This is a genomic window from Paenibacillus nicotianae (assembly GCF_042681745.1).
Lineage (GTDB): Bacteria > Bacillota > Bacilli > Paenibacillales > Paenibacillaceae > Saccharibacillus > Saccharibacillus nicotianae.
Window position 1 is genome coordinate 57,672 of record NZ_JBHUGF010000011.1, and the last position, 57,671, is coordinate 115,342.

Below are 57,671 nucleotides of genomic sequence, written 5' to 3' on the forward strand. Positions count from 1 at the left end.
GGACAACATTGTGCTTTTATCGGAACAAGTGGTAGTGGGAAAAGTACTTTGATCGATATCCTGATGGATGTGGACAGGTATTTATTTGAAGGCAAGTTAGAGATTGATCCAGATTGCAAAATCGGGCTGGTCAGTCAGTTCTCGCAAGTCGACAAAACCAAAGAAGTGACGGTTTTTGAATATATCGCAGAAGAATTTATCAAGATCCAAGATGAGATTACAGCGATCTATGCTGAAATGGCAACGACATCTGATATGGATGCTCTTATGGAGAGACACCAATTGGCTTCAGACGCATTCGATGCGATGGATGGGGACAATTTTGAAAGTACCATTAATAAGCAGTTAAATCTAGCAAATCTCATGAAGATCAAAGATCTAAACGTATCCGACTTGAGCGGTGGCGAATTCAAACTGATTCAAGTGATGAAGGAAATGCTTCAGCGTCCAGACTTGATGATTATGGATGAACCGGATGTGTTTTTAGACTTTGAGAATCTTAATTCATTGAAAAAATTAATCAATTCTCACAAAGGTATGCTCATTGTGATTACGCATAATCGCTATCTATTGAATCATTGTTTTAACAAAATCATCCACCTTGAAAACACAGAACTGCAAGAGTTTGACGGGCGCTATATTGATTATAACTTCTCCCTTCTTCAGACTAAAATAGAGTTACAAGAATTGACTGTTGCTGAAGCAGAAGAGATTGAGCGCAACGAAAGTATCGTCGATAATCTTCGAGAAATCGCGACATATAACTCTGAAGCATCCCGTGGTAGAGCGCTCAAAGCTAGAGTGAGGTTTACTGAACGCTTGGAAGCACGTCGACTCAAAGCACCATTTGTCGATATCAAACAACCGGATATTCGTTTGGATATCGATCATGAAATTGAAAGTAGATTTGCGATCAATGTTCGTGATTATAGCGTTTCTTTTGACGAACTGCTGTTGGAAAATGTAAGCTTCAAAATAAAACCTAGAGATAAAGTCGCTCTGATCGGGCCCAACGGTACAGGCAAAACGACATTGCTTCGAGATATTTTCCGTAATAACCATGAAGCTATCGATATCAAACCAGATGCCCAAATGGCGTATTTATCTCAATTCCAGGGCGAAATGCTTCAAGATTCCAATACGATTCTGGATGAATTTATCGAAGCAGGATTTAAAACGTACGATGAGATTATAGCGTATCTTGCAGACTACGGTTTTGCAGGCGAAATTCTGAATCAGAAGATCGAATCGTTGTCCGGTGGCGAAAAAAACCTGCTACAATTGGCTAAAGTCTCTGCCAGTCACGCTAACATCTTATTTCTAGATGAACCGACAAGCCATTTAGACACCTATACACAGATCGCACTCGAAAAAGCGATTGCGGATTATAAAGGTGCTATTATTATGATTTCGCATGATTTCTATTCGGTTGTGAACGGGATGGATTATGTGTTGATTATTGAAGATAAAACGGTTAAAAAAATGAGTATGGACGAATTCAAACAGATGATTTATGATAGCCATTTTGATAAAGGCTATTTAGAAGCGGAAAAAAATAAAAAAGCAGTTGAAATGAAAATAGAATTAGCGTTAAAAGATACGAATTTTGAACTGGCTAAACGTCTGGTGGATGAACTAGAAGAATTAATTAAGTTGGTTTAACAGACAGCGATACGACTAGAGTAAATAAGCTCTAGTTCCACGATAAAATAAGATGATAGAACAACCTCTATATAGCAAAAAGACACTGGTGCATCACATCTCAGTGTCTTTTTGTTATGTAGAACTCTTTATTGCTCTAAATGAGCTACATCTTTTCAATGTAGCATCAATCGAATAAAGCCATATAGAAGGTGTTTCTAGGATTCTTTTAGGATTAGCATACTAATGGTAGTTGTACTACTGATACCCGTACATGTCTCTGCAAAGTAGAAGCTACTCTTTCTTTTCTCGATCTTCCAACATTTTTAGAAAAGAGACTTTTTCACTTAAAAAATCGTGAATACGATGAAGCTTTTGGATATCTTGTTCAATTTGAAGTTGATGTTGTTCAAGATATTCACGTCGCTTTTGAGTACTGGCAAGCTGTCCATCTATAAATTCGGTGACTCCTATTCCTGTGGCTCGTAACAGCTTCACCATCTTCAGCCAATCCAGATCAGCTTGTGCATACTTTCGGTAATTGTTAGTATCTCTGGCAACAGGTTGCAGAACACGAATCTGCTCATAATAGCGTAATGTATCTTTGGATAATCCAGTTAACTGCACCATTTGCTTCATAGAATAATACTGTTCCTTAGCCAATTCCGCTTCTCTCCTTGCTATGGAGTACACTCCATACTGTATTCTGATTTTATCAGTATAAAAGGTATCAGGTATTATTCGTGATTAGCATAGTATACGAAATTCAAATTGGAGGATGATCTATGGAAGCTTCACCATCGACATTTTTAGTATTTGGCGCAACAGGTCGAACAGGTCAGCATTTTGTTAAGATCGCTCTAGCGAATGGACATAAAGTCAAAGCTTTAGTACGAGACATAACAAAGATGAAGCAACAACATATGAATTTGGAATTAATTCAGGGCTCTATTATGGACGACCAAGATATAGATGCACTACTTCATGATGTCGATGTGGTGATTTGTATGCTTGGAGATGCTCAACAACAACAGAAAGAGCCGACCAACACTTTATTTGTGCAAAAAATGATACCAGCCATGCGGCGACAACGTGTAAAACGATTCCTTTATCAAGCTGGAGGATTCACTCGTCCTTATAAAGAAAAGCTTCCTTGGCTAACTTGGATTTTAAAAAATACAGTGGCAAGACGTGCCGGTCTGCTCGGTCAGCATAAAGATAATGAATCTGTTATCGAATATTTGGTGGATGAAGCACAAGATATTGATTGGATAGTCCACCGGGCATGTATTATCGCAGAAGGTTCTACCAAAGGAATATTGCAAAGAGATCAAACCAAGTTTAGTCTAGCCACTTTTGAAGACTGTGCAGCATACAATTATAGACTTTTAAAGGATGACTCTGCTATTCACACATGCGATTTAAGCTATTACAGCAAATCGTTTTGAAGTATAGCATCTAGACTATTTGTATCGACAACTATTATATAATATGCAATAATTTTTATATTCTGTTGATATTATTGTACTATGCTATCTCATGTGCTTACAAATTATAGCGAAGAGCTGGAGGAAACAACATGAATAAACGAATTCTGATTAGTGGCGCAAGCTTTGCGGGTCTGGCAACAGCCTATTGGATGAACAAACGAGGATATGAAGTAACTGTGGTCGAGATTGCAAGCGGTCTCAAACAAGGCGGCACTCCGGTAAATATTCGCGAAAATACAGTAGATATTGTTAAGCGTATGGGATTACTTGACCAGATTCGAGATCACCAAATCCATATGGAACTGACCGAATTCAAAAATGCAGATGATGTGACAGAAAAATCAGAAATTCGTGAACCGCTTGACGATAATGAATATGAAATAGAACGAGATACACTGCTACATATGATGTACGACGCTGTCAAAAACGATGTACAATTCGTATTCAGTGATAGCATTACATCTTTGGAAGAAAACAATGATCGTGTTGAGGTCATGTTCAAAAGTGGACAACAAGGCTCATATAATCTGGTGTTTGGCTGTGATGGCATTCATTCGATCGTCCGCAAATTGTGCTTTGGTGAAGAAGCAGAGTTCTCTCATTTTCTAAAAACTTATTTCTCGATCACTATCGTAGATAAGCTACTTATTCGTGAAAATACAACCCAAATGTACAATGAACCGGGCAAAACCGTTATGGTGAATGCGTACAATGGTAAAACGGATATCGTATTATGCTTTTCTTCTGATCATGAAATTCCGTATGATTATCGCAATGAACAACAGCAACGTGAAATTATAGTAGAGCAGTTTGCCGGTATGAACTGGCGTGTGCCCGAACTGCTAGAAGAAGTGAAAAATTCACCACCATTTTACTTTGACAAGCTTTGCCAGATGAAAATGCCGTCATGGACGAAAGGTCGGATAGCATTAGTCGGCGATGCAGGCTATTGTGCTTCTCCTGCTGCCGGTATGGGTGGATCACTGGCTATAGATGGAGCAGCGGCTTTGGCAGATGCTTTTGAGCAACATCAAGATGATGTAGAACTTGCGTTTCAGACGTACAATAATAATTTCCATCCTTTTATCGAAGAAGTGCAAGAAACAGCGGCGATGATGGTCGAATTTCTAATTCCACAGACCGAAGAAGCAATTCGCGAAAGAAATGCACAGTAGACTTCGCTGATCCATTTTTTAGGTTATACAGTAATCAAACAAAAGACCACTTTCTGCTATTACACAAGAAGTGGTCTTTTTATTTTATACATTTTCGATTGAATGTCAGATTGCAATATAGTTAGTGCTTCAAGCTATCTGCACCTACATATGAAGTCAATTATAGTCTTACTTTACTAGACACTTGAGACCTTTTGTTAGAATCAAAAAACTTAATCTTGACTATAACACAGCTCAGTCCAAGCAATAGAAATACTATACCACTCCAGGTGATGGAATGGACTCCAATCTGAGATAGAAACCATCCGCCAGAAGTGGTGCCAATCGTAACTCCCAGATTAGCAAACGAAACAAACAAGCTATTGGCAAATTCCGGTGCTTCGCTGGCTTCTGATGTTAACCATGTCTGGCTAACGATCAAACCACCTGTAAAAACAGCTCCCCATAACAGAATAATGATGATCATAGGAATCGTATAAGCGCCCATATAATAGACCAGTAAATAAATAATACCGAGTGCAAAAGGATAGACAATAGTCGTTTTTAGCATATTTTTGCTTAAATATGTAGCTGTCTGTATATTACCAACAATCCCGCTTGCACCAAAAAGAATCAACATAATACTGACGATTTTGCCATTCATTCCGGTCACTGCTTGAAGATATTCTGCAAAATAAGAATAGACAGAATACAAAGAAGCTAAAAATAAACAAGCGGTCGCAATATTTAGCCAGAGTTGTGGTTTTTTTAGGACAGTTAACTGTTTGCCAAAAGATAATTTTGTCTCAACAGGTAATGTGGGAATAAAGATCAAAATGCCAATCAGCGCGATCGCATTGATTACTGCGGAAAACAGAAATGCGATTTCAAGCGAAAACTGGTCTTCTATAAAAGCAGTGATCGGAACACCTAATACCATCCCTATCGTTAAGCCAGTAAATACTTTGCCTACAGCTATGGCACTTTGTTCTTTGGGGACAGAGCTTGCCGCAGCGGCAAAAGCGACCGAAAAATATACAGGGTGCAGAAAAGCGGGTAACATTCGAAAGATCATCAAAGCTTCATAACTTGGAGCAAATGCAGAGAAAATATTTGCGATCGTAAATACAATAAGTACACTAATCAGAACCCATTTGCGATTGATCCCCGAAAGTAAAAGAGTCATAAACGGCCCAAAAATAGCAATAATCAAAGCAAACATGCTTACTAACATCCCTGCTTGAGATACACTAATTTGAAAATGTTCAGCGATTTTTGGCAAAATACCAACGATACCAAATTCCGTATTTGTAATACCAAATACGCCTAGTGCTATCGCATAAGTGAAAAATGTTTTATTGGAGTACAACAGAATCATCCTTTCAAAATTAAGTTGACTAATTCAATGTTTTTAGTTGGTATTATTATAAGCCTCAACCATCCCATAAGAAAAAGCCGGGAATCTATTTTAGATGAGTAGGTTGAGGGAATTATCAAGAAAAGTAGATTGTATTTACTCGGTAGATGTTTGTTTGGATTGATAATCGTGTTCCATTCCTTTGTAGGTAACGATTTTATCAGCGAGTAAATCCATATTGTGCTGTAATTCTTTCATTTTCTGCTGCACTTCTGCGTAGTGCTCTTCGAGAAGAATCCTCCTTGCGGTTAGAGTAGAATCACCTTGTCTGCGAAGTTCAGCAATTTCAAGCATGTTGGTGATAGACATTCCTGTCGCTTTAAGACGTGTCAGAAATTGAATCCATGTTATGTCTGCTGAAGAATAGCAACGATACCCATGTTCATTGCGATCAATCGAAGATAGCAGTCCGATATTTTCATAATATCGAAGAGTGTGGACGCTAAGACCTGTGACAGTAGCAACTTGTCGAATCGTTAATAATGTTTCCATGAGACAAAGTATATACCTTCGAGTAAACTCTAATGCAAGTTTTTTTTCGCTGTACATTTTACGATGATGAGCATAGTAGAATAAGGATAGTAAGATCGTTGTAATCTATAAACATGTTCTTTATAACTAGAAGATTAATAAGATGGGATACGAAATAATAAGAGGTAGAATACAGTAGAGCAGTTTTAAAAAGATTGAATATTCTGTTGGAAGAAAAGAGGAAGATACCAATGAATATCTATTGTCAGGGGATTTTTAAGCAGATGGATATGGCTGTCGATTCTGTGATTAAGCTTATCAACACATTGAGTGATGAAGATTTGAGTATTAGACCCACCGCAGAGAAAATGTCTATCGGAGAATTGCTTGCGCATCTGTCTGTACTTTGCAAAGCGGACTTTCTGATCGGAAAAGGTGTCTCCGAGGAAGAGATCGACCTTTTCTATGAAGAAGCGGAACCTGCGCCTAATCTGGATGCTATCGCACAAGCTTTACTGCAACATTATAATTTTCTCAAAGAAGGCATAGCACAGCTAGACGAATCAGAACTTTTGCAACAAACTACAGCATTTTGGGGTGGTACGCATTCCCGTTATGAATGGCTTCTAGATACCCAATCCCACTTCTACCATCATCGTGGACAATTGCATGCGATGTTAGTGCATGTGTTGAAGCGAGAGCCGAATGTGCAGTTGTTTGAATAAAATACATATAGCCCTGCGCCGTAACTTCAATAACAGTTAGGATGCAGGGCATTTTTTGTAGATCATAACACTTCATATCCAAACAGATCTTTTTGCTATTAATTAAGAATGTTTACTTCCATCCCATGACATTTAAAAACATGATCAGGATTTTTGGCGACTTCATCTTTTTGTAGTTCGTACATCGCTAGTTTGTAATTGATTTCTTCCAGATGTTTTAATTCTTCTTCAATATGCTTTTGTATTTCTACTTTATGATTCTTTAACATTTCTTGTCTTTCCAAAAAAGTAGTATTGCCCGCTTCAAAAAGTTCTTTGTATTCTTTTATTTTAGCAATAGACATTCCCGTTTCTCGTAGACACCGGATAAAAGCAAGCCAATCTATATTTTGTTCGGTATAGACTCTTCTTCCTTTTTCATCACGAGATATATTCGGTAAAATGCCTTGCTCTTCATAAAATCTTAGCGTTTTCGCAGAAATATTTACATTTTCGATGACATAATTCATAGAATAGACCATATTATTTCTCTCCACCTTTTAGTTACAGTTACTGTAACTAGATCATAGCACAAAAAGAAGATACAAAACTAGAAAAATTGTAGTGACGTTATAAAAAATTCTTCTTTACTTCCCCTTACGTCAACCTAATACAATAGGTATTGTTAAGAAAATATAAAACAAAGAGGGCTAACCATATGAATAAAAAATACAGCAAATTATTTAATTCTTTCACTTTTAAAAGTGGAGTGACGATTAAAAATAGGGTTGTTATGGCACCGATGACAACATGGGCAAGTAATGAGGATCTTACCGTTTCCGATCAGGAAGTCAGTTATTATGAGCAACGGGTGAATGGTGTTGGACTTGTGATTACAGGATGTACGCATGTCACTCCAAATGGACAAGGGTTTACACATGAGTTTGCTGGATATGATGATGAATTTATTCCTAGTTTGCAAAAGCTAGCAAAAGCCGCTAAAAGTGGAGGAGCACCTGCGATCTTGCAAATTTTTCATGCAGGAAATAAAGCGTTACCTGAACTGGATGTAGTTAGCGCAAGTGAATTGTTGCCTGAGGTAACTGCTCTTGGCTCCACAGCAGCAGCCAGAGAATTATCACACGAAGAAATTCTTGCAATGATTCAAGCATTTGGAGACACAACAAGAAGAGCAATTGAAGCGGGATACGATGGTGTTGAGATTCATGGAGCTCATGGATTTTTAATTCAAAACTTCTGGTCACCATCTACTAACCAACGTACAGATCAATGGGGCGGCACACTTGAAAACCGTTTACGGTTTCCATTAGCTGTTATTGAAGAAATTAAATCGGTTATTGCAAAACATGCTACAAAGCCTTTCATGGTAGGATATCGTCTGTCACCTGAAGAATCATCCAAAGCAGATGGATTACGTATGCAAGATACGTACGAATTAATCGATTTTCTGGTAGAACAAGATCTGGATTATATCCATGCTTCGTTAGATCATTTGTCCTCTAAGCCTGTAGACGCTCAAGATGACAAAACAAGACTTCAATTAATTCTCGAAAAAGCAAACGGCAGAGTACCTGTACTAGCAGCCGGTTCTGTGACAACAGCCGATGAAGCGATTGAATATGTAGAATCAGGATTACCAGTAATCGCGCTTGGACATGCACTAATTATGAATCCAGATTGGGTTGAAAAAGTAGAAAGCGGACGCGAGTCTGAGATCACTTCTGAATTAAATCTTTCTCGTATTGAGCTTCCAGAAAAATTGGTAACCATTCTTAAAAACGCACCAGGGTGGTTTAATATTACCGAATAAAGTAAGATAATTAGTACTATACCAATATATTAAAAAGAGAACCTTCTTAGATGAGTTCTCTTTTTTATTGTCTACTGATATACAAATAATCGAATAAAAAATAAATAAAAGCTTCTCTTTTACCTTTTCCCGATTGAATACACCTCCTACGGGTAAAGAACAACTAAAAGGAAAAGGAGGAATATAATGTTTAATATGAAATCAAAAGGTAAAGCGTTAACAGTAGCTGTATTGATTGCTTTACCACTGTCTACTATCGCAGGTATCATACCATCTATATCCTCATCAGAAACTGCAATCGCTGCTACAACATCGACGACTACCCAATCCAAAATTACCAGTGCGTTAAAAGGTGGCTATACCGTTGCAGCTACTAAGCTAGATGTACCGTGGTCTATACAGTTCTCTGGCAATACTGCTTATATCACACAACGTGGTGGCGGTATCGTACAGATCAAGAATGGCAAGCAAACCGTACAAAAAGTACAAACCAAAAAACCACTTCGTGTTGTAGGTGAAGCAGGATTGACAGGATTTGTACTCGATCCTAAATTTACTACAAATAAAATGGCTTATATTTATCACGCCTATGAGAAAAATGGACAAGGATTCAACCGAATCGTCAAAGTAAAATTAGTCGGCAATGTCTGGAAAGAGCAAAGTAAGCTAGTCGAAGGGATTCCCGGTGGGCGTATCCATGAAGGTGGACGTTTAGCGTTTGGCCCGGACGGTATGCTGTATAGTACAGCCGGTGAAACGAATCGTAGAGAGCTATCTCAAGATCTGAAGAGCTTAGGTGGTAAAATTCTACGGATGACGTCTACAGGTAAAATCCCTAAAGACAATCCGATCAAAAATTCATACGTCTATGCTTATGGACTACGTAACTCGCAAGGAATCGCATGGACATCTGATGGCAAATTATACGCATCTGATCATGGCCCAAGTGGCGCACCTATCCCGGGCGGTGGCACAGATCGTACAGGCCTAGATGAAATGAATCTAATCAAACCAGGTTCCAACTACGGCTGGCCTAAGATTATGGGTAACGAAACCGCACCAAATATGGTTTCTCCGCTCTATGTCGCTAGTTCCAAAGCAATCGCTCCATCTGGTATCGCTACAACACCAGACGATAAAATACTTGTTGCTACACTGGCAGGCAAAAGTCTGAAAGAATTCGACCCTGTCTCCAAAAAAATGACCGATATCTTAACAGATGTAGGACGTGTACGTGATGTAGCAATTCATAACGGTAAGATTTACGTTATTACCAACAATACCGCAGGTGGAACACCAGAGAAGAACGATGATCGCTTGCTGATTTTAAAATAAGGAAAAGTCATTGTAGATTATGCTACTACGTCATAATCCAAATAAAAGAAGTAGTCAGGGCATGATGTCTGTGCAAGATTGCTTCTTTTTTATGTTCTACAGCAAAGTGGTATGATCTAATTAAATACAGTAAGAGAGGAGCATATATGAAGAATACCCAATTGATTATTGTCGAAGGTCTGATGGGAACAGGCAAAACGTCCACCGCTTCTTTTATTCAGAAATATGTAGAACAACAGCATATAGAAGCAAGTGTATTTTTGGAAGGAGACTTGGATCATCCGGTTGATTTTGAAGGCGTCGCTTGTTTGAATGAAGAAGAGTATACTTCACTATTGCATCAGTTTGTACATGACCAAGAATGTATTCAGCAAATCGTCCATATTCAAGGGCACAATTACTTTTTCTTTTATCAAAAAGCAAAACAGATGTTAGCAGATACATTTCCAGACGATTTGTATACATATATAGCGACTTATGATATTTATGAATTACCGTTAGCTCGACATTGCGAAGTGCTGTTACAGAGTTGGAGAGACTTTGCAGAGCGATTAGCATCTACAGATGAAATAATTATTTTAGAATGTTGTTTTTTTCAAAATCCTATGTGTATGTTATTAGCAAAAAGTAATGCCGATCAGTCAGTAATTACTCAGTATATACTTGAGCTTGCTGATATTATTCAACCTCTTCAACCTGTGCTTATCTATTTGTATCAAGAAGATATTCGCAAAACACTTGATAAAGTAAGTACAGAGCGATCTTCTGAATGGTTAGACTTTGTGATCTGGTATTATACAGAACAAGAATATGGCAAAGCGCATCAATTAAGTGGGTTAGACGGTCTGATAGAAAGTCTGAAAGTACGAAGAACATTAGAATTAGAGATTTTGGAGCAATTGAATATGAATAAATTACTGATTGATAACTCGGCACTTCATTGGGAACAAATACAGCAAAAACTTATAGATTATTTAAATGAGTCGAAGAACAGCTAATTGTAGTTAGTATAAGCATGTATATAACCCGTTTAATTAATATTGTAAATAAATAATAAATAAAAAGAGGCTCTTCCAGATACATAGTATCTAGGAGAACCTCTTTTTTATTCGTTTATAATGCTATCCTACAGTGATCTTTACACCGTAACACCACTTCCATGATACCGCCCTTTCGGCACGACCAATGGTGAGCCAGAGATAGGGTCAGGAATCACTGTACAATCCAATCCAAAAATCTCTTTCACCCGTTCACTGGTAACCACTTCCGCAGGTGTACCTTGTGCAACCAGCTTGCCGGTATGGAGAGCAAACATATGATCCGCATATCGCGCTGATAAGTTAATATCGTGAAGCACCATTACGATAGTAGTCCCATGCTTACGATTCAGATCGGTCAACAGATCGAGAATCTCTACTTGATACGTAATATCTAGAAAAGTAGTCGGTTCATCCAAAAATAAAATATCGGTTTGTTGCGCCAAAGCCATCGCGATCCAGACCCGTTGACGTTGTCCACCGGATAGTTCGTCGATATTGTGATTAGCGAATTGCGTAATATCCATAATTGTCATTGCTTCGGCAACAGCTTCATAATCTTTTTTGCTCCAGCTTCCGAACATCTTCTGATGAGGGAATCGTCCTCGTCCGACCAGATCAGCGACTGAAATGCCTTCAGGCACAATAGGCGACTGGGGAAGCAGTCCGATGATACGGGCTAATGCCTTGGCAGGGAATTTGCTAATCGGCTTGCCATCCAATGTGACATGACCGGATGTTGGCTTGATTAATCGAGCTAACGTTTTGAGTAGTGTCGATTTACCGCAACCATTTGACCCGATAATCACACTGATCTGATGGCTCGGTATCGTCAGGTCTACGCCATGAATAACAGTCTTATGTTCATATCCTGCGACTAATTGTTCCGCTTGAAACAGATGTGTCGGCTTCATTATAGTTCCCCCTTTTGATTCATTCGGATCAGCAAGAAGATCAGATAAGGCGCTCCGAGTAATCCGGTAATGATACCTACGGGGAATCTGTACTCAAAAGCAAATTGTCCGATCAGATCGGCAGCTAGCACTAGATTCACACCGACCAATCCTGCGGGCACAATATTGGACGAACCTACACCGACCAATCTTTTGGCAATTGGCCCGGCTAGAAATGATACAAAAGCGATCGGCCCTGTAGTGGCGGTCGCAATGGCTACCATACAGACCGAGCTGACGATTAGCGCAATTCGTGTTCGATCGGTATTTACACCTAATGAGAAAGCCGATTGTTCACCCAATTCTAATATGCTCAAATGTTTGCTCAGTCCGATAATAATTGGTGAACCGATGAGTACAATGATCATCAGTGGTGGCAATTCACGCATCTGTGAACCATTTAGACTTCCTGTTAACCACCGCAGTGCTGACGGGATATCTTGTTGAGCACTGATCAATAACAGATAAGAGATCACTGCATCCAGCATCGCCTGAATACCGATTCCGACTAGAATTAAGCGTCCAATTGAAAAGACTTTTCCTCTAGATAATATATAAATAAAAATAACTGTAATTAACCCTGCGATGACCGAAGCAATCGAGATAACAGCGTTGTTAGCATGCAGAATCACAATACAAAATACGGCTGCTGCACTTGCACCTGACGTAATTCCGATCACATTCGGGTTCGCTAGTGGATTACGTAATATCGTTTGAAACGTATAGCCAGCTACCCCAAAAGCAAAGCCTGCAAAAAGACCTGCTAACATACGTGGCAAACGAATCGTACTCACAGCAAATGAAACGCCTTTGATCTTTTCCCCTGACAGTGCACGAATCACATCTTCTAAAGGATAGATCGTATTGCCCAGTACAAGCATCGCGCAACAAAGCACAACAGCCAGTATCGCAAGCAGTCCAGTCACAAGCAACCAGCGGCGGTGTCGTTGACGTCTACCTGCTTGGATAAATTCAATCGCAGACTGACTCATAGTGAACGTACTTTCGAGCGCATCGCCAGTATGATTAAAATAGGAGCGCCAATAAATGCAGTGACTACACCAACTTCAAGTTCACCTGGATTACTGATCAGTCTGCCGCCGACATCAGATATCGTTAAAATAATAGCGCCTGTGATCGCTGACATCGGAATCAATAACCGCAAATCAGCTCCCACTATTAGCCGTATCACATGAGTTGCTAGTAAGCCGACAAAGCCGATTGGCCCCGCTAATGCTGTAGCTGCTCCGCATAATAGAACCCCTGCTAAGGCTGCAATAAATCGTAATGTTCCGGTGCGTACACCAAGACCTGTAGCAACATCGTCACCGAGTGCAAGTGCATTTAGCGCAGGTGCAGTAATCAGACCGATTATCAATCCGACTGCCAAAAACGGGATAAAGGTAGCTATCGCGCTCCAATTTGCAGAGCCGACGCTACCTACTTGCCAGAATCTAAATTGATCCATTACATACGAACGAGGAATCATAATGGCGGTGACGAGTGAAGAAAGAGCCGCACTGGTCGCTGCCCCTGCTAATACAAGCTTGATCGGTGTAGCTCCACCACGTCCCATCGAGCCGATTCCAAAAACGAATACGGCTGTGATGGCTGCTCCCGCTAGCGCTAACCAGATATATTGACTGGCATGACTAATATTGAGAAAAGCGATCCCGAATACAACAAACAACGATGCACCTGTATTGACTCCTAATATACTAGGATCAGCAATCGGGTTGCGGGTCACAGCTTGCATCAATGCTCCTGATACACCAAGAGCTGCTCCACAACATAAGCTGAACACTGTACGAGAAATGCGTTTGCGAACAATATTCGCTCCATATGTATCGACATTGGGATGAAATAACCCATTGATCAATTCATGCCACCCCACTGATCGTGAACCTAAGACCAGTGAGGCAACAATACTGATAATCAGTAAGATCAAGCAACTAATCAGCACCCAGATGAAATGTTTAGGTAGATGTGAATGTACCTGTTTACGATTAGAAAGAGTTGAACTATCCATTTACTTTATCAGCAGCAGCACCGATTAATTTCAGATATTCATCGATGGTGTATGAAATCGAAAGTGGATTAGGTGTGCCAGCAGCGACTAAAGGCGTATCGCTTGTAATAAATGCTACAGAACCTCTTTGGATCGCAGGAATTTTACCGAGCAATGGATCAGCTTTGACAGCTTGATACAATTTGTCATCACCATAGCCGATTAAGATATCTGCATCATTTAACGCTTCTGCATTTTCAGCACTCAAGCTTAAAGAATAGCTTTTCGGATCTTTAATTTCTTTGGTAATACTTGCTGGAGCTTCCATACCTAATTCTTTTAAAAACGCTACGCGAGAATCAGCAGGTGTATAGATATGAAGCTTCGACATATCAGTATCCGAGAAATTTACCCAGACGACTGTTTTACCTTTGATTTGCGGATAAGCACTTAACTTGTCATTGACTAATTTCTCAGTATCTTTGATTAATTGTTCGCCTTGCGCTTTCATACCCATACCGGTTGCATTAAGTAGCACTTGTTCACGCCACGTAGTTGCCCAGGGAGCAGTTGGATAAGCGACAACAGGTGCAATTTGGCTTAATGTATCGTAATCTTCTTGCGTAATACCGGAGTACGCTGCAAGAATAACATCCGGGTTAGAATCGGAAATCGCTTCAAAATCCAGTCCGTCAGTATCTTGGAAAACGTTTGGATTTTTGACGCCAAGTTCATCTAGCTTTTTGGCTGTCCATGGTAACAGTCCACTACCATCTTGAACACCAAAGTTCGCTGCGGAAAATCCTACAGGCACAACGCCAAGTGCAAGAGCTACATCTTGATTTGCCCATTGTATAGTGGCTACACGTTCAGGCTTGCTTTCGATGACCGTCTCGCCAAGAGCATGCTTGATCACGATTGGATATTCGGTCGTATCTGCCGGTGTAGCAGCCGTCTCTGTATTGGTTGATTCTGTTGGTGCTGAAGTCGTTGGTGATACTACTTGATTGTTGGAACAACCAACAAGCGCAACAATCGACATGATTAAGATCAGTACCGCGGTAAAAGATAACTTCTGTCTCGTATTCATAATGATCCCCTTTCGTACTCGAGCCATGTCGGTCGTAGCACTTTATCGCTAATATGGTGTTGATTATCTTAAATGAGTAAACTCAAATGAAATATAACAATATGTAATACATGATAATGATTATCAACCTCAATAATATAGCGTTTTCTCTCTAGCAGTGTCAATGAAAAAATGGCAATTTTACAAGGAAATTCGCGATTATTCTTCTCTTTTCGCTAAAGTATGTATGCATTGGTATAATAAACTTTTTTACATCATAAGCAGATAGTGGTTTACAATATATTTATAGATATTTCCATGAAATCGTAAATGATTAATCTCAAGAAAGCAGGATATTATAAAATGACAGAACAGCACCAACAACGTTACCGTTTTAGCGAAGCACCGATATGGAGTCTGCAACGCAAATATTATGAAGATGCAGGCTTAGAAGCATGGAGAAATGATCAGGTTCCACAATATATCACAAGCAATCCAGCAACAGCGATTGCGTATGCGGAAATGATTTTTGCTTTTTTGCAAGATCAGATGAATCAAGGATTAGGCGCAGAACCGGTCTATATTGTCGAACTGGGTGCAGGAGCAGGTCGTCTTGCGTACCATGTACTATATGAATTGCAAAAGCTAAAAGAATACGCCGGAATCGATCTGCCAGAGTATCATTATGTGATGACTGATCTAGCAATGAGCAATGTGATCGGATGGAGAGAACACCCTGCTTTACAACCGTTTATCGAGCAAGGGATTCTGGATTTTGCTCCATTTGATGCGATGCAAAGTGATGCTCTTCATCTGACGGTATCGGGTCAAGTGATTAAGCAAGGGGAGCTTACGCAACCGTTACTAATTATTGCGAACTACTTTTTCGATGCGATTCCGCAGGAATTGATCTATGTAGATGAAGGCAGTATTTATGAAGCTGATGTCTATATCGAATATTCCAAAACAGGCGCAGAATTTGAAGCGCTGACGACATCGCAACAACTCAATCATATTCATTTAAGTTATGAATATCGCAAAGCACCGGAATATGAGCAAGATGATTATATCTATCGTGATCTGATTGCGATCTATCAAGAACGTCTAGAAGATGCTCATATTTTATTTCCCAAAGTGGGACTCGAATGTCTGGATCGTCTGGATGCGTTATCTCAATCGGGCTTTATGTTGCTGACTGCTGATAAAGGGGATCATTTGATCGAAAATTGGGAATTTGCAGAACCGCCTGAATTGGTGTTGCATGGTAGCTTCTCCTTAATTGCGAATTACCATGCGGTACAATATGTGTTCCAGCAAAAAGGAGCAGAAATTTTATTTGTTCCGCATCATTACAACAATATCAATGTAGGTTGTATCTTACATGTAGCACAACCGAAAAAATATACCAATACACGATTAGCATATCGCCGTTCAGTCGAACGTTTTGGGCCGGATGATTTCTTCAGTCTCAAAATGTGGATTGATCGTCATCTGGATGAGTTAGGGATGCAACAAATATTAAGCTTTTGGCGCTTAGGTGGTTATGATGCTGAATTCTTTATTCAGACGACCAAGCAAATATCGGCATTATTGCCAGAAGCCAATGACGAAGAAAAGAAAGACCTCTGGATGGGTATTCAGAAAATGTGGTCATCGTTCTATGTGATGCCACAGCGGTATGATCTGGCACTGGATGCAGGTCTGATTTTATTTGAAATGGATATGTTTGAAGAAGCGAAGCAATATCTAGAAATATCGGTGGCTCAAGAGCAAGACGAAGTGGTGTCGACCGTTTACTATTGTCTGGCGATTGCTTGTCTGGAACTTGATCTAATGGATCAAGCAGAAGAGTACTTGAAGCAATTACTTGTTCTTGAACCGGATCACGAAGAAGCATTAGCGTTAATGTCGGTGTTGACGGCTGAAGAATAATCACTGGCATGACTAGATAGTGATACGCTTGAAATTAAGAAGCATTGAAGAGAATGATGATCTCTTTGATGCTTCTTTTATTTGCCTATACATAGACAATCACAGACCAATATCGCTAACTTGTACGTACATATTTAATCTATAATAAAACTTGTCTAAAAATAATAGAAATAAGAGTATTTAATAACTTTAATGCGTTATATTTCAAGCTTAAAAAGCTTTTATAGTGCATTTTAGCTTAATTTTGGATTTTAAAAATAAGTATCTAAGATGATCTATACTATAACATTTAGAAGATAATAGCATATTTTTATTCTTTTTAAGATCAAAAAATACATATCACGTTGACAAATGTACGTACAAAAAATATACTGTAACTGTTACAAAAAGAAAACGCATTCTTTTTAAAAAGAATATTAGAGATAACCATACTTATAGATAATGTAGAGATTTTTTTTCAGAAATATATGCTTTATTCAGCACTACCATCTTATCAATACTAGACTGCAACAAGAGAGGGGACTACATGAGCATGAATCATGTGGATATGAAAGAAGCGATTATGAACGGAGAGACGTCGCTCGGGATTGAATTTGGTTCGACACGAATTAAAGCGGTATTGATCAACAAGCAATTTGAGACAATCGCATCGGGCAGTTATGAATGGGAAAATCAACTGAAAGATGGATTCTGGACATATGATCAAGCAAACATTATTACAGGCATGCAGACTGCTTATCGTGAAATGAAGCAAGAAGTAGAACGTCAATATGGAATCACATTACAGACGGTCGGATCGATCGGATTTTCAGCGATGATGCATGGATATGTGGCATTGGATCAACAAGGCGAATTACTGGTTCCTTTCCGTACATGGCGCAATGCGACAACAGGAGTCGCAGCAAAAGAATTGACTGAACTATTCCAATTCAATATTCCTGAGCGCTGGAGTATTGCACATCTGTATCAAGCGATTTTGAATCAAGAAGAGCATTTGCCACGGATCGCTTCACTCACCACATTAGCTGGATACATACACTGGTTGTTAACAGGCAATCAAGCAGTTGGTATCGGCGATGCTTCCGGCATATTCCCGATTGAAGAAGCGACTCACAATTATCATCCGTCGATGCTGACTCAATTTAACGAATTGATTGCTGATAAAGGGTACACATGGACAATCGAAGATTTATTACCGAAAGTGTATCGTGCCGGTGAACAAGCAGGTTTATTAACAGAAGCAGGCGCTCAATTGCTTGATACGACACAAACACTGCAACCGGGTATTCCGTTGTGTCCACCAGAAGGTGATGCCGGAACAGGTATGGTTGCGACCAATAGTGTCAAAAAGCGCACCGGTAATATTTCGGTAGGTACGTCGGTATTTGCCATGATCGTACTGGAAAAAGAGTTGTCTAAAGTTCATCCAGAGATTGATATTGTAACGACTCCAGACGGTAGCCCTGTCGGAATGGTACATGCTAACAACTGTTCTAGCGATATCAACGCATGGTTAGGATTGTTCCGCGAATTTTCCGAAGCGATGGGATACGAAGCCGATAATGCCAAGTTGTTCAGCGTGATGTTTAACAAAGCGCTTGAAGCTGATCCAGATGGTGGCGGACTTCTAAGCTATGGTTATTATTCCGGTGAAAATATTACAGGTATCGAAAAAGGTCGCCCATTATTTGTCCGCTCACCGGAAAGTCGCTTTAATCTAGCGAACTTTATGCGTACTCATCTATTCTCTGCTTTCGGTGCATTGAAGATTGGTATGGATATTTTGACCAAGCATGAAAATGTAGCGATCGATAGTATTCTGGCTCATGGCGGTCTATTCAAAACGCCTGTAGTCGGACAGCGTATCGTGGCAGCCGCTATGAATGTACCGATCTCAGTTATGGCTACAGCAGGCGAAGGTGGCGCATGGGGAATGGCGTTACTTGCTTCTTATATGATGAACAAAGACGAACAGGAAAGTCTAGATGTCTTTTTGGAGCAAAAAGTATTCCATGATGTTGTCGGTGAACAAGTACAACCGGATGCAACCGATGTGAAAGGTTTTGAAGCGTTTATCGAGCGTTACCAACAAGGATTAGCGATTGAACAAGCGGCTGTAGATCATTTGTTAGAGAACGGGAGGAATTAAGCATGTTAGAGCAGTTAAAAGAAGAAGTCTATCAAGCGAATCTAGAATTACCGAAGCATGGATTGGTCAAATTTACATGGGGTAATGCGAGTGCTGTTGATCGCGAAAGCAATCTATTTGTCATCAAGCCAAGCGGTGTCGATTACGAGACGATGAAGCCTAGCGATATGGTAGTCGTTGATCTGGATGGCAATGTTGTTGAAGGGGATATGAGACCTTCTTCCGATACAGCGACTCATGCAGTTCTGTACAAGCATTATCCGCAAATTGGCGGCATTGTGCATACTCACTCTACATGGGCAACGATCTGGGCGCAAGCGGGTCTGGATGTTCCTGTAATGGGAACAACACATGCAGATACATTCTATGGCGCTGTACCTTGTGCACGCTTTTTGAATCAAGCGGAGATTGATCGTGGATATGAAGCAGAGACAGGCAATGTCATTATCGAGACGTTCGAGCAACGTGGACTTGATGTAATGGCGATTCCAGCCGTATTGCTTCACGGTCATGCACCATTTACATGGGGCAAAGATGCGAAGTCTGCTGTAGTCAATAGCGTCGTGCTAGAAGAAGTCTGCAAAATGAATCTATATGCACGTCAACTGAACAACTTTGCTAAAGAATTGCCACAGAATATTTTGGACAAACATTACCTGCGCAAACATGGTAAAGACGCGTATTACGGTCAAAAATAATATAAGCAATCTTTTTGAATATAGATTACAAGATGATGGTGGCTTATTAAAGTAGCCATGTATGCCACTTTCTTTACACACTGAATTGGTTTTCAATCAACTCACTTTTAAATAACTCTCACTAATATAAATACGAAAAGAGGATGAAATAATATGTCAGCAGCAACTAAACAATTTTGGTTCGTAGTCGGTTCACAACATTTGTATGGAGAAGAAGCTTTGGGACAAGTTAAAGCAAATGCACAAAAAATCGCTGATTCACTAAACGCTAGCGGAGTATTGCCTTATCCATTAGTATTGCAAGATTTGGCTGTAAGCGCAGATAAAATCACAAGTATTATGAAAGAAGTCAATTATCGTGACGAAGTAGCAGGTGTGATCACATGGATGCATACTTTCTCTCCTGCAAAAATGTGGATTCGTGGTACGAAATTGCTACAAAAACCGTTGCTTCATTTGGCAACACAATATAACGAAAGTATTCCGTGGTCTACAATTGATATGGACTTTATGAACTTGAACCAAGCGGCACATGGTGATCGTGAATATGGATTTATCAATGCGCGTCTAGGCAAACAAAACAAAATCGTTGTCGGCTACTGGGAGCGTCCAGAAGTACAACAGCAGATCGCTGACTGGATGGATGTTGCTTTTGCTTATAACGAAAGCTTCAATATTAAAGTGGCTCGTTTTGGCGACAATATGCGTAATGTTGGCGTAACTGAAGGCGATAAAGTCGAAGCACAAATTCAATTTGGCTGGACAGTCGATTATTACGGTATTGGCGATCTTGTAGAATACGTCAACGCTGTAACAGAGCAAGAAATCGACGAATTGCTTGCTCAATATAAAGAGTTATATGACTTTGAATATGGCACGTATAGTCAGGAAGCTTGGGAAGCAAGTGTACGTGTACAAGTAAGTTATGAGATTGCAATCAAGCGTTTCTTGGATAACGGTGGTTACACAGCATTTACAACTAACTTTGAAGACTTGCATGGTATGAAGCAACTTCCAGGTCTTGCTGTTCAACGTCTGATGGCGCAAGGTTATGGTTTTGCAGGTGAAGGTGATTGGAAAACAGCGGCATTGGATCGCTTGATGAAAGTGATGAGCCATAACGAAAATACAGGCTTTATGGAAGATTACACGTATGAAATGGCAGCAGGTCAAGAAGCGATCTTGCAATCTCATATGTTAGAAGTTGACCCTACTCTTGCAAGTAGCAAACCAAAAGTGGTTGTATCTCCACTGGGAATCGGCGACCGCGAAGATCCAGCTCGTCTTGTATTTGATGGTAAAGCAGGCGAAGGTGTAGTTGTATCAATGGCTGACTTTGGTACTCATTACAAATTGCTGATCAACGAAGTATCTGCATTTGAGCCTACGGTTCCTGCACCGAACTTACCGGTAGCACGTGTACTATGGCAAGTAAAACCTAACTTCCAAGACGGCGTACGCGCTTGGATCGAAAATGGTGGCGGTCACCATACAGTTGTATCCTTGAACCTTACAACCGACCAAATCGTAACATATGCAAAATTAGTAAACTTGGATTATGTCATCATTAAATAAGTGATGAGCTAAATTATATGCGATAAATGATTGCACATGTAAAGCCGGGTGTATGGCTGGCTTTACATGTGCTTTTTATATGAAAAGCATATCTAACCTAGCCTTTAAAATAACGAAGTAACAAATGTTGCTTCTGGAAAGGTATGGTCTGATCCTTTCATTAACACTCCACCTTTATTTTTTAAATGCATATCAAAGAAATCAAGCATATACGCATCAATTATAGAAGAAGCTCGTTCAGGAGCTATTTTGCCTGTAATGCCTATCATTTTAAAGATCGGTGAAACGAACTGCACATCAGTAAAATTTAAATGCTCTGTATTTTTGATATATATCACTTGTCCGCCTGAAGCAATCGTTTCATGGATTTGTTGCAGTTCTAGCTTTTTATTTTCTCTTTCTTGTATAAACCATTCTTTGCTGTTACCTGTACGTTGAATCTCTTCATCGGTGTAAATATGATGATTGATCACCATGTTGAATTGGTCGAAGTTGCTTTCCGAGTGTATAAATAAAAAGGGTTTGTGTAATCCTGTTCTGTCATGCAGACGATAAAGTCCACCATCCAGATCTATTCCAGCCGTAATTCGTGGATCATAAGAAGCATCGTAAGCAGTCGCTCCACCGATAGAATGACCGAATACTCCAATATGAGCGAAATCTATTTTGCCTTTGAACAGACTTGGAATAGAGCCAGATTGAATAAGTTGAAATTGATCCAATACAAAGGTAACATCATCAGTTAATACTTTTCCTAACTTGTTACGATTTGCTCTTTCTGTCTGATAGTCATGATCAGGAGAAAATAAGTTGTCTGTTGTACTGGTAGTGATTCGCCCATCCGGGAACTTTGTTGCAAATGTATTATAAGTATGGTCGATAACAGCGACGATGTAGCCATGACTTGCAAGATTTTCAGCTTGTGAAGTATGAAGAAATCGGGAAGAAGCATTACCTGGATTGGCAATAATAAGTGGATATGAAGTTTGTGCTGAAGAGAGCGCACTTTCCGAATAAGAATGACTGGATACGTATTGCAAATGTTGGAATGTAAACCCGGGAATACTGTAGTTCTGCGCCAGATACGGAAGAATAGCAGTATCCGGTATAAAAGGAACGTATTTGCCTGTGCTAGCTTCCGAAGGATACCATACCTGAACCATCAATTCTCTGTTGCTTTTACCAGATGTGCCAAATATGTCTGGCTGTTGATTATTGGTGAAATGAAAAGTGGTGGTGCTTACCGGCAATGAACCGGTGGGAGCAGGAAGATCGAATACAGGAAATATGTAGAGTAAGCACGCTGTAGCAATCAGCCCGATGATACTAACAAGCCGACCTAGCACTTTGCCTATTCGTGATGTATTGGGTATAGTTTTCGGTGTTCTACGAGCATTAATAATAGAGCGTATATACATCAGTATCGTAAATCCGTATAAAAATAATAACTGGATTCGGTATCCTTCTATAAGCAAATGGATGACTAGCAAAAGCAAGCTAATTCCGCTAGTGAAAAGCAATGCTAATTTACGTATGCGGGGATTGGTTACAAACAGACTCGATAATAAACATACGTTAAAAAACAACAATAGTATTTCAAAAAGTCTCATGTTCAGTCCTCCTACAAATACATGTTGATCAAGTAGATAAGATTAATATAGAAGAACGAACAGAGCGTTACTCATTGATTTAGATTACATTTGCCTTACACACGTGTAAGCTGTACAAATTGCTCCAAATTCATGCATTAACTATAGTCAGTATCTTATGATTTCACGTGAAACATCTTGGCAGAGAAGCAAATATAATAGGATCAATCTGCCCGATAGCAAAAAGATAATCTAAGCAAATCCGTTATACCTAAAAGCTTGGAATTACGGTATAATACTAAATAAGTAGTAAACCTATCTAAATTTGCAGGGGATTTTATAGTACATTCACTGATGAACTGGACTTAGAAGCAGGCATAATAACGATCTATTCATGCGATAACAAAGGGGTAATAAATAATGTCTAGTACAACAGGTAAAAGCGCACTCCTTATGATGGATATGCAAAATAGTATTGTTTCCCGTTATGTACAAGATGAAGCTCAATTGCTTCCTTTTCAAAAAGCGTTACAAACCGCGCATAAGTATCAGATTCCAGTTATCTATGTACGGGTGATGTTTCGAGAAGGGTATCCAGAGATTAGTATGCATAATAAAATGTTTGGCGGGATTGCGCAGCGTGGAGGATCGGCTATTCCAGAGGACATGGTGCAGATTCACGAGTCGCTCAAGCCTCAACCACAGGACATTATCGTCAACAAGCGTAGAGTCAGTGCTTTTACAGGTAGCGATCTAGAAGTGATCTTACGTGCTCAACAGATTGATACGTTGATTCTGAGCGGTATAGCAACCAGTGGCGTGGTTTTATCGACGTTGCGAGAAGCAGCAGATAAAGACTTTATTTTGAATGTACTTTCTGATGCATGTATAGATGGAGATGATGAAGTCCATCAATTACTGATTGAAAAAGTATTTCCAATGCAAGCTGAAGTGCTGACTGTAGATGCGTGGGCAGAGTCTTTGTCAAAATAACTAACCAGACAATAGGTATGAGCTACAGTAGAAACAAGCAGATGCTGGGTAAGTTATATAAGATCAGTCTATATCTTCAAACGATCTCTAATTCATATCATTTTGCTTGCAGATGGAATATGATTTGAATAGACTTTAGAAGAATAGTGCGTACTGTGTATAAACACTTCAATTGAACAGAATTTAATACCGCTACAATTTATCTTCTATGCTTTTTTTGAAAGCGTATCCAATAAAGGGAGCTGATCGTTATGACTGTCTATAATGCTGCTTGTGATGTAAGTCAACCGAAGCAAGGTCATTTGCTTACCGATATTCCTGCTCATGATCCATTTGTACTGGCAGATGAATCTACAGGTACGTATTATTTGTATACCGGAGCAGTACCTTCGCTACATGGAGTAGAAGCATATGGAGTATTAACATATACGAGCAAAGATTTGCAGTTCTGGGAAGGGCCTTATGTGGTATTTACAGTACCGGCAGACAGTTGGGCGCATCCGCAACATGGAGCTTGGGCTCCTGAAGTGCATAAGTATCAGGGACGGTATTATTTATTTGTGACACTGCACAATCAGGATCGCAGTCTAGAAGGTGAACCTGTTCAAGGGTATGCCAAGCATTGGAGAGGTACCGTTATTGCAGTAAGTGATTCACCAGCAGGCCCTTTTGAAATGATTCAAACGGACGCTCCTGTGGTTTCTCCTACTGTCATGACACTTGATGGTACACTGTATCTTGATGAAGAACATACACCGTGGATGGTCTACTGCCATGAATGGATTCAGACGATCGATGGGACGATAGAAGCTATACGTCTGACAGAAGATTTGTCTACTGCTGTTGGAGAGCCTATCACTTTGTTACAAGCATCTTCTGCACCTTGGATTCAGCAGAATGATAGACAAGACCTATCCAATCATTCAGAAATCAACGTCTATGTGACTGATGGTTGTCAGTTATATCGTACATCTGGTGGGAAACTGATGATGTTATGGTCAAGTTATGAAGAGGATCGTTATGTACAGACGATCGCTCGTTCGATTAGTGGCACTTTAGCAGGGCCGTGGGAGCAATTGCAACCGCTGGTCAAAGAAGATAGTGGTCATGGCATGCTTTTTCAGACATTTGAACAGCAATGGATGTTGATCTTGCACCGACCTTTTGCAATGCCAGCATCCCGTTGTTATCTATATGAAATCGAAGATACTGGAGATGCATTTCAATTAAAATATCCTGCTCAAGCATAGTAAATATAGAGATACGATAAGTATTGTATCGTGAAGGATACGTTATGATTTAAGAACAGATAACGTATCCTTTTGCCCTACATATTATGTATAATATAACATAATAAAAGAAGGATATTGCTAGACAAAAGCAGAGTAACCCGATAGACTTTAAGTTGTACGACTTTTTCAGTCAATATTCTCATTTTTTACCAGATCAAAATAGTTTATAATGAAGAGATACATGCCGATAATATTTTAAATAGAAGATAATTTGGTTATAATGAATACAGATAACGTATATTCCTGAGTGGAGCTTTGCTTCTGGAATGACCTGGATAGAAGCGCCTGCTCTTTTTTGCAAATATAAAGAGATAAAGGAAGGTTTTTATGAACAGCATACCGAAAAAAACAGACATTATCTTAATTGGTGCCGGAGTCATGAGTGCGACTTTGGGGTCATTGCTTAAAGAGTTAGCACCGGAGTGGGAAATTAAAGTGTTTGAGAAGCTAGCCAGTGCAGGAGAAGAAAGCTCTAACGAATGGAATAATGCAGGAACCGGTCACGCTGCACTGTGTGAACTGAATTATACGTCTGAAAAGCCAGATGGATCGATTGATATTAGCAAAGCAGTAAATATCAACGAACAATTTCAACTGTCCAAACAGTTCTGGTCTCATCTAGTGAAGCGCAATATTATCCGTCAACCACAAGACTTTATCAAGCCGATTCCACATATGAGTTTTGTCTTAGGACAAAGTAATGTTACTTTTCTCCATAAAAGATTTAAAGCGCTTTCGGCAAATCCGTTATTTCAAGGAATGGAATATTCAGAAGATCCAAACAAGTTAAAACAATGGATTCCACTGATGATGGAAGGTCGTACATCCAATGAACCGATAGCAGCGACCAAAATTGATTACGGAACTGATGTGAACTTTGGAGCATTAACCCGTATGTTATTCGACGATCTCAAAACTAAAAATGTAGAAATACACTATAACCATATTATTAAAGATATCAAACGTGCTTCTGATGGTGGATGGGAAGTGAAAGTCCACAATATTAGCACAGGCAAAACCGATCATCATATCGCCAAATTTATCTTTATTGGCGGTGGTGGCGGTAGTCTACCGTTGCTACAAAAAACAGGTATTCCTGAATCTAAGCATATCGGTGGCTTTCCGGTAAGTGGCGTATTTATGTCATGTACGAATCAAGAAGTGATCGAGCAACATCATGCCAAAGTATATGGTAAAGCCAAATTAGGCGCTCCGCCAATGTCTGTACCGCATTTAGATACACGTTATATTGGCAACAAAAAAGCATTATTGTTCGGGCCATTTGCAGGCTTTTCACCGAAATTCTTGAAAACGGGTTCAAATATGGATCTGATCAATTCTGTCAAACCAAACAATTTATTCACGATGTTAGCCGCAGGTGCGAAAGAGATGGCATTAACCAAATATTTGATTCAACAAGTGATGTTGTCAAACGATAAACGTATGGAAGAAGTACGCGAATTTGTTCCTAATGCTAGAAGCGAAGATTGGGAAATTGTGATCGCTGGTCAGCGTGTACAAGTTATCAAAGACACAGAGGATGGCAAAGGAACACTTCAATTCGGAACAGAAGTGGTCAGTGCAGCGGATGGATCGATTGCTGCTTTGTTAGGCGCTTCGCCGGGAGCTTCGACGGCTGTAAATGTTATGCTTGATCTTTTTCAGAAATGTTTCCCGCAACGGATGCCAGAATGGGAACCTAAGCTTAGAGAGATTATTCCTTCCTATGGTAAAAGGCTGGCGGAACATCCAGACCTGTTCCAGAGTATTCATGCGTCCACTTCTGAAACGTTAGGTCTAACCAACTATTCAGCAACCGAATTGGATATGGATACCAAAGTATTCAAAAAAGTATAGCTTAATATCTAGCTTTACTACACGAATATATCCTATAAAATCCATATCAAATATCGTAGAACCTTTCATCTATTGCAGATAAAAGGTTCTTTTTTTGCTCAAAATGACATAAATAACCAATGTGAATTAAAGAAAGGATATTCATGTTTAAAATGATTGTCTAAAAACACAAAATGTTGCAATCGTCCCATGTCGCTGATGAAAAGAGGATGCTATAGTGATCACAGTTATATGTAAGCGCTTTACGTAGAGTGATAGTGCTATGTGAAGATATACACATAGATATAGCGAAAGGGGATAAGCAATTGAAAAGAGATAAAAAGATAGCTTCATTGCTGTTAATTGTAGTCATGATGATCGGATTATTACCGATTCATCTTACACCTGCTTTGGCAGCAGACACTCATGATAACGTATTGATCCAAAATGGAGGATTTGAAAGCGACTTTTGGAATGATCAATCGTGGCAAGTGGATTCTTCAGATTGGCAATTCATCGATATTCAGCGCTATGCGTATGCGAATGATTCTTTTATTACACCATCAGAAGATACATATGCATTCAAATATTGGATAAGCGATCAATCCACTATTGATCAGCAAGTTACTGTCAGTCAAAAAGTACCTACTTTATCGGCTGGAAGTTATGAGCTGTCTGTACAGTCGATGGGTGGTGCAGGAGCAGAAGCAGGTCATGTTCTATTGTTCGCAGGCAATGAGCAAAGTAAAGAAGTGGCAACAACAGGCTATAATCAGTGGGGTACTGTAACGTTGAAATTTGTTCTGACCGAGCCAACGTCGGCTCTAAAAATCGGAGCGAAAATAACAGGTGGAGCAGGAGCATGGGGATACATTGATGCAGTGAAGTTGAAGCAGACAAGCACCGATACAGCTACCCCTGTAACAGCAGATATTTTTGTGCAAAAAGTACAGGGATTGAAATCTGATTTTATCAAAGGTGTCGATGTATCAAGTATTATTTCACTAGAACAAAGTGGAGTGCGTTTTTATAATGAACAAGGGATAGAGCAAGATATATTCACCACGTTAAAACAATCCGGCGTCAACTATGTGCGCGTCCGTATATGGAATGATCCGTATACCGCTGATGGCAAAGGATATGGTGGCGGAGATAATGATCTTACCAAAGCGATCCAAATGGGAAAACGGGCAACTGCAAATGGAATGAAATTGTTAGTCGATTTCCATTATTCTGACTTCTGGGCAGATCCGGGTAAGCAACATACCCCGAAAGCGTGGGAAAATCTATCTCTCGCAGATAAAGAGCAAGCCGTCTATACCTACACCAAAACTAGCTTGCAACAGATGATTGACGCAGGAATCGATGTAGGAATGGTGCAAGTCGGTAATGAGACCAACCAATCATTTATCGGTGAAAATAACTGGGTCAATATCAGTAAATTATTCAATCAAGGCAGTCAGGCGATTCGAGCAGTAGATCCTCATATTCTAATCGCTCTGCATTTTACCAATCCAGAGACACCGGGGCGTTATCTTTCTTATGCCAAAGCACTTTCGGAGCAAGGGGTAGACTATGATGTATTTGCTAGTTCATATTATCCGTTCTGGCATGGCACACTGAGCAATTTAACTTCGGTATTGAAGCAAGTCGCTGATACGTATGGCAAAAAAGTAATGGTTGCTGAAACGTCTTATACGTATACTGCTGAAGATGGTGACGGACATGAAAATACAGCACCTCGCAGTTCTGGCCAGACACTGGATTACCCGATCAGTGTTCAAGGGCAAGCCACATCGGTGCGTAATGTGATCAATGCGGTATCGCAAGTTGGAGATGCAGGAATCGGTGTATTTTACTGGGAGCCTGCATGGTTACCTGTAGGGCCCAAAGAAAATCTAGAACAAAATAAAAAACTGTGGGAACAATATGGATCAGGCTGGGCGTCTAGTTATGCCGCAGAATACGATCCAGATGACGCAGGAAAATGGTATGGCGGTAGTGCTGTCGATAATCAAGCATTGTTTGATTTTGCAGGTCATCCCTTACCTTCACTGAATGTATTCAAATATGTAAATACAGGAGCTGTCGCAGCACTCAAAGTCGATCAGATCCAGACTGTAAATATCACTGCTAATGCAGGTGATCCTATCACTTTACCTACGGTAGTGACCGCCACCTACAACGATGGCAGTACAGGTACATTATCGGTGAACTGGGATCAGCAAGCATTACAAGAAGCAATAAGCAAAGGTGCAGGTCAGTATACGATCACAGGCACAACAACGATCGGTGGACATGTTGCTCAAGCGATATTGGATATTCGTCGTCCGAATCTACTTCTTAATGGTGGATTTGAACAAAATGATCGCAGTATGTGGAAGATTACGTATGGTGATGGAAGTGCACCACATACTGATTTTCAGAATAAGGCTTCAGATGCCAAATCCGGTCAGTACTCGCTTCATTTCTATTCAGCCGATGGGGTGAATTTTAAAGTACAACAGACGGTACAAGGATTGAAGCCAGGTTATTATCATCTCTCGATGTCGATTCAAGGTGGCGAAGCGAATCTATCGAAGATGGCTTTGTTTGCTTCCACTGGTGGACAAGAAGTACAAGCAGAGACAGGCGTTAAAGGCTGGGTGCAATGGAATCAGCCTGAACTGAAAGAGATTAAAGTAACCGATGGAATGTTAACAGCAGGCGCTACGATTCAAGCAGGCGGCGGAGCATGGGGATCATTAGACGATTTCTACTTAACATTTGTACGCGAGTTAGACGCTACAACACCGGATAGTGGAACGACTCCAACACCTGTCCCTAATCCTGTTCCGAGTCCAGAACCAACACCGTCGCCAAGTCCAGTGCCTACACCGACCACGGGTCATTCTTCCAGTAAAGGTGGTGGCGGTTCTTCGGTAGCGACAGAGAATATTACAGCTTATGTAGACGGCGGGGCAAATAGTACATCGTTAGCTAATATGACGATCAAGCGTACTACACTAGCAGACGGCACCAAAAAAGACATTGTCAATTACGAAGCATCCCAAGCGCAAGAAACGGTGCAACAAGTAAAAGCAACCGGTAAATCAACGATCCGTCTAGTGATGCCGGATGCCAACAATGAAGTGAGCGAATTACAATTTGGCTTACCTCAAGCAACCGCTCAAATTTTAGCAGATAATCAGATCAATCTAGAAGTGTATACTCATCATGTACAATTGAGCTTACCTGTCTCTACATTGTCTACAGTGAACGAAGATCGTCAATTTACGATACGTCCTTTGCAAAAGGATAATGCAATACAAGCAGTACAAGATCGTGTACAAAAAGATAGTCTGGTACAGACTGCGATCGGCAATGGAACTGTACAGGTGATCGGTACTCCTGTACAGATCGATACGAATGTACAAGGATCAGCAGTGAATCTAGTTCTTCCTTTACCAGAGCAATCTTTGCCAGCATCGACAACAGATCGTCAGGCATTTCTAAATCTTTTAATGATCTATATCGAGCATAGCGATGGAACGAAAGAACTGATACAGCCTACCGTAGTGTCGGAAGCCAATACACCATCCGCGCTACAATTTAAGGTCAGCAAATTCAGTACATTTACGATTGTTCATCTAGAGCCTTCTCTGCCGACTAGCAAAGAAGTAGACAGTGCTCCGGTAACAGAATCGTATATGCAAGGATATCCTAACGGAACTTTCCAACCAGGTGGCAAAGTGACACGTGCAGAGTTAGCTTCTATTCTTTTCCGTCTGGGAGGAGATTCATTAGCATCATCAAGTGTATCGAATCAGATACCAACGTATACGGATGTAGTGGCTGGCAAATGGAGTACCAAAGCGATCCAAGCAGTGACCAGCGCAGGTTGGATGCAAGGGGATAGTCCGAACACATTTGCACCAGAACGTCCGATCACTAGAGCTGAAATCGCAACCGTTATCGCACGTTGGATGAAGCTTAGTGGAACAGGAGCAACTTTTGCAGATACCCAAGGGCACTGGGCGACTACAGCCATTGCTCAAGTAGAACAAGCTGGTTACATGCAAGGAATGCCAGATGGAACATTCAAGCCTAATCAGACATTAAGTCGTGCGGAAGCAGTGACTTTGTTCAATCGGATATTGAAGATAGCGCCTGTAACAGGTACAACAGTGTCAACATGGTCAGATGTTCCAGTATCTCACTGGGCATTTGCAGATATTATGGCTGCAACAGCAAAGACTCCGTAAAAACAATAAAATAAGATGATCAACAAACGTTCTGGCTCTATGCTGGAACGTTTTTTTATAAAATAGTTTTAAACTTTACTTGAAATAAAACCGTCCAGACGGTATAGTAAAGTGGGTGATAACAATGACAACTAAAAAAGAGTTAAAAAAAGACATGATTCTCAAAGCCGCTTCTCAAGTAGTGCGTGAAGAAGGCGTAGACAAATTAACGTTAGAAGCTGTAGCCAAACAAGCAGGCATTAGTAAAGGTGGACTACTGTATCATTTTCCGAACAAAGAAGAATTGATTTTGGGGATGGTGGAACGTCTGTCGAATCATTTTGTCGGAGAATTACATGAACGAGCAGAACATGATCCTGATCCAAAAGGAAAATGGACACGCGCTTATGTAGAGACTTCATTTTCAGAAGAGCAGGATGTAGATGGACTATATACAGCCCTCTCAGCCGCTCACTTTACCCATCCTAAAATGCTCAAATTACTGCAAGAAGATTACAAAGATATTCAGCATAAACTAGAGCATGATGAGCTTGATCCGGTACGTGCAACAATGGTGCGATTAGTTGTAGATGGATTGTGGTTTGCAGGTATGTTTAATTTGGCTCCACCTGATGCCAAGTTACAAAAGCAGATTATTGAAAAACTAGGAAATGATATAAAGGAGCAATCATAATGGCTTATCTTTTTTTGGCAATTTCGATTATAGGTGAATTGATTGGAACATCGATGCTCAAAGCTTCTGAAGGATTTACCAAGTTATATCCAACATTGCTGACGATTGTTGCGTTTGTGGTATCATTTTACTTTATTTCGTTAACGCTCAAAACGTTGCCACTTAATATGACGTATGCGATCTGGTCGGGTGTAGGAGCTGTAGCGACAGCATTGATCTCTGTACTGATCTGGAAAGAAAAGATCAATACAGGAAGTGTTGTAGGCATAGCGCTTATCGTTGTTGGAGTCGTGGTATTGAATCTATTCGGTGCAGGACACGGTGAAGCAAAAGGAACGACAGAAACAACAAGTTCGATCGCTCAGAAGTGAAATTCAATCAAAAAATGTGAATCTTATCTTCATCCCAAGCCAGCCTGTATCAAGGTTGGCTTTTTTGCTGTTCCTTTTTCAAAAAAGATTCTTAAATAGTGAAGTGCCTTAGATATTAAAAAGGTAGGTATCATAGAACAAACAACGAATCACTTCCTAACTATTAGGAAACACTATAGGCTTGGTGTAAATAAAGCGCTTGCATTAGTATAAATGCGAGGAGGAAATCAAATGCGGAAACGTTACATTAAGCTATTGGAGCATTTAAAACAATCGGAGCATGACTTTGTGAGTGGGAGCGAATTAGCTAATCTATTTGATGTAACGACGAGAACGATACGCAATGACATCAAAGAAATCAACGAGAATTATTTAGATAAAGCGATCATCACTGGTAACACTCGCAAAGGATACAAGCTTGTCGGAGACTTGTCGAATCTCCATCAGAATGAAGATGATTATGAAGAGCGAGCTTTCCATATTATTAAAGCATTACTGTCACAGACAGACTTTATCACCTATGAAGATTTAGCCAAAAATCTTTACTTTTCAACGCAAACGATTCGCAAAGATGTACAGAAATTATTACAGACGATTCAAGCCGAAAAGCAAAATATTGAGATCGAAGCGATTATTTTTCAAGGGATTCGGCTCAAAGGAAGCGAAGTCGAAAAGCGGATTTTGCTCAAAAAGCTGGTGACTGCGGATTGTCTCAAGCGTATGTCGTTAGATGAAGCGCTACAGTATTATTTTGGCGATTGGTTTAACGAATCAGCGATTACTTTTATCTACAATTGTATTGAAGAAGAAGTAGCTCGCTTTCAATTATTGCTCAGTTCACAAGAATTATTTTCGATCTGTGTGAATGTGCTGATCAGTCTGAAGCGTGTGGAATTGGGACAACCGATTGCAGCACAAGATATGCGACTCGATCATACAAGCTTTGAAGAATTACGCATCGCACGCTCTATCCTACATCGTCTGACACAGGAATTAAAGATTCCATTTGATGAATACGAGTATCAGTATCTAGGGTATCTGCTGATCGCGCTACAGATTCTTCCGAAAAAAAGTGAAAGTATCGAACATGAACAATCCAATGAGATTGAAGCCAAAATCAAAGCAGTAATCCAGCATGTTGGAGAGCAATACGGATTTGTCAGTTACAAAAACGAAGAACTGTTTGATCGACTACTTGCTCATATTACCAAGTCCTTATATCCACTAAAATATTACTTTCCTGTCGAAAATCCTTTTATTGCTCAAATAAAATCAGAATATACCAATGCTTATAATATCGCGGTTGTATTAGCAAAAGAATTGCAATTTTGCTTAAATATCAAAATCCCTGAAAATGAGATCGGTTATTTGACCCTCCATGTGATGGGTATTATCGAGAACTCTCAAGAAACCCGCAAACGTATCGCTATTATTTACGGTAAAAATCCGTTAGTGGGCAAGCTGTTAGAACGTAAGATCAATCTATATTTTCCGAATATCAAAATCGATAGTCTGCTCGCCAATCATGAGATTCATCTTCTACCTGAAGGGATTGAGACGATTATCACCACAAGCGAGATTGCCGAGCAACATCATCTAGATGCTCAAAATATTATTGTCGTGAGTGAAATGATTACCAGTGAAGATATGAAAAATATTTCGATTCAGTTAAATCGCGGATTATTGAAATATTACTTATCGCCAAATGATCTCTTTTTCTTAGATGAAGATCAACCTACCGATTTATTGAAAACCCTTACAGAATTAGGAGATATTCAACATTTATATACCAGTATTCTGGAACGGGAAAAAATGTCGAGTACCAATATAGGAAATTTGGTTGCTATGCCCCATCCATTTGATTGTGGAGATAACAAAAAATTACGTGTACTGGTTGCGATCAATAAGCAAAAAATACTGTGGGGCGATAAGATGGCGCAGATCATTTTTCTTTTTATCCCACCCAAAAATCAAAAGGTGAATAATACCAAATTTTTTGAAGAAATTTACGATGTGTTCAAGCAGACCAATATGACAGAGAAACTACTCAATATTACAAATTACGATGAATTTTTGGAAGTCTGGTCTTCCAAATAACCCTTAGGAGGCAATCAAATGTTAATCAATATGAGAGATTTACTAAAAGTGGCGTACGAGAATAAATTTGCAGTCGGTTCTTTTAATGTAGCGAATAGTGAGTTTGTCAAAGTAGTTATCAATGCCGCAGAAGCACAAAATTCTCCTGCTATTATGCAGATTCACCCGAATGAAATTGATCTAGTGACAGATAGTTTTGTCGCTTATGTACGTGAAGCCGCCTCCAAATCGAAAGTTCCATTTGTGATCCATCTCGATCATGGAGCAAGTATCAAAGATATTACACGCTCAATTCGTAACGGTTATACATCCGTCATGATGGATGCTTCCCATTTACCATTTGAAGAAAATATTGCAGCTACTCGTGAAGCGGTAGAATTAGCGCATCTTGTTGATGTTTCTGTAGAAGGTGAGCTAGGAACGATCGGTAGTAATGAAGGAAGCTCTGAAGGTGGAGCAGACGAGATTCTGTATACGAATCCAGATGAAGCCGCGATTTTTGTAGAACAGACAGGTATTGATACACTGGCTGTCGCTGTAGGGACTTCCCATGGTATTTATCCGCAAACCAAAGACCATTCGATCAAAATCGATCGACTCAAACAAATCCATGAAAAAGTAAAAATTCCTTTAGTGTTACATGGTGGTTCAGATAATCCAGATGAAGAAATTAGAGAAGCAGTGAAACATGGTATTGCCAAAATTAACTTGTCTACAGATATGAAGCGAGCGTTTTACAATCAATTAAGACTGACACTTGATGCGAATCCAAATGCGTATGAACCTGATTTCTTAATGCCTGAAGCGACTCAAGCGGCGACAGAATTAGTGAAGAAAAAAATGGATCTTTTCGGCTCAACAGGCAAAGCTCCACTTTACAAATTAGGAGAGCTATAAAAGGAGTGATCGATCATGAAGATTTCTAGTGTGTTACAACCGGAAAATATCATATTAGATGTCACAGCTACGACCAAAGCAGAGTTGATCGATGAATTGGCGCAAAAGTTAAACGATAACGGCTATTTGAGCGATATCCAGCAATTTAAAAAAGATATCTGGGCGCGGGAAGAACAGGTTCCTACCGAAGTGGGATTCGGGATCGCTATTCCACATGCCAAGTCTACAGGAGTCAAAGCCCCTGCGATTATTATGGGGCGATCGCTTAGCGGTATTAATTACAGTACAGAATCGTGCAATCTGTTTTTTATGATTGCGGTTGATCAACATTCTTCGTCTGAACATTTGCAGACATTATCCAAAATCTCGACGTTTTTGATGGATGAATTATTCAGAGCGAAGCTGATTCTTGCGCGTGATCGTGAAGAGATTGTACGCCTTTTTGAACAAGCAGAAGAACAAGATGCACAAGCACTGCATAGTCATAAAAAGCATGCTGGCAAAAAAATAGTCGGCGTAACCGGTTGCCCTACCGGAATCGCGCATACCTTTATGGCGGCAGAGTCACTAAAAAATGCTGCTCAAGAATTAGGCGTACAGATCAAAGTACAGACCAACGGCTCAACAGGTGTCGAAAATGAATTAACAGCAGAAGATATTGAGCAAGCAGACGGCATTGTAGTCGCCGCTGATGTGAAAGTCGATATGAGTGTATTTGGCGACCGTAAAGTGGTTCAGACATCAGTCAAAAATGGTATTCATCATGCCAAAGACTTGATCGAAGAAGCGATAGCAGGTAAAGGAGTAGCTCAGAATCAAGGTCAATCCAATCTCAAAGAAGCGAAAGAAAAAACACGCCTCAAACAGCCTAAAATCTACAGCCATATTATGAATGGTGTCTCCTTTATGATTCCATTCGTTGTCGCTGGCGGAATATTGATTGCGCTCTCATTTATGTTCGGCATTCATGCGGCTGATCCGAATAGCCCTGATTATAATGCGTTTGCTGCTTTTTTAAGTACAGCAGGTGGTAGTGCAGCTTTTGCATTAATGGTTCCTGTACTAGCAGGGTATATCGCTTATAGTATTGCAGACCGCCCGGGTCTAGCGCCCGGTATGATTGGTGGGATGCTGGCTACACTTGGCGGGTCGGGATTCCTCGGCGGGATGTTAGCAGGATTTATCGCAGGGTATAGTATTTTAGCGATCAAACGGTTAGTCAAAGGGATTCCTGATTCGTTGCAAAGTCTATCGCCGGTACTGATTTTGCCATTAGTCGGTTCGTTTGTGACCGCTCTGATTATGTATTTTGTTGTCAATACACCGATGGCATGGATCAACGTATCCTTACAAGGATGGCTTAATAGCTTAACAGGCACGAATGCGATATTGTTGGGTGCTTTACTTGCGGGTATGATGGCATCGGATATGGGTGGGCCGATTAATAAGACAGCGTCTGCTTTTGGACTGGCGATGTTTGCGAATCAGATATTTGAACCGTCCGCAGCTCTAATGGTAGGCGGAATGGTTCCACCACTTGGTATTGCGCTAGCTACTACTTTATTTAAAAATAAATTTTCGATTGAAGAACGTAATGCAGGTAAAGCCGCTTATGTAATGGGCGCATCCTTTATTACTGAAGCCGCGATTCCTTTTGCCGCTAATGATCCTTTACGAATTATTCCAGCCAATATTATAGGTGCAGCAATCGGTGGCGGAATGTGTATGGCGCTAGGTATTTCTCTTCAAGCTCCGCATGGAGGTATCTTCGTTATTCCGATAGCGGCAAGTAATCCATTGCTTTATATTATGTGTATTGCTGTTGGATCTATCGTTACTGCTTGCATTATTGGTTTTTTGAAAAAGCCGATGTATATTGCTACTAATCAAACGAAAGAACAAGTTGATTCTAAGCCAGTAGCTTCAACGATTAAATCTGCTTCATAAGAGATAGAGACACATCTAATTCCAAGAGTAGAATCTTTTACATCCACGTAAAAGGTTCTACTCTTTTGGTCTATATATAGCTCAATGTATTTCCGAATACATTGTATACCTAATTAAATTTCTAAAACTATTGACAGCATTCTAAAAATTACATAGAATAAGTTTGTTCATTACTCTGTACAGAGTAATCTATACAAAGTATATTTTCGGGGGAAAGACATCTATTGAGCAGAAATAAGCGACATGATCTATGTCTTTTATAACAAAATGAACGTATAGCGAAAGGATGAAAGCTATTGTCTTTACAAATTTTTATTTTAGGACGACTTCATGAACAGGATTACCACCCGTACGATATCAAAAAAAGTATCAACAATGCTGGTGAAAATCTAGTTCGCGTAACAGATGGTAATCTATATTACAATTTCGAAGCCCTACAGAAAAAAGGATATGTTCAAAAAGTAAATACGGTTCAAAATGACAACCGTCCTGAAAAAACCAATTACGCAATAACCGAAAAAGGCAAACAAGCGCTGAAAGATATGATTTACAAAAATTTTAAAAATGCTGACGATGTGCGGTCTTTATTTGCTTCGTTGTTATTTGTACATTTAGTCGATATCAATAAGCTTATTTATTCTACACTCGAAGTGATTGAGAAAATCGAAAAAGAGCTGGCGTACTTAGAAGCTAACGTCGATCATCCGTTGCCAGAATACATTTCCCCAGAGCAACAAGAAATGGCGTTATTTATGAGAGATTACAAATCCGAAAAGCAAAAAATCGAACTGAAATCTTTCAAAACGTTACTTTCATTATTAGAACAACAACAGTCTTGATCGTGTGTATGATGTAGCACAAAAGGTTCATGTAATAGCTGTAGATTATTCAAAACTTGTAGACTGCTGAGGTGGAGTTTGTGAAGAAAAAGATTATTTTAATCATTTTATTGGTGCTATTGGTAGTGAGCGGTGGAGCGCTCGGTTATTACTACTGGTATCAAGGAAGCCATTTTGTCAAAACAGATGATGCACGTATCAGTGCAGATCAGTATAAAGTGATGCCTCAGCTAACTGCTCGTTTAGATCATATTGATGTAGAAGAAGGCGATATTCTCAAAAAGAACGAACCGATCGCTGAACAAGATGTCTCCGGTCTAGAAGCTAGTGATATTAGCAAATCCGTTGTACGTGCGCCGATTGATGGCACAGTACTTAAAGTACAATCCAAAGAACGTGAAATGGGATCACCCAGTGCGGCAATAGCGATTATGGCTGATATGAAAAATCTATATGTATCTGCAAATATCGAGGAAACAGATATTAATCGTATTAAGCTAGGAGCACGGGTAGATATCACACTTGATGCTATCGAAGGTGAAAGTATTCAAGGAAAAGTTCGCAAAATCGGACAAGCTTCCAATTCTGTATTTTCTGCGATTCCTGCTACCAATACCAGCGGTAACTTTAACAAAGTCACCCAACGGATTCCGATTGAAATTGCATTAAATGTACCGGATGGACTGACTTTGATTCCCGGTACAAATGTTGAAATAAAAATCTATACACAGTAAAAGGAGGAGTCCATATGGCTGCTAATGAAATCGCTGTTGCTCCTTCTCTGGATACCTCTTCCAAAGAACGCTGGCTTGCTTTTTTCGCTATTGTTCTTGGTGCTTTTATTGCTGTACTGAATAACAGTCTGATCAACGTAGCGATTCCGCAATTAACGACCGATCTGGGCTCAACCACAACTCGGATTCAATGGGTGATTACCGGTTATACACTAGCTTCAGGTATTATTGTGCCGATAACCGGATTTATGGAGCGCAAAGTAGGCTACAAAAAGTTCCTGCTTGGTGCTTTGGCATTGTTTACACTGGGCACAGCCTTTTGTATTTTTGCTTGGAATGATATGTCGCTGATTATTGCTCGTATTATTGCAGGTCTGGGTGGCGGGGTTATTATTCCACTCAGTATGACGATTATTTATAAAATTATTCCACGCGAGCAAGTCGGGATGGCGATCGGAATTTGGGGTATTTCGGCAATGGCGGCGCCTGCTATCGGCCCTACACTAAGTGGATATTTAATCGAATGGTTTAACTGGCGTTTTCTGTTTATCGCCTGTGTACCAATTGCATTATTCGCTATTCTTATGGTGATGTTATTGATCAAAGAACCACCCAAAAGTGAACCGATTAAATTTGATATTTTAGGATTTATACTGGCAGGCACATGTGCAGGTACATTATTGTATGCTCTATCAAATGGTTCATCAAAAGGATGGACATCTTTTGAAATTGTTGGCTTGCTATTTATCTCTGTCTGGTCATTGATCTTTTTGATCTTTGTCGAATCCGGTAAAGACAATGCGGTTATCGACGTCTCTTTATTTAAAAATTATAAATTTACGATCAGTGTGATTACATCTAGCTTTGTCATGATGGGGATGTATGGAGGTACATTTTTGGCGCCAGTATTTTTGCAAAGTGTGCAGTCTTACTCGGCGATCGATACAGGCTTAATTTTACTTCCTCAAGCACTGGCGATGGCGATAGTAATGCCATTTGCAGGGAAGCTACTGGATAAGATAGGTATTGTACCCATAGGTCTGGTGGGCTTGACGTTAACCAGTCTGATGACATTCCATATGTATAGCCTGTCTCCTCAGACTTCTCGTACATGGTTCGAAACGGTCACTGTTCTACGTGGTATCGGAATCGGCATGTGTCTAATGCCGTTGTCTACAGTAGGTATGAATGCTGTTGCACCAGAAAAAGTAGCTAATGCTTCAGCGGCATCCAATCTGATTCGGACTATTGCCGGTTCGATTGCAATTGCGATTTTAACGTTTATTATGCAAAATCGAACCGCTTTACATGGTCAGCATATTGCAGAATCGATTACGACAGATGGTGCACAGACGCTACAATCGACACTCGGTAGTTCATGGGTATCTTCGTTAACCGGGATGATTTCACTGGATGCGTACTCGCGCGGAATAGCAGATACATTTGTGATCTCGTCGATTCCGCTATTTTGCTCGATTCCATTGATTTTATTATTTATAAGCAGACGCAAACCAAAAGAACCTAAAGAAGAAATCATTTTAGCCAAAGCATAAGGTGAGAAAAGATAAATGTATTCAGGAACGTTCTATAGAAAGGAAAGAAGCGATGAAAATTAAAAAGTGGGAAGTTACAGCCGCCGCCTTATTAGTAAGTAGTATGATGTTAGCGGGTTGTTCCAGTGGTGAACCTGTTCAGAATATGAATGTTACTGTCAAAGTGAGTCAGGCACAAAAAGGTATGATCGGACAAGGTGAAATCTATACAGGAACGGTAACGCCATCAGCAACAGTCAATATTATGCCCAAAATATCCGGTAAAGTGTCTGCAATCTCTGTCGATATTGGAACAGAAGTGAAAAAAGGTCAGGTCTTATTCAAATTAGAGGACGACGATCTTCGTAACAATCTCCAAATTGCCCAATCGAATGTGGAAGCGGCGGCGGCAGGGGTGACTACTGCTAAAGATTCACGTGAATCCGGTATGGTGTCTGCCAATTCAGGCGTAGTGAGTTCAAAAGGTGGCGTCATTTCGTCCAAAAGCGCAATCGATCAAGCGACAGGCGGTATCAATCAAGCACAAGCAGGGGTAAACCAAGCTCAGACCGCACTAAAACAAGCGCAAACCGCTGTTTCTACAGCAACGAATACAATCAGACAAACGCAAGAGAACGTAACCAATGCACAAAAAACAGCATCACGTACTCAATCATTATTCAATAACGGTCTAGCTACACAAGCAGAATTAGAACAGGTAACCGCGGCTGTAGTCACTGCGCAAACGGCTTATCAGAATGCTGTTAATACCAAAGCTAATGCCGAAGAACAACTGGTCGCTGCTCAGAACTCATTAGGTACTGCGCAAAAAGGATTATCGACTGCTCAGAGTGCATATGAAAATGCTACCAGCAGTTATGAGAATGCCAATAGCGGTTACAGTAATGCGCAACGTCAACTGGATGTCGCTCAAAGTACAGCAGGTATCTCGGCAAGCGAGCAAAAAGTAGCGCAAGCCCGATTAAATGTAAATATCGCTCAAGATAACCTCAAAAATGCTGTAGTGACTTCACCGATTAATGGCATCATTACAACTAAAAATGCAGAAACAGGTGAAATGGTCGCTCCTTCTGCGCCTTCGTTAGTGATTGCGAATCTCAGTACTGTGAATATGTTAATTTATGTACCCGCCGATCAGATCAATAATATCCAAGCAGGAGATCGTGTACAGGTACGTGTAGCTTCATCGAACATTTTGACAACAGGTAAAGTAAAAAATATTAATTCTATTGATAGTAGCGGCAATGGTTATCCGGTTCAAGTGGCTGTATCCAACGCAGATAATAAGCTCAAACCGGGGATGTTAGCCGATGTAAGCTTTATCGGTAAAGATGCTAAAGAAGGCATTATTGTGCCTACCAAAGCGATTCAAAAAGACGGTAACACTTCTTATGTCTATGTAGCTGTCAATAACAAAGCGATTCGTAAAGAAGTAAAAGTAGGCAGTGAAATGGGCTCTCAAACGTTGATTACCAGTGGATTGAAAGATGGCGACAAAGTGATCCAGAACAATATTGCGTTACTTAGTGATCAGAGCACTGTTACAGTCAGTGGAGATTAAATTGTTCAGTGTACTACATTCATTTATACTAAAAACCGTTCTATGATTTTGTAGAGCGGTTTTTTTGTCGTGTAAGTACATGAAGTATATTCGAGGAAGTGGCTTATATTTGTATTTCATTCTCTTTTCTAATAAGTGTACATTAGAGATATGATATGAAGGAGTTTATGTCTATATATAAGATAATTTATATGTCAACGACTCCACTTAAACACCAAGGACGGTGAGAAAATATGGTTAATGTCAATGATCTACGTGTAGTACGCACACAAAGTTGGTTACGAGAAGCATTGATTAAGCTAATCGAACAAGTAGGATTCGATGCCATAACGGTACAAAATCTGACCCGAGAAGCAGGGATTAATCGGGCAACCTTTTACCAGCATTATCGGGATAAATACGATCTATTAGATCAAAGTATGACGGATATGCTCACTTCACTCCAAGATGAAGTCAAAGTAAATGATATGAAAAAAGTAAACTTAGATATTCACTCGTTAGAAGCGTTATTTTTGCGCGTGCTTACGATTATTTCTCGTTATCAGCCTTATTTTAAAGTGATGCTTGGTGATAAAGGGTTACCTTCTTTTCAATCTCAACTTATCCAGCTTATCAAAAACAATCTCAATGAAGTGATCGGACAACATTTCTCTGCCGATCCTCAGCAACAGATCACTCAAGATATAGCGATTACGTATGTGGCGACAGCCAATGTAGGATTGATTACGCAATGGTTAACAGGGATGATGCCTTACTCAGCAGAATTTATGGCTACTCAAATGGCTCATTTGTTTGTAAAAGGGCCTTTGCAGACATTACAAAAAAATTCGATCTGATCATTTTGCAAACAGCAGTCACTTCTATAGATGAAGTGGCTTTTTTTGTGCTGTTTATCGTCATTATTTTCAGTATTGTGCGTAATCCAAGAGATAGCCATCACTCTACGAAATAGTGTAGGTTAAGCAACGATTCTGGCTTTATTGTTTGTTGAATATGACTGTGAGATTGTTACAATTTAACCAACAACATGTTGTTTATATCAGATATTGAGGAAAGGTAGGTCATACAAGATGGACACTTCCAATATCAAAAATCTGTTGATCATTATTTCGACATCGATTACTTTGTCAGTCCTATTATTGATTCATGTAGGATGGGGAATAGGTGCAGAATATACATTGGTGACTATAATAGCTCTAATCGGATGGTTAACTTATTCGTATCGTTCTGCACCTCGTATCGATTCACTATTGCCTGTCTATATCATCTGTATTGTATTGTTGATTGCACTGAATACTTTTCGTTATACATCTAACTATACAAGCTTTATAGCTATCCATTATGCAACCAGATTTGCTCATGATTTTGTAATGAATCATACGAATTGGTTTGTCTGGATGGTTAGCTTACCAATCGTTATTTTGTTATTAGGTGGTTACTTTTTGAGCAAAGGGTATAGAGTAGGAGCATTTTTTGCCTGGTGGGGATATGCTTATGTCGCTATCGAATCTATTATTCAACTGCTCGTGGAATTAGGGAATTATTCGTTATATACGCATTATTATTTCGGCGGAGTCTGGGTAGCGATGTTGTTATTTTATCTAGGTGGTACAGGGATTCTCAAGCTGATTCGACCACAAGATCAAGAAATACTGCACGAACCAATACAGCCGTTAAGTCGACGTAAAAAAAATCTATGGACGATCTTAATCGTAACTTGTATTGCGATCTATGGAATGACTTTTTATGCTCAAACCGGTAGCTTATTACCTGTTGGTGTGATTATCGGTTCTATGATGGGTGGATTGGTCTGCTGGCGCAAAACAACGTCGTATGTACCAGCTGATCCGTATACCGTAGTGCCGCTGTATTTATTGGTACAAGCGCTTTTTTATATTCATGTGGGCGAAGAAGTATTGACTCATTTTAATAAAGGCATAGCTTCGATCACCGGACAGACATGGACGGATCGAGATTTTGATTATCTTATTACTTTGATTGGGCCATTCTTCTGGGTATTAGGGGCATACAGTCTGTGGAAAAGACAAGCGTTTGGCAATTTTATTTTGTGGTTTATGATCGTCGGTATGATTTTGGGAGAACCTACTCATTTGCTTGTATTTCCTATCGTACGGATGGTGCAAGAAGGTGTAGGGTACGAATATTTTTCAGGTATGTATACCGCGCTATTTCCTATGATTCCTGCGATTCTAAGTCTGATTGTAATTGTAAAAGATTATCGCAAGCAAAAAGAGGTGATGTCCCATGATTAGAATCATCATCGTCCTTATAGTAGGATGGTTGTTGCCAGCAGGTATTGTAGAGGCACATGGATTTGGTGGCAGTGGTTTTTTGCATCCATTAACAGGAGTAGATCATCTGGTCGCTATGCTGGCTGTCGGTGTATGGAGCGCACAGATTGGGGGGAAAGCGATCTATATCGTACCTTCTTGCTTCGTGTTGATGATGATGTTAGGTAGAGTAATTGGATTAGAAGGATGGTTATGGGTACATCTGGAGATATATATTGCTTGCTCGGTATGTTTGCTAGGCTTAGCGATTGTGTGGAATCGCCAACAATCGATATGGATTGCAAGTTGTGGAGTCGCTCTTTTCGGATTTGCACATGGATACGCACATGGACTTGAACTTCCTCAATTGCTTAGTCCAGCCGTATATATTACCGGATTCTTAATCACAACAATCGGCTTGCATGTGATCGGAGCTGTCGGAGGTTTGCTTATTTTGGAAGAACCCAGAGGGGCTATACGATTAAGAATGATAGGTGTGGTGATTTTAATCGTAGGACTGAAACTGATTTTCTTTTGAAAAAAATCGAAAATATTTTAAAGAACAGACACTGTATTTAAAGGGGTTGGTATAGTATCTATTAATATTAAATAAATATAACAAAACTAAATATACGGAGGTTAAATGAAAACAAAATGGTATTTGCGACCAATGGTTATTGTTGTATTATCGATTGTAGCTCCGCCAATAGGATATCTAAATATATTTCTTAATAAAAAGAATATTGATGTTAGAGAATAGGTAGGCTATCTAGCGATATCTACAATATTTACAGCTTTATGGATGACCAAATTTTTTCCTCATGAGATACGAATACTAGCTATTCTAATTGTAGTCATTTTGGGAATGTATTTGCTAAGTAAGAAATGACCGTAACTATAATAGGCACATCAATGGAGGTATATTTTGAAACCAAATTATATAGATCTAGGGTTAAGTTATCCGTTGAGTAACCAGTTGAGAGCAGAAATCGAACGTCAATTGGAAAAGGATTTGAAATTTTATCGTATCGAAAAAGATGTTTATCAATTTGATTGGTCAGATAGTTGTATAGAAGGAAACGTAACTGTTTATATGGATGAACCATTAGAAAATTTTTCGAGTATTGCTGTGTTTGATGAGAATGATTGCATAATTGCAGAGGGTTGGATGGATTTTATTCATGAAGAAAATGTTCTTATTATATATTGGAGTTTTCTTGATAGTTATACAAATGAACAGACTAAAAGCTTGAAGTCTAAAAAAGGGATACCTTTACATATTTTCAACCAGATTCCTGATCAGTTTAAAGATAAATATAAACAAGAATTGATTAATCCTATCGATATACAGTAAGAATAAGATCAAAATTAATAATTTTTAAAAAATTCTGATATGTATAGGGTTACATGGTAACAATCATTTCCATTGACAACGTATAGAAGCTCCTATAAAATTCAACCTAATTGATAACGGTTATCAATTAAATATTGTGAATATAGCTGTTGTTGAACCGATTGAACATACATAGAGATACATATGTCAATCCTTTCACAGAGAGAAATCAACTTATAAAGGGGTTACGTATGAAAAAGTGGATAGGGTTAACACTCGGAATTTGTATGATCTGGATACTGAGTGCTTGTGGATCAACGCCAGCAGTGACTGAAGCAACCAGTACAACGGAAGCTACAGAGAACAAAAAGATTGCTTCGATTTCTATTTTTCTGACAGGTGATCTGATGGCATTGGGTATCAAGCCTGCGGCAACGACTACAAGCGATTATTTGCCGATTACAGGAGAGCAATATAAAGGCATACAGTATTTAGGATTTACCAAAGAACCGGATATGGAAGCATTAATTGGATTACAACCGGACGAGATTTTTATAGATGCTGAATTTGCAGATAAGCTAGGATTGGATAAATTTGAGCAGATTGCTACCACGCATGTGATTAATTTAGATGAAGGAAAATGGCAAGATCATTTACGTGCTATCGCCCAAATCGTAGATCGCACAGAAAATGCAGAATCATTTATTACAGCGTATGATGCCAAAGCCAAAGAAGTATCTGCATTATTTCAAAAAGAAATCGGCGATGGCAAAGTATTAGCGATGCGCGTATCAGCTAAAGGATTTCGTATCTATGGTATGGAACGCCCACTTGGCCCTATTTTGTTCGATGACTTGAAATTAAATCCTTCTCCAGACGTCACAAAAATCGATAAGAACTGGGAAAATATCTCTAAAGAAATTCTACCTGATCTGGATGCAGACGCTATTTTTGTATTAGTATCTTCTGTAGATGAAGGCAGTGATCAAGTATTTGAAAAGCTACAATCCGACCCGATCTGGTTAGGGCTCAAAGCTGTAAAAAATCAAAAAGTATATAAGATCACAGAGCAACCGTGGTTAGACTATTCAGCTTCAGGTAATTTACAGGCGTTAGAACAATTAGAGCAGATACTAAGTGAGAAATAATTTATCTTTTAACCAGATAACAGATTTACAATAAGCAGACATCAATCATCAGTCATGTAAGAGCAGCTATACAATTAATACATTATCTATACGCATAAAAGCCTTCGTTGTAAGTATGAAGGCTTTTTTGTATTTAACATGATCAGTACAAATCGCTATTTCAAATAACGACTCGAAATTGCTACCCTACCTCGTGTATCTACAGATCTATACAACAACTATCTTTATCACATCAAGCAGATGAAAAAACAGAGTTATTGTATAACAATTCCGAAAACCTATTCAAAAGAATGTTAACTTCATGTAGGATATAGAAAATTACTTTTTATTCCTTATTATACCAGTAAATGATAATCACTAAACGTTATCTCTGAAAAGTAATGTCCTGTCGTTCAGTATTTTGTAAGCGTTATCAAAATAACTTCTATTCAAATGATGGAGGGATAATGATTATGTACAAAGTTGAATCGCAAGCAAGACATTGGGGATGGCGTCACTGGTTGATGTTAGTTATTGTTATGGTATTGGTGGGAGTATCGAGTGTATTTCCTGCTTCTACCGGACATGCCGCGGCGATCGGGGTAACAGACAATGGATCGTCGATTGTTGTAAATACAGGTGCAGGGCTAGTCTATACCGTAAACAAAGACAATGGAGATATTATATCTAGCAAAATGAATGGCACCGAACTCAGTAGTTCAGCAGGCAAAGGTTCTCATATCAGTTCGGGTCTGGGATCAGGAGCAGAGGTCACATGGAATACATCTCCTTCAGGTTCTACAGTAACGATCATCACCAAGACGAGCACATTAACTCATTATTATGTATCTCGCAGTGGTGAAAATATTATCTATATGGCAACGTACATAACAGCAGAGCCTTCGGTTGGCGAACTGCGTTATATTTTCAGAGGTAACGGAAGTGTACTGACGGGTGTTCCTGCCAATTCCAATATCCGCAACAATACAGGGGCGATAGAAAGTCAGGATGTATTTGGATTATCTAACGGTCAGACGGCATCCAAGTATTATGGTAACGATCAAGCCAAAGACTTGAGTGTACGTGGAGTCACTGGTAATGGTGTAGGTGTATTTATGGCGTATGGTAATCGGGAGAAAAGTTCAGGAGGACCTTTTTTCCGGGATATTCAATTTCAGAGCGGTGGAGATACTGAAGTCTACAATTATATGAACTCCGGTCATGAGCAGACAGAAGATTGGCGGCTTGGTCTACATGGCCCTTATGCGCTGATCTTTACTACAGGCTCAACGCCAAGTGTACCGGACTTTAGCTGGATGTCTGGACTAGGATTAACCGGTTGGGTATCCAGTCGTGGAGCGGTTGTTTTAAATGGATTATCGGGTATGGTGAGCGGTTCCACGTATACTGTAGGGTTCGCTAATAGTACGGCTCAATACTGGACAACCGCTTCATCTAGCGGAGCCGCTGTGCGCCGTGATATGATCCCCGGAACGTATACAATGACCGTCTATAAGGGTGAGTTAAGTGTCTATAAAGAAAGCGTCAATGTCAACGCAGGTGGTACAACGACGATTAATACAAGAACCATTTCAGGTGATCCTGCAAGCAAATCAGCTTTATGGCGTATCGGCGCATGGGATGGCACACCGCTAGACTTTTTGAATGGACAAACGATTGCTGTCCGTCACCCATCAGATAGTCGTAATGCAAGTTGGGGCCCTGTGACGTATGCGGTCGGTGGTACAACCAACAAGTTCCCTGCTATTCAATTCAGAGGGCAAAATTCACCGACCAAAATCACATTTAATCTAACAGCAGCTCAAGCGGCTTCAGCACATGTACTGAATATTGGAATTACTGCCGCGTATAATAACGGTCGCCCTAGCGTGACCGTAAACAATACGGCTTTAACTAATCCAGCTGCTTCCACTCAACCGAACTCGCGTAGCTTTACGATTGGAACATACCGTGGCAACAACACTACATTTTCATGGACAATCCCTTCCTCTGCTCTAGTGACAGGCACGAATACAATCTCGATCACTCCGATCAGCGGTTCCAGTGATCTCGGAAATTGGCTGAGTGCAGGATGGGTGTATGATGCAGTAGAGTTGCTCAATTGAGAGGTTAGAAATAGAACTATAAATGATCAAAAGCGGCTTTAAGTTCGTAGTAGAACTTGAAGCCGCTTTTTGATGCTTATGATATTAGATAGAATTTCGTAGCTATATTTATTTTAAAGTAGTATCTCATTCAACGTAATCCCTCAGGTGTTTGGCTGAGTTGTCCATAAGCGATTCCATTCATGTTGTTGCCATTCGATCTATATTGAATAGTATACTTTCCTGAATCTAAGCCTGTAGGATAATCAATATTACTATTCCAAGTCAAAATTTTATTGGGTTTTACTTGATCTGTAAAAATTTCTTTTCCTGTTTCATTATTTACAAGACTAAAGGTAATGAATAATTTACTTTTGTTTATTATTTTCAATTGAAAAAAGTTGTGTTCAGCATCGATTGAAAAATTTGATGTAGGATTCTTGCCTGCAAGCACAGTTTCAAACGAAAATGGATTAGGTACTTGAGTATCTTTGGTTTCTAGAGTGGTTGCCTTTTCAGGAATAGCTATTTCCTGTTGTAAATTATGTTTAGTTGAAGTTGATTCTTGTTCTGTATTATCGTTTGCACTACAAGCAGATATGTAAAAAAAGATCATTAAGAATACAATAATGAGACTACTCACTTTCATACAACATACCTTCTTTTCTATAAAAGTAATAAATGCTGATTTATCTTATCACAACTATAGATACCTTAAAAATATAAAACCTATTAATACGCTTATTATATTCTCTGCTTAGTCACTGGAAAAAAACGTTGTCTTCAAATAAACTTAATAAATATTACAAGAAGAGATGAATATGAATAATTTATTTTATACTGTTCTATACTGGATCAAAGAAAAATACATCGTTTTGGTTTATAGAAGGGAGATTTTGAAATGATTCAAGGAATTTTCGAAACGCATATTAATGTCAGTGACTACAAAAAATCAGCAGCATTTTACGAGAAATTGTTACATATTATTCCGCTTCATCATGATCCTTTTCGGAAATCCAAGTTCTATTGGGTTGGCAAGCCGGGGGAATCGATGCTAGGGATTCGGGAAAATTATCCGTCATCGCTTATTCAACGTCAGCATTTTGCTTTTCGCATTGCGTTAGAAGATATGCCTCAGGCTCGTGGGTATCTAGAAGGGTTAGGCATCGCAACGACTAACTTTTTTGGAGAAAGTGCTGAGCAGTTATCCGTATTTCCATTTATGCCTGCGGTCTCGATTTATTTTGCAGATCCAGATGGTCATTCGATAGAATTGCTGGCAATGTTGGAAGATGAACCTAGAGCCGATCTGGATATTATGTCCTGGAAAGAATGGGAGACTCTTCATGGAAGAGAGTAAGCATTCGTATTTCTTTACTTATTAAAAAAGGAGGTCAACTATGGATCAATTGGAGCAGGTTATTGATACGTACGGATTGATACCACAGATAGAGCATATACATACTATTCGCACATTACTACAAGAAGAATGTGCGAATAGTCAGCGTGAAGATCATGAGTATATGAGACTGTTATGCGTACAGTTATTTTCGCTAGGACAGCTAGAAGATACACGATTGATCTGGCAAGCCAAACGTCTCAGTATGGACTCATTTGTTATGATCGATGTGCAATTATTATGCGGAGCTGGCTTAGAACAGACCAAGTTATATCTACTAGATATAGATGAAGAAGAAGCTACCGCCGAACTAGCTTATTTAGAAAAGTGTGAATCCGCAGGGGATTTTGAAGATTTTAGTAAGGAAGAGTGGATAGAGCAAGCTAAGTTATATTATGTATAAAGTCCTTCATGTAGGGATAGATAAGGATTTGCTGGAAGAAGAGGAAGTATGTATTTCTGTAATAACATGATAAACGGCTTGTACAATTTTTTCAGATTCATAGTAGGGATCAAAAAAGATATCAGCCGGAAATTCGATATCTACTATGCAATCTGGAGACAAAATTAATTCTTGTAATTGAATTTCAAATCGTAATGAATCTTCGAACGTATACCCATCTCGATCCCGATAACAACACATCGCATCAATGTCCTCTATTTCGATAATTAACGTGGCATTCGCTGTGAACTGCATGGTTGAACTCTCCTTTGTATTAAAGTTCTATCTTATAGTATGTATTATAAAAGATAACGCTTACTTTTGGATGACTTTATCCTAATTTAAATTATTAAAGGATTCCTTATCATTTATAGGAAGTAAATAAGTAGATTGTGATATTATGGGAAAGTAACTATTTATTATTGTTCTATACTAACCAAAAGGTGGTGAAATGAAGAAATAGAAGTAAAGAACATAATCAATAAAAATGAATTTTAAAAGAGATAGGGGATAAGTTAATGAAGAAGGTTTTTCTAAAAAGAATAGTTTCACTTAGTGTTATATCTACTTTACTTCTATCTGGAGTAGTTCCATTGAAAGATGCAACAGTTGGCGCAGCGCAGGCGCAAAAAGCAAACTCTTCATTTGGCGATGTTCAAGGACATTGGGGACAACATGCAATTGAGAAGTGGAATAAGTATGGTATTGTAAAAGGCTCTAATGGTGATTTTAGACCTAACGCACCGGTAACAAGGGCTGAATTTGCTGTAATGATCAATAATATTATGAAATACATAGAGGAAGGAAATAAAGAGTTTTCTGATATAAGTGAAGGGCAGTGGTATGCCGATTCTATGCGTAAATTAAGTACGGCTTCTGTCTTAAATGGAATAGATGGCAAAGCTTTACCACAAAATAAGATCACAAGACAAGAAGCAGCTACTTTGATTGCAGGCGCTTTTCAGATAGACAGCGAAGCAACTGTACCTACCTTTAAAGATAATCAACAAATTGCTGATTGGGCGCATAAATCTGTTCAAGCTTTAGCATCAAAAGCTGTTATGAGTGGCTTGCCAAACGGTACATTCGGTCCCAAAGCGAACTTAACTCGTGCTGAAGCGGTCACTATTTTTGATCATTTGATCCAAACATTAGTAACACAGCCGGGGCAATATCAAGAAGATGTAGAGGGTAATATGGTTATCAATACACCAGACGTTGTACTAAATAATTCCAAAATTACAGGTAATCTTTATCTTACACAAGGTGTGGGTGAAGGTGAAGTGACATTGAATAATGTTACTGTTAGTGGCTCTGTCTATGTACAGGGTGGAGGAGAACACTCGATTATTTTCAATAACTCAACGGTACAGCAATCGTTAAATATCAATAAATATAATGGTAAAGTTCGTATCCAAGCTAAAGGAAATACGACTATTCCAGTGACTATACTGAATAGTGGAGCCTCTCTGGTGACTACCGAAGGAGCGGAACGCGCTTTTGACAGTGTAGAAATTTCATCTCGTATTCCTCAAGCGCAGGCTGTGAACTTGGATGGTAATTTTAATAAAGTAACCAATCAATCCTCACAGACATCGATTACAGCTAACGGAAATATTAAGTTATTGGTAGCCAATGTAGCCACTCAGCTTGCGGGGAATGTAAAAATCGATACTACACAAAAAGGCAGTTCCGATGTAGTGGTGAATAGAACAACAGTACCAACTACTGAATCGACGACTCCTGCTACAAATGGAACAAATGCAGCAACTTCATTTGGCGGCGGTGGAGGTGGTGGTGGAACATCTACATCTACTGTGGCTGTTCAAGGAGTCGCTATTGTACCTAATACAGTATCTTTGCAAGTAGGACAAAGCCAACAATTAGTAGCTACAATCACTCCTAATATGGCGACTAATCCTCAAGTAGTCTGGGCTGCTTCTCCTGAAAGTACTACAATTCTTTCTGTAAGCGCAAATGGACAGGTAACTGCTAAAGCTCCAGGAATCGGTAAAGTTACGGCAACGACTAAAGATGGTGGATTCATAGCTAAAGCTACTGTAAAGGTTAGCTCCTCAATGATCGCATCAGGATTAACTTTATCTACGTATGAAAGAGATTTGGTTGATTCTAATATACTTGTAGATTCGTCTACAGAAAAAAATAACAAAAATATTAAAGTAACCCGTTATGAAAAATCGTCTCAACAAGAAAATGGATATACTGCTGATTTAACAGCACAAGCACCTTTGCAAAAGCAGAGTTCATCGGTGACTTATGCGGTATATGCTGTTGTAGGATTAACTGATAATGCGGGTCAACCACTTGATAGTTCTACTGTTCAAATGACAGTGAGCCACGACACGTATACATCTGATCGTTCTTCATCATCTGTAGAAAGTTATAAAAACGGAAAATTTCTTGTTCGTCTGAACATGTCTAATCCTAATCAAGTGAATATTTATAATGTTATCGCATCTCAAAATGGAGCGCCTAATCTGTCGATGAAAATTACGTATCATCCGGTAGACAGTGTACCCAATCCACAAAATAGCGATGCTCTATTCACTGCGTTAGAAAAAAAATATCTAGGTAGTAATAGTGGCGCAAGTAATATTGTAAGTGATCTAATATTACCGTCTTCATTGCCAGATTATACCGGTGTAAAAATCGACTGGACAACAGATCAAGCGCAAGTTGTCGGTCTTGATGGCAAAGTGACAAGAGACGCCGAAAATGATCAACTTGTGAAGTTAACAGCTACACTTAGCGGTACGCTAGAAGATACTCATACGTATAATGTAATTGTACGTTCTCCAAAAACAGGGATTGTACATCATAGTGACTATGTGGACAGTTACTTTGTTAAAGGCTATCCACAAGCTTATATCAAAAATGGAACGATCCATGTGAAGTACGCATTGAACCAACCAGGTGAAGTGTATATGGTGATTCATGGTCTAAAAGGTGCTCAATCTGCAAGTGTAACATCTGTTCTACAAGGAGCTAGTGAAGCAGGTATAGAACCGACAGGCATCTTAGCGTGGCCTTATTTCGATATTAATAAAAATCAAGTAGGTCAGGTACAAGACTTCGATACAGGTGTTGGTCTTTCCGTTATAGATAGTGATCGGATCAATATTGAATTTGTAATTAAAGATGCTCAATCATCGTACACATCTAATCAAGTAACAACTCTTTCATTAGACGAAGCGACTACACAAGTAGATTCTCCATACAATCTTGGTCTAAGAACGACATATGTTAATGATGCTAGAGATACGATTCGTATTTATTACTATCAAAAGCTTGATCCTAATTCTGTACCTTCCCCAGAAGATTTCACATTGGCTTATCGTTATGGTGGAGTTGGAAAAGTGAAGTCAGTAAGTATACACAATTATCAAACCGAGAAAGCTTGGCCGGCTTCCTATGTAGAGTTGAAAGCAGAAAATCTAGCAACTGAAGTGTACGTAAGTTATAGTGGGAATCAATTACAAGATCTTAGTTCTGTGCCTGTTAAGATGCCGACATATGAACGCCATCTCAATTTACCAAGAACGGAAGAACTTAATTCGATTTATATTAGTGTAGATCGTAAAACAATAGACGTAACTATCAATCCAGGATGGACTCCAGAAGATAATGCTTCGTTCAGCGGGGATATTCTTTCTAAATTTACTGTAGAGATCGCAGGGAAAACCTATCATCCTATCTCAGCAAAACCTACTATATCGGTTGATGCATTTGCTAGTACAGCTACGATGAACAATCTTAGCTATTTGTTGACATTTGAACAGTCTTTACCAGAGGGTGAAGCAGTACTCAAACTAGATACAAATGGTGTGAAGAATTGGGCAGGCGATACTTTTGCTTCCGAACTCAAAAGAAACTACTTTTCTCAAATGATAGATGCAGGAGTACCTGAAGCACAGTATTCGCAACAATCTGGACAAATAGCTTTAATATTTGCGCCTGATTACAATAGTAAGGGCGGCTCGAGCAACGTAGCAGGTATGATGGTCAAAGTAGATGGTCAGGAATATTTGCTTCGTGGAACGATTGCTTCAGAGTATAATTTTAAATGGACTCCAGAAGGTCACTATCAGGGAGAAAGAAACCTCTTATTTATTGATCTTAATGACCCGTATGCAGCTAAAGTGAAAGAAGCTATAGATAAAGGTCAAAATATTGAAATCAAATATACACGTTCTGTTGAAGAATTTAAACATCAGTTAACAGATCAAACAGGTACACCATTATCTAATTTTGGATATGTTAATGTAACCAAAGTAGATTAATTAAGGTAAGAATGTAATACTGTTTGTCTCAACACAAAGTAATATACGATTTAATACAGAGCAGGCATCGATCAGATGTCTGCTTTTTAATCCAAAATAGGAGAAACTTAGAGAATTTAAACGAGGTGATTTGCTGATGGACATACTATTCTCTACAAATGAAATACAAGAATTGAAAGATTGCAAAGAGTTATTTGAAGATATGAAGATTGACGATGTAACGGTAGTTTGTTTTGAAATCATAGATGATCTAATACATAAAAATAATATGTATCAGCGAGAAGACGTCGTATGTGCTTATGAGCAATTTGAGTTAGCTGTTGAACTATTGAAAGAAATAGAGTGGTTTGATAGTTCCAGGCTAGAGCATATATTACCTAAGGTGAAGCAATTGCTTATATTCCAAAATGAGGTGAACTGTTGTTAATCAACTCTAAGATGCAAATACATCTTGATGAACTTGAAAACACCGAAGTAAAAGCAGGTATTTGTAATATAGAATTTAGTAGTCTTGAGGATATTATTTTTCCGGTTTTTATTGAATGGGATGAGTGTATTCTTTTAAAACAAAAAGGAAATGCTGATCTACCCACTCATTTTTCACCCGATCCATTTATTACAGATAGAACAGCATTTGAAGCGTTTTACAATCATGTTCATCTAAATGATCTTCTTGAGGATGTTATGCAACCCAATCTAGTATTTAAAATGGCAATAAAGATCCTCGAAGTTTGGGCATCTGTACTTTATAGTCAGTTCAATACTCAAAAAAGATTTGTTCTTATTCTTTCTTACGACGGTGAAGGAGTGACTTTACGCTTCTATTCTATTAGAGAGATTGAATCATCGTGGCTTAACATTTCTTCATTAGAATCATACTCAGACGGACTGATGGTAGTTGAAATCTAAAACTAAAGATTTTGAAGAGCAGGGTCAATCCTTTATTTATGAACGATTGAGAAATACTCTATAAAGTGAACTGGTGTGAGGCTCAGCAAAACAATTATATATATTTTATACTTGAGGAAGATTTATTTACACGAGTTAAAAAGAATAATCAAATATCACTGAAATATATAGAAATAGTACAGTTAAATTGGACTGAGGTGATTGAATGTCTATCGATGATCTTAAACAATGGATCACTGAACAAGAGGTTGAAAAACGAACGTTACAGGGATTTTGGTTAAACTTGAACGATTATCAAAAAGAAGATCCTGATGAGTTCAACCATTTTTTTTAAAATTTTAGTAGAGATCATCTTGATGTGAAAATAACACAAATAGCATTGATGCTAGGTAATTACCCCGAATATAATCATAATCATGTAATATCCTATGTTCCAATCATTTACAATGGAAAAAGAATGGGGCTATACCGATTGTTGTTTACTTTAGATGGAAAAATTGATGATGACTATTTTACTATAGAATAGTAAAAGATTTTAACCAACGATTCCTAGAGAAATGTATTAAATTTCGACTTTGAGGGCAACAATCTTTCAAAGTCTTTTCTTTATTCCTAGCTAATGTCGAATGAATCGGGCGGTACGAACGAAAAGAACTTACCCCTCAAGATAGAGGGTTCGAATAATCCTACTTTGGAGGTGAGTAAATATGGTCACAGTATTTTTGTTGCAGCATAGCTATGAAGTTAATGGAGTAGAAAATTCCAAAATAATCGGCATTTACTCTTCTAGGGAAATAGCTGAATCCGTTGTAATAAAATATAAGAAACTGCCAGGATTTAAAGATTATCCTAATGATTTTTTCATTGATGGATATGAATTAGACGAGGACAATTGGGAAGAGGGATTCATAAGTTCGTTTGTTCTAGATAATAAACGAATTAATGAATAATTCTAAGACTCTGAGGGAATTACTCACTCAAGATCTTTTTTATTCCCATCTAGTAGCGATTGGATCAGAAGGAGTAGGATGAATGTTGATAATCAAAGTATTAACCCGAGATTTTGAAGATTGGGGAGAAGATGTAGATGATTTTTACGTGTGTTTTCAAGTTGATATTGGATGCAAAGATATTTTAGGTTCAGGAGATATGTTTACATTTGAGGTAGTGAGCCCCAAAAGATTAGGAAGAATTATACAGGATAGTAATATCGAAATTGGTAGAGGATATTTAATCATGAATGATTTTAATATAAAACATATAGAATCTACAGTGAATCATATTATCTCAAAATGTCAGAATGCTGATTATGATTTAGCAATGAAGGAGCTCTCCAAATATTTTAGATGGGAAATGGATACCTAAAGTTTTATATCATTTTGAATATGCTACTAAAGCGATTGGATCATTATCAGAAATTCCTAATAAACAAACAAAGGATGAAGCACTTATGAATTCAAAAGAACAACTCTATTACTTGATTAATGAATATAGTAAAGGTCATTATGATACAAAAAATTTTTGTGATCAATTTACAATTATATTCAATATAGAAACGGATTATAAAGATTTAAATGAAGTAGAAAATAAATTGTTCTTAGAGTTGAGTTCTGTTACTACAAGGTTTTCTCCATATGACAAAGATTTTGTTTTTCAAAATGTGTACTATACTGA

The 57,671-nt window shown here is 39.1% G+C and carries 50 protein-coding genes (2 of these 50 cut by a window edge); 39 read left to right on the forward strand and 11 right to left on the reverse strand.

Annotated features, from left to right (window positions below; translation table 11 throughout):
• Positions 1–1,662: the 3' portion of an ABC-F family ATP-binding cassette domain-containing protein gene (locus ACFSGI_RS18980; protein WP_204825782.1), read on the forward strand. Its footprint begins 78 nt before the window's first position; only the last 1,662 of its 1,740 coding nucleotides appear in the window; its start codon lies beyond the left edge, outside the window; the stop codon is at positions 1,660–1,662.
• A gap of 273 nt (positions 1,663–1,935) precedes the next feature.
• Here the strand turns inward: ACFSGI_RS18980 and ACFSGI_RS18985 are convergent, their stop codons facing one another.
• Positions 1,936–2,304, reverse strand: coding sequence for a MerR family transcriptional regulator (locus ACFSGI_RS18985; RefSeq protein WP_204825783.1), 369 nt, complete (start codon positions 2,302–2,304; stop codon positions 1,936–1,938).
• A 122-nt stretch (positions 2,305–2,426) separates the two neighbouring features.
• Between ACFSGI_RS18985 and ACFSGI_RS18990 the strand changes: the two genes are divergently transcribed.
• Positions 2,427–3,089: an NAD(P)-dependent oxidoreductase gene (locus ACFSGI_RS18990; RefSeq protein ID WP_204825784.1), complete on the forward strand. Its 663-nt coding sequence runs from the start codon at positions 2,427–2,429 to the stop codon at positions 3,087–3,089.
• Positions 3,090–3,220: 131 nt separating this feature from the next.
• Positions 3,221–4,306: an FAD-dependent monooxygenase gene (locus tag ACFSGI_RS18995; protein WP_204825785.1), complete on the forward strand. Its 1,086-nt coding sequence runs from the start codon at positions 3,221–3,223 to the stop codon at positions 4,304–4,306.
• A 160-nt stretch (positions 4,307–4,466) separates the two neighbouring features.
• Here ACFSGI_RS18995 and ACFSGI_RS19000 read toward each other — a convergent pair whose 3' ends face one another.
• On the reverse strand, positions 4,467–5,654 hold the full coding sequence (locus ACFSGI_RS19000) for an MFS transporter (RefSeq protein ID WP_379284076.1): 1,188 nt from the start codon (positions 5,652–5,654) through the stop codon (positions 4,467–4,469).
• Positions 5,655–5,798: 144 nt separating this feature from the next.
• Positions 5,799–6,194 carry a MerR family transcriptional regulator gene (locus ACFSGI_RS19005; protein WP_204825787.1) on the reverse strand — a complete coding sequence of 132 codons (396 nt, stop codon included), beginning with the start codon at positions 6,192–6,194 and terminating at the stop codon, positions 5,799–5,801.
• A gap of 230 nt (positions 6,195–6,424) precedes the next feature.
• On the opposite strand from ACFSGI_RS19005, the gene ACFSGI_RS19010 reads away from it, so the two are divergent.
• Positions 6,425–6,898 (forward strand): DinB family protein, encoded by a 474-nt coding sequence (locus ACFSGI_RS19010; protein ID WP_204825788.1) that lies wholly within the window; start codon positions 6,425–6,427, stop codon positions 6,896–6,898.
• Between the two features lie 98 nt (positions 6,899–6,996).
• On the opposite strand, the gene ACFSGI_RS19015 is transcribed toward ACFSGI_RS19010, so the two are convergent.
• Positions 6,997–7,407: a MerR family transcriptional regulator gene (locus tag ACFSGI_RS19015; RefSeq protein WP_379284079.1), complete on the reverse strand. Its 411-nt coding sequence runs from the start codon at positions 7,405–7,407 to the stop codon at positions 6,997–6,999.
• Between the two features lie 188 nt (positions 7,408–7,595).
• On the opposite strand from ACFSGI_RS19015, the gene ACFSGI_RS19020 reads away from it, so the two are divergent.
• From ACFSGI_RS19020 to ACFSGI_RS19030, 3 genes are all read left to right on the forward strand, one after another.
• Positions 7,596–8,708, forward strand: coding sequence for an NADH-dependent flavin oxidoreductase (locus ACFSGI_RS19020; protein ID WP_204825790.1), 1,113 nt, complete (start codon positions 7,596–7,598; stop codon positions 8,706–8,708).
• A gap of 186 nt (positions 8,709–8,894) precedes the next feature.
• Positions 8,895–10,043 (forward strand): PQQ-dependent sugar dehydrogenase, encoded by a 1,149-nt coding sequence (locus ACFSGI_RS19025; RefSeq protein WP_204825791.1) that lies wholly within the window; start codon positions 8,895–8,897, stop codon positions 10,041–10,043.
• Positions 10,044–10,189: 146 nt separating this feature from the next.
• On the forward strand, positions 10,190–11,041 hold the full coding sequence (locus ACFSGI_RS19030; RefSeq protein ID WP_204825792.1) for a P-loop NTPase family protein: 852 nt from the start codon (positions 10,190–10,192) through the stop codon (positions 11,039–11,041).
• Positions 11,042–11,181: 140 nt separating this feature from the next.
• On the opposite strand, the gene ACFSGI_RS19035 is transcribed toward ACFSGI_RS19030, so the two are convergent.
• From ACFSGI_RS19035 to ACFSGI_RS19050, 4 genes are read right to left on the reverse strand one after another with little or no spacing between them, the layout of a single operon-like run.
• Complete coding sequence (locus ACFSGI_RS19035) at positions 11,182–11,994, reverse strand: ABC transporter ATP-binding protein (RefSeq protein WP_204825793.1); 813 nt, start codon at positions 11,992–11,994, stop codon at positions 11,182–11,184.
• A complete protein-coding gene (locus ACFSGI_RS19040) occupies positions 11,994–13,025 on the reverse strand; it encodes a FecCD family ABC transporter permease (RefSeq protein ID WP_204825794.1) in 1,032 nt (343 codons plus the stop codon). The genes ACFSGI_RS19035 and ACFSGI_RS19040 overlap by 1 nt, the downstream gene beginning before the upstream one ends.
• A complete protein-coding gene (locus ACFSGI_RS19045) occupies positions 13,022–14,062 on the reverse strand; it encodes a FecCD family ABC transporter permease (RefSeq protein WP_204825795.1) in 1,041 nt (346 codons plus the stop codon). The genes ACFSGI_RS19040 and ACFSGI_RS19045 overlap by 4 nt, the downstream gene beginning before the upstream one ends.
• The gene (locus tag ACFSGI_RS19050) at positions 14,055–15,131 is read right to left on the reverse strand and encodes an iron-siderophore ABC transporter substrate-binding protein (RefSeq protein WP_204825796.1); all 1,077 of its coding nucleotides are present in this window, start codon (positions 15,129–15,131) and stop codon (positions 14,055–14,057) included. Before ACFSGI_RS19050 ends, ACFSGI_RS19045 begins: the two co-directional genes overlap by 8 nt.
• 342 nt (positions 15,132–15,473) lie before the next feature.
• On the opposite strand from ACFSGI_RS19050, the gene ACFSGI_RS19055 reads away from it, so the two are divergent.
• From ACFSGI_RS19055 to araA, 4 genes are all read left to right on the forward strand, one after another.
• On the forward strand, positions 15,474–17,042 hold the full coding sequence (locus ACFSGI_RS19055) for an SAM-dependent methyltransferase (protein WP_204825797.1): 1,569 nt from the start codon (positions 15,474–15,476) through the stop codon (positions 17,040–17,042).
• A 532-nt stretch (positions 17,043–17,574) separates the two neighbouring features.
• A complete protein-coding gene (locus tag ACFSGI_RS19060; RefSeq protein ID WP_379284084.1) occupies positions 17,575–19,191 on the forward strand; it encodes a xylulokinase in 1,617 nt (538 codons plus the stop codon).
• Between the two features lie 2 nt (positions 19,192–19,193).
• The gene (locus ACFSGI_RS19065) at positions 19,194–19,889 is read left to right on the forward strand and encodes an L-ribulose-5-phosphate 4-epimerase (protein ID WP_069326434.1); all 696 of its coding nucleotides are present in this window, start codon (positions 19,194–19,196) and stop codon (positions 19,887–19,889) included.
• Positions 19,890–20,042: 153 nt separating this feature from the next.
• A complete protein-coding gene (araA, locus tag ACFSGI_RS19070; RefSeq protein WP_204825799.1) occupies positions 20,043–21,464 on the forward strand; it encodes an L-arabinose isomerase in 1,422 nt (473 codons plus the stop codon).
• A 104-nt stretch (positions 21,465–21,568) separates the two neighbouring features.
• Here the strand turns inward: araA and ACFSGI_RS19075 are convergent, their stop codons facing one another.
• Positions 21,569–23,074 carry an alpha/beta hydrolase family protein gene (locus tag ACFSGI_RS19075; protein WP_204825800.1) on the reverse strand — a complete coding sequence of 502 codons (1,506 nt, stop codon included), beginning with the start codon at positions 23,072–23,074 and terminating at the stop codon, positions 21,569–21,571.
• Between the two features lie 399 nt (positions 23,075–23,473).
• Here ACFSGI_RS19075 and ACFSGI_RS19080 point away from each other — a divergent pair, with 399 nt between their 5' ends.
• The 19 genes from ACFSGI_RS19080 (at position 23,474) to ACFSGI_RS19170 (ending at position 48,967) form a co-directional block, all read left to right on the forward strand.
• Positions 23,474–24,046: a cysteine hydrolase family protein gene (locus ACFSGI_RS19080; protein WP_204825801.1), complete on the forward strand. Its 573-nt coding sequence runs from the start codon at positions 23,474–23,476 to the stop codon at positions 24,044–24,046.
• A gap of 251 nt (positions 24,047–24,297) precedes the next feature.
• The gene (locus ACFSGI_RS19085) at positions 24,298–25,296 is read left to right on the forward strand and encodes a glycoside hydrolase family 43 protein (protein ID WP_204825802.1); all 999 of its coding nucleotides are present in this window, start codon (positions 24,298–24,300) and stop codon (positions 25,294–25,296) included.
• Between the two features lie 369 nt (positions 25,297–25,665).
• Positions 25,666–27,195, forward strand: a complete 1,530-nt coding sequence (locus ACFSGI_RS19090) for a malate:quinone oxidoreductase (protein ID WP_204825803.1) — start codon at positions 25,666–25,668, stop codon at positions 27,193–27,195.
• 350 nt (positions 27,196–27,545) lie between these two features.
• Positions 27,546–31,418 carry a glycosyl hydrolase 53 family protein gene (locus ACFSGI_RS19095; protein WP_204826297.1) on the forward strand — a complete coding sequence of 1,291 codons (3,873 nt, stop codon included), beginning with the start codon at positions 27,546–27,548 and terminating at the stop codon, positions 31,416–31,418.
• Between the two features lie 124 nt (positions 31,419–31,542).
• Positions 31,543–32,091 (forward strand): TetR/AcrR family transcriptional regulator, encoded by a 549-nt coding sequence (locus ACFSGI_RS19100; protein ID WP_204825804.1) that lies wholly within the window; start codon positions 31,543–31,545, stop codon positions 32,089–32,091.
• Entirely contained in the window at positions 32,091–32,462 is a 372-nt protein-coding gene (locus ACFSGI_RS19105) for a DMT family transporter (protein WP_204825805.1), read from the forward strand. Before ACFSGI_RS19100 ends, ACFSGI_RS19105 begins: the two co-directional genes overlap by 1 nt.
• A 231-nt stretch (positions 32,463–32,693) precedes the next feature.
• A complete protein-coding gene (locus ACFSGI_RS19110; RefSeq protein ID WP_204825806.1) occupies positions 32,694–34,559 on the forward strand; it encodes a BglG family transcription antiterminator in 1,866 nt (621 codons plus the stop codon).
• Between the two features lie 18 nt (positions 34,560–34,577).
• A complete protein-coding gene (locus ACFSGI_RS19115; RefSeq protein WP_204825807.1) occupies positions 34,578–35,456 on the forward strand; it encodes a ketose-bisphosphate aldolase in 879 nt (292 codons plus the stop codon).
• 15 nt (positions 35,457–35,471) lie between these two features.
• Positions 35,472–37,403 (forward strand): PTS fructose transporter subunit IIABC, encoded by a 1,932-nt coding sequence (locus tag ACFSGI_RS19120; RefSeq protein ID WP_204825808.1) that lies wholly within the window; start codon positions 35,472–35,474, stop codon positions 37,401–37,403.
• A 296-nt stretch (positions 37,404–37,699) separates the two neighbouring features.
• Positions 37,700–38,242 (forward strand): PadR family transcriptional regulator, encoded by a 543-nt coding sequence (locus tag ACFSGI_RS19125; RefSeq protein ID WP_204825809.1) that lies wholly within the window; start codon positions 37,700–37,702, stop codon positions 38,240–38,242.
• An 80-nt stretch (positions 38,243–38,322) separates the two neighbouring features.
• Complete coding sequence (locus tag ACFSGI_RS19130; RefSeq protein ID WP_204825810.1) at positions 38,323–38,976, forward strand: HlyD family secretion protein; 654 nt, start codon at positions 38,323–38,325, stop codon at positions 38,974–38,976.
• A 14-nt stretch (positions 38,977–38,990) separates the two neighbouring features.
• Positions 38,991–40,529 carry a DHA2 family efflux MFS transporter permease subunit gene (locus ACFSGI_RS19135; RefSeq protein ID WP_204825811.1) on the forward strand — a complete coding sequence of 513 codons (1,539 nt, stop codon included), beginning with the start codon at positions 38,991–38,993 and terminating at the stop codon, positions 40,527–40,529.
• A 52-nt stretch (positions 40,530–40,581) separates the two neighbouring features.
• The gene (locus tag ACFSGI_RS19140) at positions 40,582–42,090 is read left to right on the forward strand and encodes an efflux RND transporter periplasmic adaptor subunit (RefSeq protein WP_204825812.1); all 1,509 of its coding nucleotides are present in this window, start codon (positions 40,582–40,584) and stop codon (positions 42,088–42,090) included.
• Between the two features lie 233 nt (positions 42,091–42,323).
• Positions 42,324–42,926 (forward strand): TetR/AcrR family transcriptional regulator, encoded by a 603-nt coding sequence (locus ACFSGI_RS19145; protein WP_204825813.1) that lies wholly within the window; start codon positions 42,324–42,326, stop codon positions 42,924–42,926.
• A 234-nt stretch (positions 42,927–43,160) separates the two neighbouring features.
• Entirely contained in the window at positions 43,161–44,363 is a 1,203-nt protein-coding gene (locus ACFSGI_RS19150; RefSeq protein ID WP_204825814.1) for a hypothetical protein, read from the forward strand.
• Positions 44,356–44,919, forward strand: a complete 564-nt coding sequence (locus ACFSGI_RS19155) for a HupE/UreJ family protein (protein ID WP_204825815.1) — start codon at positions 44,356–44,358, stop codon at positions 44,917–44,919. Before ACFSGI_RS19150 ends, ACFSGI_RS19155 begins: the two co-directional genes overlap by 8 nt.
• A 387-nt stretch (positions 44,920–45,306) precedes the next feature.
• Complete coding sequence (locus ACFSGI_RS19160; protein WP_204825816.1) at positions 45,307–45,735, forward strand: hypothetical protein; 429 nt, start codon at positions 45,307–45,309, stop codon at positions 45,733–45,735.
• Between the two features lie 230 nt (positions 45,736–45,965).
• A complete protein-coding gene (locus ACFSGI_RS19165; RefSeq protein WP_204825817.1) occupies positions 45,966–46,862 on the forward strand; it encodes an ABC transporter substrate-binding protein in 897 nt (298 codons plus the stop codon).
• A 452-nt stretch (positions 46,863–47,314) separates the two neighbouring features.
• Positions 47,315–48,967, forward strand: coding sequence for a rhamnogalacturonan lyase B N-terminal domain-containing protein (locus tag ACFSGI_RS19170; RefSeq protein WP_204825818.1), 1,653 nt, complete (start codon positions 47,315–47,317; stop codon positions 48,965–48,967).
• Positions 48,968–49,097: 130 nt separating this feature from the next.
• Here ACFSGI_RS19170 and ACFSGI_RS19175 read toward each other — a convergent pair whose 3' ends face one another.
• Entirely contained in the window at positions 49,098–49,595 is a 498-nt protein-coding gene (locus ACFSGI_RS19175; RefSeq protein WP_204825819.1) for a hypothetical protein, read from the reverse strand.
• A 252-nt stretch (positions 49,596–49,847) separates the two neighbouring features.
• Between ACFSGI_RS19175 and ACFSGI_RS19180 the strand changes: the two genes are divergently transcribed.
• Together ACFSGI_RS19180 and ACFSGI_RS19185 are read left to right on the forward strand one after the other, a co-directional pair.
• On the forward strand, positions 49,848–50,306 hold the full coding sequence (locus ACFSGI_RS19180) for a VOC family protein (RefSeq protein WP_204825820.1): 459 nt from the start codon (positions 49,848–49,850) through the stop codon (positions 50,304–50,306).
• Positions 50,307–50,346: 40 nt separating this feature from the next.
• Entirely contained in the window at positions 50,347–50,748 is a 402-nt protein-coding gene (locus ACFSGI_RS19185; protein ID WP_204825821.1) for a hypothetical protein, read from the forward strand.
• 6 nt (positions 50,749–50,754) lie between these two features.
• On the opposite strand, the gene ACFSGI_RS19190 is transcribed toward ACFSGI_RS19185, so the two are convergent.
• Complete coding sequence (locus tag ACFSGI_RS19190; protein WP_204825822.1) at positions 50,755–51,042, reverse strand: hypothetical protein; 288 nt, start codon at positions 51,040–51,042, stop codon at positions 50,755–50,757.
• 338 nt (positions 51,043–51,380) lie between these two features.
• Here ACFSGI_RS19190 and ACFSGI_RS19195 point away from each other — a divergent pair, with 338 nt between their 5' ends.
• From ACFSGI_RS19195 to ACFSGI_RS19225, 7 genes are all read left to right on the forward strand, one after another.
• Positions 51,381–55,088 carry an S-layer homology domain-containing protein gene (locus tag ACFSGI_RS19195; protein WP_204825823.1) on the forward strand — a complete coding sequence of 1,236 codons (3,708 nt, stop codon included), beginning with the start codon at positions 51,381–51,383 and terminating at the stop codon, positions 55,086–55,088.
• A 136-nt stretch (positions 55,089–55,224) separates the two neighbouring features.
• The gene (locus tag ACFSGI_RS19200) at positions 55,225–55,515 is read left to right on the forward strand and encodes a hypothetical protein (RefSeq protein WP_204825824.1); all 291 of its coding nucleotides are present in this window, start codon (positions 55,225–55,227) and stop codon (positions 55,513–55,515) included.
• 11 nt (positions 55,516–55,526) lie between these two features.
• Positions 55,527–55,997 carry a hypothetical protein gene (locus ACFSGI_RS19205; protein ID WP_379284101.1) on the forward strand — a complete coding sequence of 157 codons (471 nt, stop codon included), beginning with the start codon at positions 55,527–55,529 and terminating at the stop codon, positions 55,995–55,997.
• 205 nt (positions 55,998–56,202) lie between these two features.
• Positions 56,203–56,331 (forward strand): hypothetical protein, encoded by a 129-nt coding sequence (locus ACFSGI_RS19210; protein WP_379284103.1) that lies wholly within the window; start codon positions 56,203–56,205, stop codon positions 56,329–56,331.
• A 373-nt stretch (positions 56,332–56,704) separates the two neighbouring features.
• On the forward strand, positions 56,705–56,947 hold the full coding sequence (locus ACFSGI_RS19215) for a DUF7336 domain-containing protein (RefSeq protein ID WP_204825826.1): 243 nt from the start codon (positions 56,705–56,707) through the stop codon (positions 56,945–56,947).
• Between the two features lie 82 nt (positions 56,948–57,029).
• Complete coding sequence (locus ACFSGI_RS19220) at positions 57,030–57,362, forward strand: Imm8 family immunity protein (protein WP_204825827.1); 333 nt, start codon at positions 57,030–57,032, stop codon at positions 57,360–57,362.
• An 85-nt stretch (positions 57,363–57,447) separates the two neighbouring features.
• Positions 57,448–57,671, forward strand: partial view of a colicin immunity domain-containing protein gene (locus tag ACFSGI_RS19225; RefSeq protein WP_204825828.1) — the 5' portion only. It continues 61 nt past the right edge of the window; only the first 224 of its 285 coding nucleotides appear in the window; the start codon lies at positions 57,448–57,450; its stop codon lies beyond the right edge, outside the window.

Coding starts and splice junctions, on each gene's coding strand:
- ACFSGI_RS18990 (WP_204825784.1), top strand. CDS start 2,427: ATGGAAGCTTCACCATCGACATTTTTAGTATTTGGCGCAACAGGTCGA.
- ACFSGI_RS18995 (WP_204825785.1), top strand. CDS start 3,221: ATGAATAAACGAATTCTGATTAGTGGCGCAAGCTTTGCGGGTCTGGCA.
- ACFSGI_RS19005 (WP_204825787.1), bottom strand. CDS start 6,194: ATGGAAACATTATTAACGATTCGACAAGTTGCTACTGTCACAGGTCTT.
- ACFSGI_RS19010 (WP_204825788.1), top strand. CDS start 6,425: ATGAATATCTATTGTCAGGGGATTTTTAAGCAGATGGATATGGCTGTC.
- ACFSGI_RS19015 (WP_379284079.1), bottom strand. CDS start 7,407: ATGAATTATGTCATCGAAAATGTAAATATTTCTGCGAAAACGCTAAGA.
- ACFSGI_RS19020 (WP_204825790.1), top strand. CDS start 7,596: ATGAATAAAAAATACAGCAAATTATTTAATTCTTTCACTTTTAAAAGT.
- ACFSGI_RS19025 (WP_204825791.1), top strand. CDS start 8,895: ATGTTTAATATGAAATCAAAAGGTAAAGCGTTAACAGTAGCTGTATTG.
- ACFSGI_RS19030 (WP_204825792.1), top strand. CDS start 10,190: ATGAAGAATACCCAATTGATTATTGTCGAAGGTCTGATGGGAACAGGC.
- ACFSGI_RS19035 (WP_204825793.1), bottom strand. CDS start 11,994: ATGAAGCCGACACATCTGTTTCAAGCGGAACAATTAGTCGCAGGATAT.
- ACFSGI_RS19040 (WP_204825794.1), bottom strand. CDS start 13,025: ATGAGTCAGTCTGCGATTGAATTTATCCAAGCAGGTAGACGTCAACGA.
- ACFSGI_RS19045 (WP_204825795.1), bottom strand. CDS start 14,062: ATGGATAGTTCAACTCTTTCTAATCGTAAACAGGTACATTCACATCTA.
- ACFSGI_RS19050 (WP_204825796.1), bottom strand. CDS start 15,131: ATGAATACGAGACAGAAGTTATCTTTTACCGCGGTACTGATCTTAATC.
- ACFSGI_RS19055 (WP_204825797.1), top strand. CDS start 15,474: ATGACAGAACAGCACCAACAACGTTACCGTTTTAGCGAAGCACCGATA.
- ACFSGI_RS19060 (WP_379284084.1), top strand. CDS start 17,575: ATGAATCATGTGGATATGAAAGAAGCGATTATGAACGGAGAGACGTCG.
- ACFSGI_RS19065 (WP_069326434.1), top strand. CDS start 19,194: ATGTTAGAGCAGTTAAAAGAAGAAGTCTATCAAGCGAATCTAGAATTA.
- araA (WP_204825799.1), top strand. CDS start 20,043: ATGTCAGCAGCAACTAAACAATTTTGGTTCGTAGTCGGTTCACAACAT.
- ACFSGI_RS19075 (WP_204825800.1), bottom strand. CDS start 23,074: ATGAGACTTTTTGAAATACTATTGTTGTTTTTTAACGTATGTTTATTA.
- ACFSGI_RS19080 (WP_204825801.1), top strand. CDS start 23,474: ATGTCTAGTACAACAGGTAAAAGCGCACTCCTTATGATGGATATGCAA.
- ACFSGI_RS19085 (WP_204825802.1), top strand. CDS start 24,298: ATGACTGTCTATAATGCTGCTTGTGATGTAAGTCAACCGAAGCAAGGT.
- ACFSGI_RS19090 (WP_204825803.1), top strand. CDS start 25,666: ATGAACAGCATACCGAAAAAAACAGACATTATCTTAATTGGTGCCGGA.
- ACFSGI_RS19095 (WP_204826297.1), top strand. CDS start 27,546: ATGATGATCGGATTATTACCGATTCATCTTACACCTGCTTTGGCAGCA.
- ACFSGI_RS19100 (WP_204825804.1), top strand. CDS start 31,543: ATGACAACTAAAAAAGAGTTAAAAAAAGACATGATTCTCAAAGCCGCT.
- ACFSGI_RS19105 (WP_204825805.1), top strand. CDS start 32,091: ATGGCTTATCTTTTTTTGGCAATTTCGATTATAGGTGAATTGATTGGA.
- ACFSGI_RS19110 (WP_204825806.1), top strand. CDS start 32,694: ATGCGGAAACGTTACATTAAGCTATTGGAGCATTTAAAACAATCGGAG.
- ACFSGI_RS19115 (WP_204825807.1), top strand. CDS start 34,578: ATGTTAATCAATATGAGAGATTTACTAAAAGTGGCGTACGAGAATAAA.
- ACFSGI_RS19120 (WP_204825808.1), top strand. CDS start 35,472: ATGAAGATTTCTAGTGTGTTACAACCGGAAAATATCATATTAGATGTC.
- ACFSGI_RS19135 (WP_204825811.1), top strand. CDS start 38,991: ATGGCTGCTAATGAAATCGCTGTTGCTCCTTCTCTGGATACCTCTTCC.
- ACFSGI_RS19140 (WP_204825812.1), top strand. CDS start 40,582: ATGAAAATTAAAAAGTGGGAAGTTACAGCCGCCGCCTTATTAGTAAGT.
- ACFSGI_RS19145 (WP_204825813.1), top strand. CDS start 42,324: ATGGTTAATGTCAATGATCTACGTGTAGTACGCACACAAAGTTGGTTA.
- ACFSGI_RS19150 (WP_204825814.1), top strand. CDS start 43,161: ATGGACACTTCCAATATCAAAAATCTGTTGATCATTATTTCGACATCG.
- ACFSGI_RS19155 (WP_204825815.1), top strand. CDS start 44,356: ATGATTAGAATCATCATCGTCCTTATAGTAGGATGGTTGTTGCCAGCA.
- ACFSGI_RS19165 (WP_204825817.1), top strand. CDS start 45,966: ATGAAAAAGTGGATAGGGTTAACACTCGGAATTTGTATGATCTGGATA.
- ACFSGI_RS19170 (WP_204825818.1), top strand. CDS start 47,315: ATGTACAAAGTTGAATCGCAAGCAAGACATTGGGGATGGCGTCACTGG.
- ACFSGI_RS19175 (WP_204825819.1), bottom strand. CDS start 49,595: ATGAAAGTGAGTAGTCTCATTATTGTATTCTTAATGATCTTTTTTTAC.
- ACFSGI_RS19180 (WP_204825820.1), top strand. CDS start 49,848: ATGATTCAAGGAATTTTCGAAACGCATATTAATGTCAGTGACTACAAA.
- ACFSGI_RS19185 (WP_204825821.1), top strand. CDS start 50,347: ATGGATCAATTGGAGCAGGTTATTGATACGTACGGATTGATACCACAG.
- ACFSGI_RS19190 (WP_204825822.1), bottom strand. CDS start 51,042: ATGCAGTTCACAGCGAATGCCACGTTAATTATCGAAATAGAGGACATT.
- ACFSGI_RS19200 (WP_204825824.1), top strand. CDS start 55,225: ATGGACATACTATTCTCTACAAATGAAATACAAGAATTGAAAGATTGC.
- ACFSGI_RS19205 (WP_379284101.1), top strand. CDS start 55,527: ATGCAAATACATCTTGATGAACTTGAAAACACCGAAGTAAAAGCAGGT.
- ACFSGI_RS19210 (WP_379284103.1), top strand. CDS start 56,203: ATGTCTATCGATGATCTTAAACAATGGATCACTGAACAAGAGGTTGAA.
- ACFSGI_RS19215 (WP_204825826.1), top strand. CDS start 56,705: ATGGTCACAGTATTTTTGTTGCAGCATAGCTATGAAGTTAATGGAGTA.
- ACFSGI_RS19220 (WP_204825827.1), top strand. CDS start 57,030: ATGTTGATAATCAAAGTATTAACCCGAGATTTTGAAGATTGGGGAGAA.